Genomic DNA, 57,671 nt, shown 5'->3' on the forward strand with positions numbered 1-57,671 from the left:
GGGTGCGGCGGACCATCCGTAGGGGGATGCATGAACCTCTCGCAGGCAGTCGCCACCGCCGTCGTCGCCACCGCCGCCGCCTCGTACGAGGAGCTGGTCGTGGAGGAGCTCGCGCCGCAGACCGCCGAGCAGTTCCAGCCGGGCACCTGCATCTGCTGGGTCGACGCCTACTGCGACTGATTCACGCCCCGGCGTCCCGAGGCGCCGCCGCGCGGGCCCCGGCCGTTCCGTGACCGAACGGCCGGGGCCCGCGCACCCGCACACCGAAGCGCACACGTCGAGGCGCACGCACCGCAGCACACGCACCGAACAGCACGCACACACCGAAGCGCACGTTGCCGTCCACGCGTCAAGGGGAGACAGTGATGGATGAACAGCCCGGCGGATCGGGGCTCGGCTTCAAGCCCCACCTCAGAGCGGAGGTCGTCCCCGGCGAAGGGGTGTACCTCGTGTCGGAACGCGGTGTGACCGCACTGCGGGGCTCGGGCGTCACCGCGCTCGCGCCCCTGCTCGACGGGACCCGCAGCCTCGACCGGGTGGTGGCCGAGGCGAAGCGGGTGATCCCCGCCCACCAGGCGGAGAAGGTCGTCACCCAGCTGCTGACGGCCGGTCTGCTCGACGAGCGGGCCCCCGCGGCGGCCCCCACCGCCGACCTGGCCTTCTGGGAACTGGCCGGGATCGACGGCGTGACCGCCACCCGGCGCGCCTGCGGCACCCCGGTCGAGGTCGTCGGCGTCGGCGAGACGAGCCGCGCGAGCGTCGCCGGGCTGACCGACGCGCTCCTGGAGGCCGGCATCCGGGTGCACGGCCGAGGCGGCGACGTCGGCACGCGCCCCGGCTTCACCCTCGCCGTCTGCGACGACTACACCGACCCGGCGCTCGGCGCGCTCGACGCCGCCCACCGGGAGTCCGGGGTGCCGTGGCTGCTCGTCCGCTTCACCGGCGAACAGCCGTGGATAGGGCCGGTGTTCCAGCCCGGCGAGGGGCCGTGCTGGACCTGCGTCACGGACGCGCTGCGCCGCAACCGCCCCGCCGAGACCTATCTGGACCGTGCGCTGGGCCGGCGCGCCTTCACCCCGCCGTCCTCGCTGGCCGCGGGCCGGGCCGCCGGGCTGCACCTGGCGGCGCTGGAGACCGTCAAGTGGCTCGCCGGACACCGCCATCCCGGCCAGAACGCCATCTGGCGCCTCGACACCCTCACCCTGACGGGCCGTCACCACCCGGTGCGCCGCCGCCCGCAGTGCCCGGCGTGCGGGGACCCGGGGGCCGTCGCCCGCCGGGTCACCGCCCCGCTGGTGCTGCGCAGCCGCGCCAAGGCGGCGGGGGACTGCGGGGACCGCTGGCTGTCGCCGGAGGAGATGCTCCGCCGGTACGAGCACCTGGTGGACCCGCTGACCGGGGTCGTCAAGGAGGTGCGGCGCGACCGGCGCGGCCCGGAGTTCCTCAACTGCTTCCACGCCGGGCACAATCCGGTGCACGCGCCGGACGGCCTCTCCTCGGTGCGGGCGGGGCTCCGCAGCACCAGCTCCGGCAAGGGCACCACGGCGCTGGGCGCCCGGGTCAGCGCCCTGTGCGAGGCGGTCGAGCGGCACAGCGGCTTCTTCCAGGGCGACGAGCCGACGCTCCGCGCCTCCTACCGGGAGGTCGCCGACCGCGCCGTGCACCCGGACGCGGTGCAGCTCTTCCACCCACGGCAGTTCGAGGACCGGGCGGCGTGGAACGCCTCCCACGCGCCGGCGCACCGGGTCTGCGCGCCCTTCGACGAGACCGTGCCGCTGGACTGGACCCCGGTGTGGTCGCTGACCGGCGAACGGCACCGGCTGCTGCCGACGTCGATGCTCTACTACAACGCCCCCCGCACGCCGGGAAGCGGGTTCTGCTCGGCGAACTCCAACGGCGCCGCGGCGGGCAGCTGCGTCGAGGACGCGATCGTCCAGGGCTTCCTGGAGCTGGTGGAGCGCGACGCGGTCGGCCTGTGGTGGTACAACCGCACCCGGCAGGCCGGGGTCGACCTGGAGGCGTTCGACGACCCGTGGATCCGGCAGGTCCGGCAGGGGCACGCCGGGGTGCACCGGGAGCTGTGGGCCCTGGACCTCACCAGCGACCTCGGCATCCCGGTCTTCGCGGCGGTCTCCCGGCGCACCGACAAGCCGGCCGAGGACATCAGCCTGGGGTTCGGCGCGCACTTCGACCCCCGGACCGCGCTGCGCCGGGCGCTGGCGGAGGTGAACCAGATGCTGCCGCCGGTGGCGGAGGTGCGGGCCGACGGCACCGGGTACTCCTGCGACGACCCCGTCGCGCTCGCCTGGTGGCAGGGCGCCACCGTGGCCGAGCAGTCCTACCTGCTGCCCTCCCCGGAGCTGCCGGTCACCGTCCCCGGCTCCCACGCGCCCGTCCGCCGCGGGGACCTCCGGGAGGACGTGGCCGCGATCGGGGAGCTCGTCGCCGCGCACGGCATGGAGCTGCTGGTCCTCGACCAGACGCGGCCCGACGTGGCGCTGCCCGTGGTGAAGGTGATCGTGCCGGGGCTGCGGACGTTCTGGACGCGGTTCGGTCCCGGCCGGCTCTACGACGTCCCGGTGCGGCTCGGCCGGCTGTCCGCCCCGACCCGCTACGAGGACCTCAATCCGGTCCCGCTGTTCCTCTGACCCTCCCAGAAAGGTCCCGCGCCGTGCCCACGACTCCGCCGCGCCCCGTCCCTCCGGACTCCGGGCTGATCGACCTGTGGTCACTGCGCCAGGACACCCTGCTGGAACTCCCCGACGAGACCGTCGGGGCCCCGCGGGCGGGGGGCTTCCCCGAGGAGGAGGCGCTCCTGTCGACCCGCTGGGGCGAGACGCGGCTGCCGATCACGGCACCGGTGGTCCTGCTCGCCCTGGAGCGCCTGTCGTACGGTCCGGTGTCGCTGGACAACGTGGTGGCCGGCATCAGCGCGCCGGACGGCCCGGAGAGCCCGGAGCGCGACGCGCTGACGCCGCTGCTGCGGTCGATGGAGAACGTCCTCGTGCGCTCGCTGGCGGCGAAGGACGGCAAGCTGGTGCTGTCGGTGGTGCCGATCTCCCGGTATGCCCGCTTCCGGCCGTCCGTCACGCCCGCCGACGCGGTGCTGCGGCTCTCCCGCTTCGCCGCGCTGCGCACCCACGAGGACGGGCTGTGCGCGGAGTCGCCGCTCTCCGGGCTGCGCGTCGTCCTGCACCAGCCCCGCTCGGCCTGGCTGGTGAGCTGCTTCGCCCGCCCCTCCACCCCGCGGGAGGCGGCGGGCCGGCTGCGCATGCCGGTGGACGACGTGCGGCAGGCGATGTCCTACCTGGAGGCGTCGGGGATGGTCGTCCGGGGCGTGCCCGCGGAGGCGGACGGGCCCGGCCGTTACTCCTTCGCCGAGGACGAGGACCCGGCGCTGGTCCCGTGGTCGCCGCACGACCTGATGATGCACGCCCGCAGCCGGCAGGGCCGTCACGACGGTCCGGTGGGCGCCACCGGCGGCCTCGCGGACGCGCCGGGGGCGGAGCCGGTGGTCGCCCGGGCGCATCCCGGCCCGGTCCGGGTGCCGCTGCCCGTCCCCGAGCTGGACCGGGTCCTCGACCGCGACCCTCCCTTCACGGTCGCCCTCGAAGCGCGCCGCTCGGTGCGCGACTACGGCGAACACCCGCTGGACCTCTTCCAGTTGGGCGAGCTGCTGTACCGGTCGGCGCGGGTGCGGTCGATGGGGGAGCCGCGGGCCGAGGACGGCGGGCCGTCGCTCACCAGCCGGCCGTACCCGAGCGTGGGCGGGGCGTACGCCCTGGAGCTGTACCTCACGGTGAGCAAGTGCGCGGGGCTGCCCCGGGGCACGTACCACTACGACCCGTCCGAACACGCCCTGGTCCTCATGGACATGGAGCCGGACAGCGTGGACGAGCTGCTCGCCGAGGCGCGCACGACGGCCGGGCTGACGGCCGAGCCGCACGTGCTGGTCACCATGACGGCGCGGTTCCGCCGGATGACCCTGAAGTACAGCGGGCTGGCGTACAGCGGGCTGCTGAAGGACGTGGGGGTGCTCCAGCAGACGCTGTACCTGGTGTGCACGGCGATGGGGATCGGGCCGTGCGCCCTGGCGATCGGCGACAGCGACCTGTCCGCGCACGCGCTCGGCCTGGACTGGCGCACGGAGTCGGCCGTGGGCGAGTTCGTGCTGGGCACGCTGCCGGCCGAACCGGGCGCCGACGGGCCCCTGTCGGCAGCCGTGGAGGTGCGGGGGCACGACTGGCACGTCCGCTGTTCCGAGCAACTCCGGCGCGCCCTCGCCCATACCGCCGAGTGACGGACGGCTGAAGACCGCCCGCTTCCGGCCACCTGGGGCCCGGTAGTACATATGCTGCGCCTACCGAGCAACTTCAGGTGAGGAGCCCCCCATGCGTCGCACCACGACGTCCTCCCGTGACACTCCACTCGAAGAAGGGCTGGCTCCCCGCGCCGACATGGCACCCCGGGTCGCCGTCGCCATCACGACCGTGGTCATCTGCGGCTTCTTCGCGGTCGCCGTCACGTACGTGCTCCAGGCCGGGTACACCCCCCTGAGCCTGGCGTTCTGCTTCGTCCTGCTGCTGCTCCTCCTCGGGCTGCAACTGTGCCATTCCTTCCCGTCGTTCGTGCCGAACGCCGTGACCCGGCACCACCACTGGACGCTCGCCGCGCAGACCCTGCTGACCTACGCCCCGTTCACCGTCTACGGCGCCGCGTGGCTGGGCATGCCCGGCTTCCTCGCCGCCTCCTCGCTGCTCGTGCTGCGCACGGCGCTGGGCTGGCTCGCTTTCGGCACCGTCCTGGTGACCACCGGCCTGGTCCAGTTCGCGGTCGGCTACGGGATGGGGGAGCTGGCGTACAACTGCGTCTCCACGGTCCTGACCGGTCTCGTCGTCTACGGTCTGAGCCGGCTCGCCGACCTGATCCGCGAGGTGCAGACCGCGCGGGAGGAACTGGCCCACCTGGCCATCACGCAGGAACGTTTGCGCTTCGCCCGCGACCTGCACGACCTGCTCGGCTACAGCCTCTCGACCATCACCCTGAAGTGCGAGCTGACCTCCCGGCTGGTCCGGCTGGACCCCGAGCGGGCCGAGACCGAGATCACCGAGATCCTCCAGACGGCCCGTCAGGCGCTGGCCGACGTGAGGGCCGTGGCCAGCAGCTATCTGCACATGAGCCTGCGCCGCGAGATCGGCTCCGCCGAGTCCCTCCTGGAGACCATCGGCATCCGGACCGAGATACGCGTCGACGTCGAGCTGTCCGCGGGGCAGGTCGACACGGTCCTGGCGACGGTGCTCCGCGAGGGCATCACCAACGTGCTCCAGCACAGCAAGGCCCAGCACTGCGTGATCGAGGCGACCGGGACCGGCACGCACGTGCGGATCTCCGTCGCCAACGACGGCGTGGGGGCGGAGCGTTCCACCCTCCACGCCGTCGACCGCCGGGGCGGCGGCAGCGGCCTGATGAACCTGATCACGCGGGTGGAGGCACTGGACGGCCGGCTCACCGCGGGCGTACGGGAGGACGGCTGGTACCAGCTCGCCGCGGAGGTCCCGCTGCCGCCCGGCGACTGCCCGCCCCCGGCCTCCGCGCCCGACGCCGCCGTCCTCCCCGGGGCCTGACCCGGCGGCTCAGAGCCAGCCGAGGTCCCGGGCGATGCGGACCGCGTCCATGCGGTTGCGGGCGTTGAGCTTGGTGACGCTGGTGGTCAGGTAGTTCCGCACGGTCCCGGCCGACAGGAAGAGCCGGCGCGCGATCTCCGGCACCTCCTCGCCCTCCGAGGCCAGCCGCAGCACCTCGGTCTCGCGGGCGCTCAGCGGGTTGTCGCCCGCCTGAAGGGTGGCGACGGCCAGCTGGGGGTCGATGACCTGCTGCCCGGCCCGCACGGCCCGGATGGCCGCCGCCAGTTGGTCGGGGTCGGCGTCCTTGAGCAGGAACCCCGACGCGTGGGCCTGGAGGGCCCTCATGAGATTGCCGGGCCGCCCCAGACTCGTCAGGATCACGGTCCGGCACTCGGGAAGCCGCTCGTGCAGCAGGGCGGCGGCCCTGATGCCGTCCATCCCCGGCAGGTCGATGTCGAGCACCGCGACGTCGGGCCGCACCTCCAGTGCCACGGGCACCACTTGGTCCCCGGTGGCCACTTCGGCCACCACCTCCAGGTCCGCCTCCAGCTCCAGCAGGGCCACCAAGGCTCTGCGCAGCATCAGCATGTCCTCGGCAATCAGGATTCTGACCATCGTCCCCCCACGGCGCCACATACACGGGCGACCCATTCGGTTTCGGCCGATCTTAGCCGCGCGGGAAAAATTTCACTCAAGATCGTGCAGACCCGTGCGGAATGCTGTCTCGTTTGCGCCACGGCCCTCGCGCCCGGTGGCCGGGCGGAGACTCCCGGACGGGCCGGAGGCCGCGAACGGTCCGGTCGGCACGGTTCAGTGGACGAGCGGGCCGCGCCCGCCCGCAACGCCCTCCGGACGACCGCGCGTTCAGTGGGGGTTCACTGAACCGACCTCGCCATCCCGCACCACCGCACACAAAACGCACTTCGCGCTTGACATGGATCCGGCCACGGATGCCTCATGGGGAACACCCCCGGACGCACCGGCCGACGCCTTGGACGACGGCTCGATCGACGCTCTGACAACGTTGTCCACCCGTCGGAGCGTCCCGCGGACGGGCCCCTTCCCCTACCTCCCCGAGGAGAGGCATGACCGACTCAGCGCGCAGGACGTGGCTCACGGCCACCGGCAGCGCCCTCGCCGCCGTCGCCGGACTGCTGCTGCCCGTCTTCGGCACCGGCGGCACCGCCCAGGCCACCACCGGAGCCGCCCCGGCCACCACCGGAACCACCACCGGAGCCGCCTTGGCCACCACCGGAACCACCACCGGCGGCCTCCACGTCCGCGACGGCCGCCTGTACGAGGCGAACGGCAGCGAGTTCGTGATGCGCGGGGTGAACCACGCGCACGCCTGGTACCCCGGCGAGACCGGCGCCCTCGCCGACATCGCCGCCAAGGGCGCCAACACCGTCCGCGTCGTCCTCTCCAGCGGCGACCGCTGGACGGGGACGACCGCCTCCGAGGTGGCGTCGGTCATCGACGACTGCAAGGCGAACGAGGTCATCTGCGTCCTGGAGGTGCACGACACCACCGGATACGGCGAGGACGCCGCCGCCACCACCCTCGACCGGGCCGCCGACTACTGGATCGGCGTCAGGAGCGCCCTCCGCGGCCAGGAGGACCACGTCCTCGTCAACATCGGCAACGAGCCCTTCGGGAACAACGGCTACACCGCCTGGACCGGCGCGACGAAGAACGCCGTCGTGAAGCTCCGGAACGCCGGCATCGAGAACGCGCTCATGGTCGACGCCCCCAACTGGGGTCAGGACTGGTCGCACACCATGCGCGACAACGCCGCCTCGGTGTTCGCCTCCGACCCGCGCCGCAACACGATCTTCTCGATCCACATGTACGGCGTGTACGACACGGCCGCCGAGGTCCAGGGCTACCTGAACCACTTCGTGAGCAACGGACTGCCCATCGTGGTCGGCGAGTTCGGCGACAACCACAGCGACGGGAACCCCGACGAGAACGCCATCATGGCCACCGCCCGCTCGTTGCGCGTCGGTTACCTCGGCTGGTCCTGGAGCGGCAACGGCGGCGGCGTCGAGTACCTCGACCTGGTCACCGGCTTCGACCCGAACGCCCTGACCGCCTGGGGCGACCGCCTCTTCAACGGCGCCGACGGCATCGTCGCCACCTCGAAGCGCGCCACGGTCTACGGAGGCGGCGGGGGCGAGACCGGCGGCACCGCCCCCAACGGCTACCCGTACTGCCTGAACGGCGGCTCCTCCGACCCCGACGGCGACGGCTGGGGCTGGGAGGCGGGCCGCTCCTGCGTGGTCCGGGGCAGCGCCGCCGACACCGGCGGCACCACCGGAGGCACCGCCCCCAACGGCTACCCCTACTGCCTGAACGGCGGCTCCTCCGACCCCGACGGCGACGGCTGGGGCTGGGAGGCGGGCCGCTCCTGCGTCGTGCGCGGCAGCGCCGCCGACCACTGAGCCCCCGGGTGCCCTCCCGTCCCCCGCGGCGGGAGGGCGCCCCGCGTCCCGCCCCCGGCGACCCGCCGCCGGGGGCGCGCCCTGGCGGTAGGGTCGGGGGGTCGAGGTTCAGGATGGAGCTGGGGTGGCAGTGAAACGGCCGACGATGGCGGACATCGCACGTCGGGCGGGTGTGTCCAAGGTGGCCGTCTCGTACGCGCTCAACGACCAGCCCGGCGTCTCGGAGGCCACCCGCGCCTCGATCAAGAGCATCGCCCAGGAGCTGGGCTGGCGCCCGAACAGCGCCGCCCGCGCCCTGACCGGCGGCCGGGCGCAGGCGGTCGGGCTGATCGTGCGGCGCCCGGCGCGGACCCTCGGGGTCGAGCCCTTCTTCATGGAGTTCATCAGCGGCGTGGAGGCGGTGCTCGCCGAGCACGCGTACGCGCTGATGCTCCAGATGGTGGCGGACCAGGCGCAGGAGATCGAGGTGTGCCGGCGCTGGTGGGGCGAGCGGCGGGTCGACGGCGTCTTCCTCATGGACCTCCAGACCGAGGACGCCCGGGTCGGGGCCGTACGGGACATCGCCATGCCCGCCGTGGCGATCGGCCCGCCGGAGGTGGCGGGCGGACTGCCGGCCGTCTGGTCCGACGACGGCGAGAGCGTCCACGAGATCGTCCGCTACCTGGCGGCGCTGGGGCACCGGCGGATCGCCCGGATCGCCGGCCCCGCCGAGCTCGCGCACACGGCGGTCCGCGACGCCGCCCTCGCCGAGGCGTGCCGGGAGGCCGGGATCCCCGCGGCGACGGTCGTGCACACCGACTACACCGGGGACGAGGGCGCCCGGGCCGCGCGGGCCCTGCTGATCGCGCCCGTCCGGCCGACGGCGCTCGTCTTCGACAACGACATCATGGCGGTGGCCGCGCTGTCGGTGGCGCAGGAGCTGGGCCTGTCGATCCCGGCGGACCTGTCGGTCGTCGCCTGGGACGAGTCGCCGCTGACGCAGGTGGTGCGCCCGACGCTGTCGGCCGTCACCCGCGACATCCCGGCGTACGGCGCCCGCTCCGCGACCGCGCTGCTCTCCCTGATCCGCGGCGAGGACGTCGCCAGCGTGCGCGACGGCTACGCGCACTTCGTGCCCCGCGGCAGCACCGCTCCCCCACCGCCGGAGCCGGGCCCGCGCTGATCGCGCCCGGCCCGGCTCCGCCTCGTACCGCCTCCCCTACTTGGTGGCCCCCTGGGCGAAGCCGTTGTAGATCCACCGCTGGAGGAGCAGGAAGACGATCAGCGTCGGGATGATGACGAGGATCGCGCCGGCGGAGATGGCCTCCCAGTGCGCCCCGAAGGGGCCCTTGAAGCGGAAGAGGGCGGTGGAGACCGTCCCCAGGTCCTCGGAGTGCAGGTAGAGGAAGGGGATGTAGAAGTCGTTGTAGGTCGTGATGCCCTTGATGATGACGACGGTCGCGATCGCGGGCTTGAGCAGCGGGAAGATGATCTTCCGGTAGATCGTGAAGGCGTTGGCGCCGTCGAGCCGGGCGGCCTCGTCGAGCGAGACGGGGATGCCCCGGATGAACTGCAGGAAGATGTAGACCGAGACGATGTCGGTGCCCATGTAGAGCAGGATCGGCGCCCAGCGGGTGTCGACCAGGCCCATGCCGTTGATCACCTGGAAGGTGGCGACCTGGGTGGTGACGCCGGGCACCAGGGTGGCGATCAGGAAGCCGGCCATGACGGGCTTCTTGCCCCGGAAGTCGAAGCGGTCCACCGCGTAGGCGGTCATCGAGCCGATGACCACCGTGCCGCCGATCGAGAAGACGAGGATGAAGGCGGTGTTCCCGAACGCCGTCAGCATCTTGCCGTCGTGGAAGGCGGTGACGTAGTTGTCGAGGTTGAACCAGTTCCCGGGCAGGGAGAGCGCGCTGCCGTCCGCCGCCTCCTCGGAGGTCTTGAGCGAGGTCAGGAAGACGACGGCCAGCGGGATCAGGACGACCGCGGACGCCACCAGGAGCGACAGGTAGGTCAGCGCGCCGCCCACGGGAAGCCGGCGGCGGGGCCTTCGGGGCCCCTTCACGGCGGCGGTCAGGTCGGGGGAGGTCATACGAGGTCCACCTTGTCGTCGGGCACGAGCCGGCGCTGGATCCAGGTGACCAGCAGGATGATCAGGAGCAGCACCACGGCCGCGGCCGAGGCCAGGCCGGTCTTGTTGAACTGGAAGGCGAGCTTGACCGTCTGGATGACGAAGGTCTGGGTGCCGGTGGCGCCGCCGGTCATGATGTAGGGGATCTCGAAGACCGAGAGCGAGCCGGAGATCGCGAGGATCGCGCTCAGGCTGATCACGGGCTTGATGCTCGGGGCGATGATGTGGCGGAACTGCTTCCACTTGCCGGCCCCGTCCAGCTCCGCCGCCTCGTAGAGCTCGCCGGGAATGGACTGGACGGCGCCGAGGAAGAGGACGAAGTTCAGTCCGGTGAAGCGCCACACCGAGACGCCCGCGAGGGAGGCGTTCGCGGAGGCCGGGTCGCCGAGCCAGGCGTGGTCGGTGGTCACGCCGAGCCAGGTCAGGACCGAGTCGAGGGTGCCGCCGTCCTGGAAGAAGTACAGGAAGACGAAGCCGATGGCGACGCCGTTGATGAGGTAGGGGAAGAAGAGGATCCCCTTGAAGAGGTTCCGGAAGCGCAGGTCGAAGCTGAGGATCACCGCGAAGTACAGCGCGACGGCGATCTGCACCACGGACGCCGCGAGGTAGTAGCCGCTGACGAGGAAGACGCGGAAGAGCTCGGGGCGGGTGAAGATCCGGACGTAGTTGTCGAAGCCGACGTTCTCCCGGTCCGGGCTCACCCCGTCCCAGTCGGTGAAGCCGTACGAGATCATGCTCGCGACGGGGACGTAGGTGAACGTGATCAGCAGGGCGAGCGGAGCCGCCAGGAAGAGCCAGGGCGTGATCCGCCGGAGCGGCGCGTCGCGCCAGGATCTCGTGCGGCCCGCGGCGGGGCTCCGGCGGCCCGCCCGGCCCCGTCGGCGGCCCGCCGCGCCGGCCTCGGCTGTGTCCGTGCCGGATCGCCCTGTCACGGCGGCGCCCCCGGGTGCGGTGTCGGTGGTCTGGTTCATGTCGGCCTTTCGTGTCCGCGACTGCGGAAGGTCCAGGGGCCCCGGCCGGTGTCGTGCGGCCGGGGCCCGCTCCGCCGGTATCAGCTACCGGCGGTCTTCGCCGCCTCGTCCCACCTCTTGTCCAGGTCGGCGAAGAAGTCCTCCGGGCTGCCCTTCGCGGCGCCCCGGGCCAGGTCGATCAGCTTCTGGCGGTAGTCCTGCTTGTTGAGGCCGATCTCGGCCGCCTCGTCGATGTCGTTGACGGCCGCGGTCTTCGCCTCGGAGCGGTCGAAGAAGCTGACATCGTTGTCAACGAACTCCTTCAGGGTCGCGGGCATCGGCGCGGACTTCACCGCCGAGACCACGCCCTCCTTCTCGGCGAAGCCCGACTTCTCGGTGAACCAGTCGATCCAGGCCCGAGCCGCCGGCTTGTTGCGCGAGTGGATGCTCACGGCCTGCTGGTAGTCGGAGACCAGGGCGGCGCAGTGCCTGCCGTCCTTCTGGACCGGGAAGGGCATGAAGCCGATGTCGGATGCCTCGCCCCCGGCCCGCTTCGCCGCGTCCTGCATCTGCGTGACCGCCCAGGAGCCGAGCATCATCGTGGCGATCTTCCCCTCGCCGAGGAGCGCCTTGGAGGTCTCCCAGTTGGTGGTCGTCGGGTCCTTCTCCGACAGTCCCCGCTTCACGATGTCGTACAGGAGCCCGTCGGCGGTGCGCAGTTCGCTCCCGGCCTTCCACGGCGAGACCGGCCCGGCGAGGGCGTCGCTCGCCCGGGCGTCGCAGCCGACGACGCCGAGGTTGCTCGTCCACTGGACCAGCGGCCAGCCGTCCTTGAAGTTGGTGTAGTAGGGGGTGGCGCCGGTCTTCTCCTTGACCGCCTCCAGGCCGGCCAGGAACTCGTCCGGCGTCTTCGGCCAGGTGGTGACGCCGGCCCGCTCCCAGAGCTTCTTGTTGTAGACGAAGCCGTTGGCGGTGCCGAACTGGGCGATGCCGTAGACCTTGCCGTCCACCTCGGTCTTGTCGGCGAAGCGGTACTTCGACAGCTCGGCGGTGGTGCCGAGGGGGGCGAAGAACTTGGGGTAGTCGTTCTTGGCGACCGCGCCGGGGATGAAGAGCACGTCACCGTACCCGTTGGTGTTCATGCGGATCTTCACCTCCCCCTCGTAGTCGGTGATGCCGTCGAAGTCGACCCTCACCTTCGGGTAGACCTTGTTGAACTCGGCCGCGTACCGCCGGAGCGTCCCGTTCTGGATCAGGTCGGTCCGCTGGGTCAGGACCTTGATCTCGCCGGAGACCTCCTTCGGGTCCGCCGGGGGCGCCGCCACCTCCCCGGTGGCACCGCCGCCTCCGCCGCACGCCGTCAGCGCGAGCATCGCGGCGGCCAGCACGGCACCCGAGAACGCGGTCGTCTTCTTGTTCCCCATGGCCCAACTCCTTCAAAGTCACGGCTCAGGTCATCGGTGGGATGACGGCACTATGTCAGCCAGTCGTGAACCGGTAAAGCTCTGATTTCCAGCGTGATGCCCAATCGTTACCGGACGACCACCCGCCAAGCCGCTGATGAAGCGGTTTCCCTGCCGTTCCGCCCCTCACTCGGTGTTCACTTCACCGGTTCATGGACAGTTAAGTAAATCTCCGGCTAACTTGTCGGCCCGTACCCACATCCCGCCCACCGCCAGGCGATTGGAGCCGCACACCATGAAGGACGTCACCCAGCTGCACGAGGGGTGGAGCCTGCGCCACGAGGGCGCCTCGCTCCCGGCGCAGGTGCCCGGTTGTGTCCACACCGACCTGCTCGCCGCCGGGGTGATACCGGACCCGTTCCTGGGGCGGAACGAGACGGAGATCGCCTGGGTCGGACGCCGGGCGTGGTCGTACGGGACGGAGCTGGCCCACGACAGCGGGCACGAGCGCTCCGAGCTGGTCTTCGAGGGCCTGGACACCGTCGCCGAGGTCCTCCTCGACGGCGCGCCCCTCGGCTCGGCCCGGAACATGCACCGCGTCCACCGCTTCGACGTCACGGGCCGGTCGGGGCCGCTGGAGGTGCGCTTCGGCTCGGCGTACGACGAGGCCGAACGGGTCCGCGCACTGACCGGCGACCGGCCCAACGTCTACCCCGAACCCTTCCAGTACGTACGGAAGATGGCCTGCTCCTTCGGCTGGGACTGGGGCCCGACCGTGGTGACCGCCGGCATGTGGCGCCCGGTGCGGATCGAGCACTGGTCGACCGCGCGGCTCGCCGAGGTCCGTCCGCTGGTCACCGTCGACGGCGCCACCGGCCACGTCGAACTGCGGGTCAGGACCGCCCGCACCGACAGCGGCGCCGGCCGCCCGCTCACCCTGCGCGCCACGGTCGCCGGCGTCGTCGCCGAGACCTCCTTCGAGGGCGCGGAGACCGTGCTGCGCCTGGAGGTGCCCGAGCCGGAGCTGTGGTGGCCGCGCGGGTACGGTTCCCAGCCGCTGTACGGGCTCGACGTGGAGCTCCTGGACGGAGCCGGGACCCCGCTCGACGCCTGGTCGCGGCGGATCGGCTTCCGCACGGTGACGGTCGACCGCTCCCCCGACGCCCACGGCACCGGCTTCACCTTCGTCGTCAACGGCGTGCGGATCTTCGCGCGCGGGGTCAACTGGATCCCCGACGACGTCCTGCCGTCCCGGATCACCCCCGAGCGCTACCGCACCCGGCTCGCCCAGGCAGCCGACGCCAACGTCGACCTGGTACGGATCTGGGGCGGCGGGATCTACGAGGACGACGCCTTCTACGACGCCTGCGACGAGCTGGGCCTGATGGTCTGGCAGGACTTCCTCTTCGCCTGCGCCGCCTACCCCGAGGAGCAGCCGCTGCGCGGAGAGGTGGAGGCGGAGGCCCGCGACAACGTTGTCCGCCTGATGCCGCACCCCAGCCTCGTCCTGTGGAACGGCAACAACGAGAACCTGTGGGGCTTCCGCGACTGGGACTGGGAGGAGCCGCTCGCCGGCGACTCCTGGGGCGAGGGCTACTACCTCGGGGTCCTGCCCCGGATCGTCGCCGAACTCGACCCGACCCGCCCCTACGCGGCCGGCAGCCCCTGGTCCGGATCCTGGGACCACCACCCCAACGACCCCCGGCACGGCACCCACCACTCGTGGGAGGTGTGGAACCGCCGTGACTACGCCGACTACCGGACCGAAGTCCCCCGCTTCTGCTCCGAGTTCGGATGGCAGGCGCCGCCCGCGATCAGCACCCTGCGGCGCGCGCTGCCCGGCGAGGACCTCGCCCCGGACTCCCCCGGCATGCTGCACCACCAGAAGGCCGAGGACGGCAACGGCAAGCTGGACCGGGGCATCGAGCGCCACTTCGGCCTCCCCGAGGGCGACTTCGACCGCTGGCACTACCTCGCCCAGGTCGTGCAGGCCCGCGCCGTCGCCGCCGGCATCGAGCACTGGCGCTCCCACTGGCCGGTCTGCGCGGGCACCGTCGTCTGGCAGCTCAACGACTGCTGGCCCGTCAGCAGTTGGGCCGCGATCGACGGCGACGGACGCCTCAAGCCGCTCCACCACGAACTGCGCCGCGTCTACGCCGACCGCCTCCTCTCCCTCGTGCCCGCCGAGGGAGGCCCGGTGCTCGCCCTCGACAACCAGTCCGGCACCACCTGGCACACCACCGTCACCCTGCGCCGCCTCACCGCGGACGGCACCGTGCTGAAGGAGGCCGCGCTCGACCTGGAGGCCGCCGCCCGGACGGTCGTGCGCCTGGTCGTCCCGGCGTCGCTGCTCCCCGACGCCGCCGGCGGCAAGGAGTTCCTGGTCGCCGACGCGGACGGCCTGCGGGCGGTCCACCTCCCGGTGTACGACAAGGAGTTCGCCCACCCCGCGCCCGCGTACGACGTGCGGGTCGAGGCGGCGGACGGCGGCGCGGTCGTGACGGTCACGGCCCGGACCCTGCTGCGGGACCTCCTGCTCCAGGCGGACCGGCTGGCCCCGACGGCGACCGCCGACCGGGGACTGGTCACCCTGCTGCCGGGCGAGGAGGTCCGGATCGCGGTGCGCGGCTGGACGGGCGGCGACCCGGAGGCCGTACGGGCGGCCCTGTTCACCGTGGGAACGGTGTGACCGCCCCAGCCTCCGGCGGCCCCGGCCGGCGGGTCACGATCAACGACGTGGCCGCGCTGGCCGGGGTGTCCAAGGGCGCGGTGTCCCTCGCCTTCAACGACCGCCCCGGGGTGTCCCCGGCGACCCGGGAGCGCATCTTCGCGGCGGCCGGACAGCTCGGCTGGAGCCCGAACCAGACCGCGCGGAACCTCTCCGGCCGGCGGACGGGCATCATCGGCCTGGCGATCTGCCGGCCGGCCCGGCTCCTCGGCCTCGAACCCTTCTACATGGAGTTCATCTCGGGCATCGAGGACGTCCTCGCCGAACGCTCCTGCTCCCTCCTCCTCCGGCTCGTCCGCGACCTGGACGAGGAGACCGCCCTCTACCGGGAGTGGTGGCGCGGCAGGACCGTCGGCGGGGCGATCCTCGTCGACTTCCACCGGGGCGACCCCCGGATCCCGCCCCTGCGGACCCTCGGCATGCCGGTGGTGGCCGTCGGCCACCCCTCGCTGACCGGCGGCTTCCCCTCGGTGTGGACGGACGACGCCTCCGCGGCGGCCGAGGCCGTGCGCTACCTGGCCGCCCTCGGACACCGGCGGATCGCCCGCGTCGGCGGCCCCTCCGGGCTCGGCCACAGCGGCATCCGCGCCGCCGCCTTCGCGGCGACCATGGCCGAACTGGGCCTGGACGGGGGGCGGCAGATGGCGACCGGCTTCGCGGGAGAGGAGGGGGCGCGGGCCACCCGCAGCCTCCTGATGTCCCCGGAGCGGCCGACGGCGATCGTGTACGACAACGACATCATGGCCGTCGCCGGGGCCGCGGTCGCCTCCGAGATGGGCCTGTCGGTCCCCGACGACGTCTCCCTCCTCGCCTGGGACGACTCGCAGCTCTGCCGGCTCACCCACCCGCCGCTGTCCGCGATGAGCCACGACGTGCACCACTTCGGGGAGGAGGTCGCCCGCACCCTCTTCGGCATCGTCGAGGGCACCCACGAGGGCCCCCGCCAGGTCCCCACCCCGTCCCTGACCCCCCGCGGCTCGACGGGCCCGCCGCCCCGCGCGTAGCCGGACGGCGGACCCCCACCGCCCGGACGGCGCTGCGGCTCGATTCCGGGCGGTGGGGACTTAACTTCGTCATGGGTGGGGGCAGTTCGCCTTTGCGGTACGGCGATTTCCCCCGTCCGCCTCGGGCCGCCGCCTCGAAGCCGGGAATCGCGGGGCCCGGTCACGACAACCCTGAACATAACCGGTTCAGTCCAAAGGCGTTCTCGCGAACCGCCTCCCCCACCACCCCTCGCCACTCCTCACCCGAGGGATTTCGCCGTGCCCGTCGTGGCGCGGAAGGCCGTACCGTTCCCCTCCAGCCCCGCCTCGGCGCCCGCGGGCACGTACACGGACCGCCCGGGACCGATGCGGAGGCGCTCCTCCGCGGAGGAGACGGTCACGCTCCCGGCGACGCAGAGGAGGATCTGCGGGGCGTCCAGCGTCACGCGCGGCTGCGGTCCGCCGGGGCGCAGTACGTACCGCGACAGGCGGAAGTCGTCGACGGGCGCCGGGTACACCTCCTCGCCCTCCTCCTCGCGGGGGGTCAGGACACGGGCCGGGGGCGCGTCGAAGCGGACGACCCGGGTCAGCTCCTCCGCGTCGACGTGCTTGGAGGTCAGCCCGCACCTCAGGACGTTGTCCGAGTTCGCCATGACCTCCACGCCGAGCCCGGAGAGGTACGCGTGCGGGACCCCGGCGCCGAGGAACAGCGCCTCGCCGGGGGCCAGTTCGACGTACCGGAGCATCAGCGCGGACAGCAGCCCGGAGTCGCCCGGATGCGCCCGGGCGATGCGGTCGTAGGCGGCGGTGCGGGCCTCGCCCGAGTCCGCCGCCGCGTCCGCGAGGGCCCGGGCGACGGCGCCGAGCAGGCCCGCCGGCGGCCGGAGGAAGGCCCGGAACACCTCGGCGAGCGCCTGGTGCCCGGGAGCGGCCCGCAGGGTCTCGGCGTACGGCCGCAGCGCGGGCACGCGCAGGGAGTCGAGCAGTCCGGCGGTGTCCGCCGGGCTCCGGAAGCCGCACAGTCCCCGGAAGGGCGTGAGGGCGACGATCATCTCGGGCTTGTGCTGGTCGTCGCGGTAGGTGCGGTGGGCCGCGTCCCGGGGCACGCCCAGCGCGTCCTCCCGGGCGAAGCCGGCCCGCGCCTGGGCCGGGTCGGGGTGCACCTGGACGGAGAGCGGCGCGTCGGCGGCCAGCAGCTTGAGCAGGAACGGCAGCCGGGGCCCGAACCGGCGCACGGCGCCCGCTCCGAGCTCGCCCTCCGGGTCCCCGGCCACGACCCGGTCCAGCGGCACCGGGACGCCGTCCCTGAGCACGCGGGAGGGCGCCGCCGGATGGGCGCCCATCCAGAGCTCGGCCTGGGGCGCCCCGGTGGGCGGCACGCCCATGAGTTCCGGCAGGAGGGTGCGGGAGCCCCAGTCGTAGGGCTGGACGGTGTTGTGAAGGAGGTCCATGGTCGTTCGGTCGTTCCCTGGGGTGCGTACGGCGGAATGAGGAAGGGGGGACAGCGGCGAGCGGGCGCCGGACGTCAGGCGGCCGACCGCCCCCGCACCGCCACCCCGGCGGCGGCGCCCCCGACGGCGGCGGCGCCGATCAGTCCGGCGTCGAGGGCCAGCCCGGCGGGCACGACCCGGAGGCCGCGGGTGAAGTCGAGGACGGCGTACGAGGCCAGATGGCGCCGCAGCGGCGCGAACAGCGCCTCGCCCGCCTGGGAGACCCCGCCGCCGACGACCACCAGGTCGAGCTCGACGAGCGCGGCCGTCGCGGCGACGGCGGCGGCCAGGGCCCGCCCCGCCCGGTCGAACGCGGCGAGCGCCCGCGCGTCCCCCGCCCGGGCCGCCTCCCCGACCTCGCGGGCCGTGGCGGGCCGGCCCGCCGGGGGCCGCCAGCCGGACTCCAGCGCGTGGGCCGCGATCGCCGTGCCGCTGGCGTAGCGCTCGACGCACCCCCGCGCCCCGCACGGGCACACCGGCCCGTTCTGGTCCACGGTGATGTGCCCGATGTGACCGGCGTTCCCCGTCCGCCCCGCGTGGAGGGCGCCCCCCAGGACGAGGCCGCCCCCGACCCCGGTCGAGACCACCATGCACAGGGCGTTCGCCACCCCCCTCGCCGCACCGGCCCAGTGCTCCGCCGCCGCCATCGCGACCGCGTCCCCCACGAGCACCGGCTCGACGCCCGCCGGCACGGCCGGATGCCTCCGCACCCGCTCCACCAGCGGAAAAGCCCGCCAAGCCGGAATGTTCACCGGACTCACCGTCCCCGCGAAGGTGTCCACGGGCCCCGCACTCCCGATCCCCAGCCCCTCCAGCGCCCCCCACTCCGCCCGGCCGGCCAGCTCCCCCACCACGGCGTCCACCGCCCGCATCATCCCCTCGGCGGACCCCCGCGCGGGGGTGGGCCGCTGCACCCGCGCCACCACCCGCCCCCCGGCGTCCACCAGCCCCCCGGCGATCTTCGTCCCCCCGATGTCCAACGCCCCGAACACCATCCGCCTCACCTCTCCACAGCCTTCCGACCCGTACGAACCCACTCTGCCCACCCATGACAACGTTGTCTAGCCCGAAACGGATCCGGTTAAGCAACACCGGGGCCCCCACCGACCCCGCCCCTCCGGGGACGGCGGCCCCGCACACTCCGCTCCCACTCCAACTCCCTTCTGCCCACAAGGGAGTCACCCGAGAAACCCGTCAGGAGACCGGATAGGCGTACTGAACGTGGACCAGACGCGCGACGCCGAACACCAGGAACACCGCGGGCGGCAGCAGCCACCACCGGCCGAGGACACCCCGCCACGCGGGCACCCACGAGAGGAGCAGACCGAGCGCTCCGAGCACGCACAGGAACACGGCGGCCGCGGCGATCCCGTCGATCGCGGCCGAGTCCCAGTCCCCCTCGGGCCGGATGAACAGGGCGCCGTAACCCAGGTGGCAGCCGAGCAGATCCACCAGGACCAGCACGCCCGCCCACCCCACGCGCCCCGCCCCGGACACCCGCCCCGCCCCGCTCACTTGACGGCACCCCTCGCCTCGTCCAGGTTCCGGCCGAAGCCCCGGCCATAGGCCTGAGCCTGCTCATTCTGCCCATAGGCCCCGCCTGCGTCACCGGAAAGAGGTCGCCGACCCGACCAGGGGAGAAAGGGCGGTTCAGAGCAGTCTTTCCGTCTCACCCGAACGCGGCTCTGGCCCGCCGAGTGCTTGACGAGGTCGAGGATCTCAGCGATGACGGTCGGCCATGCCCTCGGCATCTCGGTCTCCACGGTCCCCGACCTCGTCCCCCGCGATCAGCTCTGCGCCCCCTCGCGGCGTCCCGTAGCGGCCGCATCGGGCATGAGGAGCAGCTTGCCGGTGGTACGCCGAGCCTCCAGATCGCTGTGGGCCCGGGCGGCCTCGGACAAGGCGTAGCGGCCCGTCACGGTGACTTCAAGCGCCTTGGAGCGCACCCACTCGAACACGTCGGCGGCCCGTCGGAGCAGTTCGGACCGATCGGCGATGAAGTCCCCGAGACTGGGCCGGATCAGGGTCAGCGAGCCCCCGTGGGCGAGCCGGATCGGATCGAACGGCGGCACGGCACCGCTTGCCGCACCGAAGAGCACGAGGTGGCCTCGGGGTCGCAGGCTGGCGAGGCTCGCGTCGAAGGTGTGCGCGCCGACGCCGTCGAAGACGACCGGCAGTCCCTGACCGCCGTTGAGCCGCCTCACCTCGGCCGCGAGGTCGTCGACGGCGGAGGAGAGGATCACCTCGGCGGCCCCGGCGCGCTTCGCCGACTCGGTCTTCGCCGTGGTCGACGTCGTGCCGATCACCCTGCCCCCGAGATGGGTGATGAGCTGGGTCAGAAGCAACCCCATGCCACCGGCAGCGGCATGCACGAGCACCGTGTCGCCCTCCTGGACCGGGTAGGCGTCCTTGACCAGGTAGTGCGCGGTCATGCCCTGGAGCAGCACGGCGGCGGCCGTCTCGAAGCCGACGTCGTCGGGCAGCGGCACCAGCCGGGAGGAGTCCACGACGGCCCGCTCGGCATACGTGCCGGGAATCTCCACCCAGCCGACCCTGTCCCCGACCGCGACGCCGGCAACTCCGGGCCCCACTTCGACGACCGTGCCGGCACCCTCGGAGCCCGGGATGAACGGCAGTGGGACGCTGTACCGGCCCTCCCGGTGGTAGACGTCGAGGAAGTTGACCCCGGACGCGGCGACCTCCACGACCGCCTCGCCCGGACCCGGCCGCGGCGGCTCCACCTCGGCCTCCCGCAGCACCTCGGGACCGCCCACTTCGTGCACCTGAATCGCTCGCATGACCCCTCCGGTGATCGGCTCGTCCCCCACCAACCCCGTCGACGGCCATCCGATTCCCGGCAAGCGGACCAGCCCACCGCCCCGCCGAGAGCTGAGACCCCTGCTCTGCATCCGGCCCTGGGTCATCAGCACCTGGACGCCATGGAGGTACGGGCGCCCGAGGGTTCACAGAGGAGTGCGTGCGGCATCCGAACATACGCGGGACGAGGCTCGCAGCCGTCAGGAAGCCGGCACGACGCCCAGCGCCACCCAGCGGAAGGGAAGATGCGTTGCGCAGTCAGCAGGACAGAGGGGACGCCCCGGGGCACCCCAGCCCTGACCTGATACCTCACCAGGAGGAGTGCCATCCCCCGTCGAGATATCGCCCGTAACGCCCACACGGCACCTATCACCCACCCACAAAACTCCAGGTCAGGCGTCCTTCTTCGCCGGCTCCAGAATCGCCACGCACTCCACATGGTGCGTCATCGGAAAGATGTCGGCCTGAGCAGATGCCGTGAAATACCAGGTCAGAGCGCCATGTCGGTTCTCTGCCTCCCCTCTCCACGTGCGCAGAGCGTCAAACGAGCGCCATGACGACCGGCTCGCCACTTCCCCGGGGACCGGACGGCTGCCACGACGCCACCGCGCCCGTGATCAGCCCGCTTCAGTCAAGGCCGCGTGCGCGGCGGCGAGGATCTCCCCGGAGAGCGGGGAGTCCTTGGTGGCCCGGGACAGGACCAGCGCACCGAACAGGGTGCAGAGGCGGACGATGCCGTCCTGGTCGTCACCGGCCAGGAAATCGGCGAAGTCGGCCACCCCCTCGGCGTAGACGCGACGGGCCTCGCGTCCCCCGCCCTCGCGCGCGATGTCGGTGGCGAGCGCGGCGACCGGGCAGCCGTTCGCCGGGTCGTCGCGGTGCTCGACGGAGAGGTATGCGTCGATCAGCGCCTGCTGGGCCGCGGCGCGCTGCCCGTCGCGCCACTCGAGCCCGGCGCTGTAGCGCTGGGCGAGCTCGGCGAAAGCGTGGGCGGTGGCCTCGTCGACGAGCGCCTCCTTGGAGGCGAACTGCTTGTAGAAGGCGCCGTGGGTCAGACCGGCTGCCTTCATCAGATCGGCGACGCTGACCTGCGTGCCCCTCTCCCGGAACAGCCGGGATGCGGTGTCCACCACCCGCCTGCGATTTTCCTCCGCCTGCGCCTGTGATACGCGGCCCATGACCACCTCCCATTTGGATGTCGACTGGCATCTATCATAGGCCCATGTTTAGATTGGCTTCATAATCTAATTTGTCGCGGGTGGCCGACGGCACCCGCCACGACGAGGAGCGAGCATGGAACTGAAGAACGCGGTCGCGGTCGTCACAGGCGCCAACCGGGGCTTCGGGCGGCACCTGGCCGCCCAGCTCGCCGAGCGGGGCGCGAAGGTGTACGGCTCGGCCCGACGCCCCGAGACGGTCGACGTGTCGGGCGTCATTCCGCTGCGGCTGGACGTCACGGACGAGGCGTCGATACGAGAGGCCGCGCGCGTGGCGTCCGACGCGACACTGCTGATCAACAACGCGGGCATCTCGACCGGCGCGACGCTGATCGGAGGCGACGTGGCGGAGGTGCGCCGGGAGATGGAGACCAACTTCTTCGGGCCGCTCGCCGCGACCCGCGCCTTCGCCCCCGTCATCGAGGGCAACGGCGGCGGCGCCGTGCTCAACGTCCTGTCCGCCCTGTCCTGGTTCCACCCGGCAGGACTCGGCTCCTACGCCGCGTCCAAGGCCGCCGCTTGGGCGCTGAGCGACGCGACCCGTGAGGAGCTGGCACCGCGCGGGATCACCGTCTCTGCGCTGCACGTCGGCTACATGGACACCGACATGGCCGCCGGCGTGCCCGCCGATCAGAAGGTCGCCGCCGCCGACGTCGCGGCCCAGGCCCTGCACGGCATCGAGACCGGCCTGTTCGAGATCCTCGCCGACGAGACCAGCCGGTACGTCAAGCAGAGCCTGTCCGCGGCACTCCAGCCGAACGCGACCTGACGCTCACCCCTTCCCCCGGCGCGACCACCCTCAGAACCCCTCATGCAAGGACGTCCATGCGCTACACGACCTTCGGCCACCGGACCGGGCTGCGCGTCTCCGAGTACGCGCTCGGCACCGCGAAATTCGGCACCGGCTGGGGCGCAGGCGCCGAGCCCGACGAAGCCCGGCGGATCTTCGACCGGTTCGCCGAGGCCGGCGGCACCTTTCTCGACAGCGCGGACGGCCATCAGTTCGGCGAGTCGGAGGAACTGACCGGAAAGCTGATCTCCGCCGACCGCGACCACTTCGTCCTGGCCACGAAGTTCACCCCCGGCGCCGCCCCGCAGCCGGACATCTCCAAGACCGGCAACAGCCGCAAGAACATGGTCGCCTCGGTCGAGGCCAGCCTGAAGCGCCTGGGAACCGACTACATCGACCTGTTGTGGGTGCACTTCCCCGACGAGCTCACTCCGATGGAGGAACTCCTGCGCGGGCTCGACGACCTGGTGAGCGCCGGCAAGATCCACCACGCTGCGCTGTCCAACTTCCCCGCCTGGCGCGTCTCGCGCGCGGTAACCCTCGCGGACCTGAAGAACTGGGCGCCGATCGTGGGCATCCAGCACGAGTACAGCCTCGTCGAGCGCACCGCCGAGCGTGAGCTCCTGCCCATGGCCGAGGGCCTCGGGCTCGGCGCAGCCCTGTGGTCCCCGCTCGGCGGCGGACTGCTCACCGGCAAGTACCGCAGCTCCGCCGAGGGACGCCTGAGCGACCTGGGCATGGTCATCCACACCGAGAGCACCGGCCAGAAGACCGCCGTCGTCGACACCGTCCTGGCGATCGCCGAGGAGACCGGCGTGACGCCCGCCCAGGTGGCGGTGGCCTGGGTGCGCGAGCGCGCCGCCCGCTCCGTTGCCACGCTCGTCCCGATCATCGGCCCGCGCAGTCTCTCCCAGCTCGGCAGTTACCTCGGCGCCCTCGACGTCCAGCTGACCGATGAGCAGTACAACCGCCTGGCCGAGGTCAGCGCGGTGCCGCTCGGCGAGCCCCACGAAGGGATCGCCGCCACCTTGGACCGCCTCCAGGGAGGCGCCGTCGACCGCGTCACCGCCCCGGTCGTGCCGGTGACCTGACGGGTGAACTCGGCTGAGGACGAGGTGCGCCCGCGCCGCAGCCAGGAGAGCAACACAAACCATCTCGTACTGGGAGAAGCCCGGGGCGAGCGAAGACCCCGGCCTTCACGGACGGGAAACGGAACGGAGACGACGATGAAGGCTTTCGTGGTCGAGAAGTACGGCGACCAGGCCGGGATGCGCGCCGTCGAAGCACCCGACCCCCAGGTAGGTGCCGACGACGTCCTGGTCAAGATCCACGCGGCGGGCGTCAACCCGCTGGACATGAAGATCCGCGACGGTGGCCTCAAGGCGATTCTGCCCTACCGTCTCCCGCTCGTCCTGGGCAACGACCTCGCCGGGACCGTCGTCCGGGTCGGATCGTCCGTCGATCGCTTCGCCGTGGGCGACGAGGTCTACGCGCGGCCTGACAAGGGCCGCATCGGCACCTTCGCCGAACTCATCGCCGTCCGCCAGGACGACCTGGCGCCCAAACCGGCCACCCTCACCATGGCCGAGGCCGCTTCCCTCCCCCTGGTCGCCCTCACCGCATGGCAGGCACTGGTCGAGCGGGCCCGCGTGCAGCCGGGCCAGAAGGTCTTCATCCACGCGGGCGCCGGCGGCCTCGGCTCCATCGCCGTCCAGCTGGCCAAGGCACTGGGCGCGTACGTGGCCACCACCGCGAGCACCGCCAAGGTCGACCTGGTCAGGGGCCTCGGCGCGGACGTCGTCATCGACTACCGCACCCAGGACTTCGAAAAGGTCCTCGACGGCTACGACGTCGTCCTCGACAGCCTCGGCGGCGATAACCTCGCCAAGTCCCTGCGCGTTCTCAAGCCCGGCGGCATGGCCATCAGCGTCGCGGGCCCGCCCGACCCGGACTTCGCCCGCGAACTGGGTGCGAACCCGATCCTCCGCCTGGCCATGGCCGCCCTCAGCTTCAGAACCCGGCGCAACGCCAGGCGCCACGGTGCGAAGTACTCGTTCCTGTTCATGAAGGCCAGCGGCGACCAACTGCGCGAACTCACCCCCCTCATCGACACCGGGAGGATCCGCCCCGTCGTCGACCGCGTCTTCCCGTTCGAAGAAACCCTCCAGGCCATGGAATACGTCGAGAAGGGACGGGCAAAGGCCGGCAAAGTCGTCGTCGCGATGACGTAAGGGTGAAAACGAGTCCCAGGCGCCAGTCACCTCCGACAGCAGCAAGACCCTGCACACCCCACTCCCCCGCCACACCACCTCAGGACCCGGCCATGAGCACACCGTCCATTTCATCCGTCCCGTACAAGAACACGCCGAACCGCTCCGTGTCCGTGCGTGGCGTGACCTTCGCCTACCGGCGGCTCGGCCCGGACGACGGCGTACCCCTGATCCTCCTCAACCACCTGTCCGCAGTCCTGGACAACTGGGATCCCCGCGTCGTCGACGGACTCGCATCCCGGCGCCCCGTGATCGCCTTCGACAACCGCGGCGTCGGCGCGTCCGGCGGTTCCACACCCGACACGATCGAGGCGATGGCTCGCGACACCGTGCTGTTCATCCGGGCCCTCGGGTACGACAGGGTCGACCTGCTCGGCCTGTCGATGGGCGGCTTCATCGCCCAGGTCATCGCGGCAGAAGAACCCGATCTTGTACGCAAGCTCATCCTCGCGGGCACGGGACCCGCCGGAGGCTCCGGCATCGACAAGGTCACAAGCCTCACCATCAAGGACATCGTCAAGGCCGTCCTGACCCGCAAGGACCCCAAGCAGTACCTCTTCTTCACCGACACCGCCGGTGGCCGCCGGGCGGCCCACGCCTTCCTGGACCGGCTGAAGGAACGCACGAACGACCGCGACAAAGCCATCTCGCTCTCATCGTTCCGCGCCCAGCTGAAGGCCATCCACCGCTGGGGCCGCCAGGCACCGGCCGAGTCGCGCATCCACCAACCGGTCCTGGTGGCCAACGGCGAGAGCGATCGCATGGTCCCGAGCGTCAACACCGTTGACCTGGCGGCCCGGCTGCCCCAGGGCGAACTCGAACCCCTCTACCCCGACGCCGGACACGGAGGGATCTTCCAGCACCACGACAGATTCGTCCCCCGGGCGCTCGAATTCCTGGAACGGTAGCCAGCCGCCGGACAGGTCCATGGCCCCTGCCCCGCACTCAGCGAGACCGGCACCAGAAAATCCGTCCTCGCACAACGCCACCACTCTGGGAGCCCGGACTGCGGCTCGCCTGCTGACCACGGCCGGACGGCTCGTCACCACCGGCCGTCGGTGAATCCTCCGCCTGGCCCGGCACTGGCCCTGGACCGGTCACATCACCACAGCCCTCGACCGGCTCACCCACGCGCCCGCCCCAGGCTGACCAGCCCATTCCCCGTCCTCTGGACGGCACCTCACCACATGGAACCTCGAGGCCGACACGCTGCTCGACGGGTCAAGCCCGACAAGTCGATCGACCCACGCCAGCTGATCCAGGACGACCACCTAACACATGGTCAGAAACAGCGTCGAACGAGCGTCAAGACATTTCCCGAACCCGTCCCTTACGGAGTGTTCTCGGCGCATGCCCCCGCTGCGAAACCGCAGGTGAGACACGTGGCGGGAACCCGCAGCACGCTCCACACGGTGGACTGGGGGAAACAGGTCGAGCACCGCCGAGCACGCTTGAAGAACCTGATAAAACCGCAGGTCAGAGCCCCTTTTGGGCAGGCTCCAGAATCGCCACGCACTCCACGTGCGCCGTCATAAGAATCAGATCTAGCCGAAACAGGTTGACCGAAACCGCAGTTCAGCAGCACGAGTGGCGCAAACCGGACTGGAGACCAATGTGCATGACGGGCTGCATGTGCACTGCGTGCACGCTTGCGGCGCTCACCAGCGGCTCGCAGGGGAGCCGACGCCGACCCCTGGTTGGGAATGTCGCCATACGGAATCTGAACCGCTCAGCACATCGGCTCCCACCCTTGACCTCCACCGCGGACCCGCGCCCCGGGAAGGACGAGCCCGTGCGCGTCGTCGAGCCGTAGGAGTCCGGGGAGCCTCCTCCACGTTGTCGGACATGCGAAGTCCGGCCATTCGGCGCTGTGTTCAAGCCGTGTGCAGCGCGGGTGATTCCGGAACCGACTCTTCACTTCGAGTGCACATGCCAGACTCGCTGACGCTCAGGAGCGATCCGCACACTCGTCGTCGCCCCCGGCCCGACCGGACCGGGGGCGGCGTTCCATGCGCCCGGAAGGGGAACGGTGGCAGCTCAGGACTCCCTGCTCAAGAAGTACGGGGACCGGTCTTACCGGCACGTGACGATGGCTCGGCACCAGGGCACGACGATCGCGTTCGCGATGGACGCCTCCCGCCGGATCGTCTACACGGTGCTGGACCTGGCCGGGCCGCTGACCAAGGGGGAGGTGGACTCGGCGTACTGGAGCGACAACCCGGCCGAGGTCGGCTTCCCCCGGGAGATCGCCGAGGTGGGGTACGCCGTGGCCGGCGCGACGGCGATGCCGACGGTCAAGCGGGGCGGGGCAGAGGCCGGTGCCGACGAGCGGCCGGCCACCGCAGAGATCGACCCGTTCCTGTCCAGCACGGCTCGGCTGACGGCGGACGCCCCGTTCCACGTGATATCCGACGGCACGTACGTGGTGATCCTGCGGCAGTCGGTCGGCGGGACGCACCCGGACGCGGTGTACAAGCTGACCGGCGGCGGCAGTTCGGGGGACGCGTCCCGCGCCGACTACGTGCTCAGCGCCGCGAAGAAGGTGCCGCTGGTGCGCGACACCCTGCTCGTCGACCGGTTCGTTTTGGTGGACGGGAAGCTGAAGCCGGTGCTGGAGGTGCGCTTCAAGCGCAGCCGGCACGCCACCCGCCCGGAGTCGGCCAAGGACAGCCTGGGCACCGAGGACATGGAGGGCCGCCCGTTCCACGAGCCGACCCAGGAGCTGTCCTTCGTCCGGAACCTGACTCAGGGCCGGTTCGCCGCCGTCCTGGTGCCCACCGCTGTCGCCAACGTGCAGCGCTGGCAGCTGTTCGCCCACAACGACGCCACCGGCCGCGTCGACAGCTTCAACATCGAGCAGGGCGCCCAGGGACTGTTCAACACCCAGGGCACCCGCTTCTGGACCAGCCCGGATGCGGCCTACCGGGACTCGGTGTTCGAGCGCAGCCCGGGCACCTGCCCCTTCACCGGCCGCGAGCTGGTGCCGGTGACCGGCAGCGAGGGCCACGCGGAGACCGCGCTGCGCCTGGACGGCGTCGACGGCCACCTCGACCTGGGCGACCGGGCGCCGCTGCACTTCGGCGGGAAGGCATACTCGATCGAGGCGTGGGTCAAGCCCGCCGCCCTGGAGGGCCCGGTGCTGGGCCGCAGCGGGGAGTACCTGTTCGGCGTGGACGCCAACGGCGCGGTGTTCCTCAGCCACGACGGGGCGCCGACGGCGCTCACCTCCACCGAAACGCTCGCGACGGACAGCTACGCCCACATCGCCGCCACCTTCGACGGCACCACGGCGAAGCTGTACGTCAACGGCAAGCAGGCCGGGAGCGCGGCGCTGCCGTTCACGCCGCTCACCGGCGTGCACACCCTGGTCGGCAAGCGGAGTTCCGGCGGCACCGACAGCTTCTTCAACGGCGACCTCGATGAGCTGCGGATCTGGAACCGGGTGCGCTCGGCGGCCGAACTCACCACGGACCTGAACAACCGGCTGATCGGCAACGAGCCGGGTCTGGTGGCCTACTACCGCTTCGACGAGGGCACGGGCACCACCGCCCACGACCAGACCGACCACGCCGGGCACGGCACGCTCGTGGGCAACGCGCGGTGGACCGGCTCGGACGCCCCGGTCGGCGACCACCCCGGGGTGCGGCGCGACAGCTTCACCCTCAAGGGCCGCTCGGTGGTCTCCGGCATGTCGGCCCTGCTCTACCACCAGCAGGAGAACGTCGTCGCGGGCTACCGCGCCGACCCCAAGCCGGCCAAGCGGCAGGCCCGGGTGATGCTGGCCTTCGCCGCGAAGTACGGCCAGGAGCCCGCCGTGGCCACCCTGGACTTCGCGGTGGGCCGGGACGGCCGGCTGGCCCAGGTGCCGGACCTCCTGGAGCCGCAGGTGCTCAAGCGCCCGACGAAGGGCCAGGACTCGGAGCAGGTCAGCACCCTGCAGCAGCTGATCAAGCGGCTGGAGCCGGAGGTCGCCGCCATCGAGGCGGACATCAACCGGCTGAAGGGCGCGGCCGGACGGCTGGCCGAGTACCAGGCGGAGTACGACCGGCTCAAGCCAGGGTTCGACGCCCTGGAACAGCAGTACCTCGCCGAGAAGGACCTGGTGACCTCCTGGATCTACAACATCGAGCTCAAGACCCCGCGGGTGGTGCCCGGCAGCACGCTGCAGTGGCTCGGCGGCACCGACAACCAGGCGGAGAGCGGCGCTGTGTTCGTCCTCGACAGCGTCTACACGTCCTGGCGGTTCGACGCCGTCGGCGAGAGCCAGGACGGCAGGCCCTGCTACTGGCTGGTCTCCCACCGGTTCAACAAGGACGTCCGCGTCGTGGGCAACTCGACCTCGGAGAACGCCCAGCTGTACCTGCGCCCCCGCGACCCGGGCAACCGGTCCGCGCAGTTCCAGTTGGTCACCGAGGGCGACTGCGTCCGCCTCGTCAACCGGGCGAGCCGGCTCGCGATCGGCTCCCCCTCCACGTACCAGTACGCCCAGGTGCTCCAGTCGAGCGAGTGCCTCAAGGCCGAGACGGGCCTGTTCCGGATGACCCAGGTGTCCATGCGGTCGGGCGTCGACCAGCGCTACTTCGCGGCCAAGACGCAGATGGATCCCGCGCGCGAACGCCTCCAGGAGGCGCTCAAGGCCCAGCAGCGCATCGCGGAGCTGCAGATCAACCTGACCGCCAAGCAGGCCGAACTCGCCGACGCACGGACCCAGCTGGCCAAGCTCTCGGGTGCGCTCCAGGGCGACGACGACCTCACGGTCGCGATGCCGCTGCTCGCGGTGGACAGCACCGGCCTGAGCCTGGCCGGCGGCCTGCTGGAGTTCGCCCGGGGCACCGACCGGCCCGCGCTGCTGGACAGCGGCACCGGCAACCTCGTGCTGTACTTCCGCGGCGCCGACGACCAGTTCTTCGCCGCGTACTACGACACCGCCGTCCTGCGCGGCACCCGGACACTCGCCGCCGACACCGGCACGCTCGTCTTTCTCGCCCGGGACCCGGCCGTCCCCCTGGACGGCGCCACGATCACCGTCACCGACGGCGACGCGCCCGGCCGCTGCGACCTGACCGTAACCGTCGGCCCGGACACCGAGACCTGGCGCTCCCTGCCGCGCAAGGCCGAGCAGATGGCCGCCGCACTGGCCGGCAGCCCCGGCCGCCCGGTGACGCTCAGCGCGGTCGCCCGGGTGACGGGCAGCACCGTCGAACTCACCACGCCCACCACCGTCGCCGTCCCGGCCAAGGCCCACCTGCAGATCGGCGGCACCGGCTACGCCGTGGCCACCGACGCCCCGATCGGCGCCAAGTCGCTGGAGCTGACGGCGAAGAACGTCACGGCCAAGCCCGGCGACAAGGTGAGCCTGGTCGGCTACGACTGGACACGGGCGCAGTCCACCCGCCCCGGGGTGCTGCTCTCCGCCGGCTCCCGCCTGGTCACGCTGAGCACGGGCGGGGTCGAATCCGTGCCCAACGGCACCGCCAAGGCGGCGATCACCGGGCGCGGCTGCCGCTGGCGGGCCGAGATGCCGGGCCGGGCCTTCCTGTTCGACGGCAAGGAGCAGTACCTGACCCTGCCCGCCGGCAAGCAGCAGAGCATCGCCCCGACCGGTGACCTGAGTCTGGAGGCGTGGGTCAACCCCGAGGCCGGAGGGGGCCGGATCGTCCACGCCAAGACGGACGGATCGGGCTACTCCCTGGCGCTCGCCCCGGCCGCCCTGCCGGCCTGGCAGTTCGTCAACGGCACCAAGGCCCAGCTGACTCCCTCGCTCGACCTGGCGAACCGGGACTTCACCATCGAGCTGTGGGCCAAGCGCAACCAGTCCCGGGGCCGCGTCGAGCCGCTGCTGTTCCACGGCGCGACGGCCGGCCGGGTCGACCAGTCCCTGCACCTGTGGTTCCACCCCGACGAGACCTTCTACTTCTCGCTATACGGCGACGACATGAAGACCACCCAGGCATACCCGGACCTGGAGTGGCACCACTGGGCCGCGGTGTACAAGAACGCCACCCGGGAGCAGATCCTCTACCGGGACGGCGTCGAGGTCGGCCGCCGCACCTCCACCGGGGCCTACACCGGCAACGGTCCGCTGGTCCTGGGCCACTTCCCCTTCAGCGGCGACTACCTCGACGGCCAGATCGACGAGGTCCGGGTCTTCGGCCGGGCCCGCACCAAGCAGGAGATCTCCGCCGAGCGCCACCAGCGACTCTCCGGCCGGGAACCCGGCCTGCTGGGGTACTGGACCTTCCCCGGGAAGGACGGCCCGGCCTCGCCGATCAAGGGCTACCAGGTGACCGCCCGGGTGGGCGACCGGGTGCTGAAGTCGGCCGAGCGCTTCCCCTGCAATGAATGGGCGCACCTCGCCGCCACCTTCACCCAGTCCTGGGCGCTGAGCCTGGACGGTGGCGAGGGACTATCGGTGGCCGCGCAACCCGCGCTGGACGTGCTGGAGGACCTCACCGTCGAGGCGTTCGTCCGGATCGACAAGCTGGGCACGCCCATCGGCCTGCTCACCAAGGGCACAGTCGTCGACGGCGGCCGGGACGGCGTCCCGTACCAGCTCGGTGTCCGGGCCGATGGCCTGGTGGAGTTCGCCTTCGCCGAGGCGAACGGCAAGCCCGTCCGCTACACCTCCGACCGGGCCGTCACGCCCGGCGCGTTCCACCGCATCACCGTGGTGCGCGAGCGCCGCAAGCCCGCGGTCTCCACCACCACCCAGACGACCACGAACGCGGTCCAGCCGGAGCAGGAGATCCGCTTCTACCTCGACGGCGGTGCCGTCGGCAGCCACGTGTACAGCGGCCCCGGCGCGCAGTCCAACACCAGCGAGGTGGTGATCGGCCGCGGCCTGACCGGCGTGCTGTGCGAGCTGCGGCTGTGGAATTCCGCCCGGCCGCAGGCCCGGCTCGGGTTGCCGGTCACCTCGCGCGAGAAGGGCCTGCTGGCGCGCTGGGCGTTCAACGAGAACGCCGGCAACGTCACCCTCGACGTGTCCGGTACCTTCCCGGCGAAGCTGCGCGGCGCCCGCTGGACCCGCGACGTCGACCCCCTGGCCAGCCCGCTGCGGCTGTACCGCAACGGCGAGCCGCTCACCGAGGCACCACTGACCGCGCAGGACACCACCGCGGCCTGGGGTGACCCCCAACTCACCCTGGGCGCACGGTTGGAGGGCGGCAAGCCGGCAGACCTGCTCACCGGCACGCTGGAGGAGGTCCGCATCTGGCGGACCGTCCGCACCCAGGAGCAGATCCAGGACAACCTGTTCACCCGCCTGCGCGGGGAGAAGCAGGACCTGCTCGGCTACTGGCCCTTCGACCGGGACTCCACCGAGCCCGGCAGCACGTCCGTCCGGGACGAGGGCCTGCGCGGCAACCACCTGGGCTTCTCCGCCAAGCGACCGCGCGTCCTGCTCTCCACCGCGCCCGTCTCCACCGACACCGCCCAGGTCCGCTCGGCCCTCGCCGACGTCCGCACCCCCTTCCACGACACCATCGCCGGCGCCCCCGCCGTCACCGAGTACGCCGACCTGCAGTACGACGCCAAGGGCGAAGCACTGGGCGTGCTCAAGCGCTGCTACGCCTTCGTCCGGGACGGCCGCTGGCACCTGGTCACCGGCTACAAGGTCGGCGACCTGACCACCGAGTGGGTCGGCCAGGCCCAGTTCGACCCGCAACTCGTCGGCTACGTCGAGGGCGCCCCACCGGTGCCGTCCGAGAACCTCACCGACAAGGCCGACGGCTTCCCCGGCGCCTCCTCCGTGGAGTTCGCCGAAGCCGACCAGGTGGTGCGCAGCCTCTCCTCCAGCAGGACCCGCAGCGTCAACGCCGCCTTCAACTTCTCCTTCGGCGTCGAGACCGACGCCAGCGTCCTGACGATCACCGCCCCGCTCGGCTTCGGCACCGCGCAGCCACTGGCCGAGGGCCAGATGAAGATCGGCGGGAAGGGCAGCCTGGAGTTCGCCAACACCTGGAGCACCGACACCAAGGTCAGCCAGGGCCAGAACACCGCCCGCAAGACGAAGCTGGCGCTGACCGGGTACACCGAGGACGCGGCCAAGGTACTGAACAGCGCCGTCGGCCGCCGGTACGTGCCCGCCAACACCGGCACCGCCCTGGTCCAGTCCCAGACCGCCGACGTCTTCGCGCTGCGCCTGGCGCACACCGGAGCCCTGGTCGCCTACCGGATGCTGCCCAACCCCGACATCCCGCTGGACTGGAACATCATCCACTTCCCGATCAACCCCCGCTACACCAAGCAGGGCACCCTGGACGGCGCGGTCGGCTTCGACGACCGCGGCAAGGTCACCGACCCCGACTACCCCACCGCCACCGCGTACGGCGAGTACAGCTACTTCAAGCCCCGGGACGCCTACGCGCTCAAGCGCCGCATCACCCGCGACCAGCAGCGCCTGGAAGCCTTCTACGAGTCGGTCTCCACCGAAACCCACCACCCGGACCCGACCGGGGCCCAGGCGCAGTCGGTGCTGCGCTCGATGGGAGTCTCCGGCGGGCAGCAGGAGACCGGCCGCGGCACCTCCGGCAGCGCGGCCGCGACCGGCTTCTCGCACCGCGACCTGGTCAACACCTACGTCTGGACCGCCCAGGGCGGCTTCTTCGCCGAGAGCACCGAGGCCACCGACGCCGTCAGCGAGACCACCTCCGGCTCGTACACCTTCAGCGGCTCGTTCGGCGCCAGCTTCGAAGGCAGCTTCGGCGCCCTCGGCCTCGGATGGTTCGGCAGCCTCGACGCCTCCGTGGGCGGCGGTTTCAGCGTCACCAGGGCCAAGGCCAAGGACGCCTCCCGCTCCTTCGGCCTCGACGTCCAGTGCGCGCCCTCCGGCGACCTCCAGCGCCGCGACAGCAACGGCAAGCCGGTCTACAACGCCGCCGGCAAACCCGTGCTGGTGCCCGGCAAGGTCGACGCCTACCGCTTCCTCACCTTCTACCTCGGCGAGAACAGCGCCAACTTCGACGACTTCTACCACAAGGTCGTCGACCCGACCTGGCTGCAGGGCAGCGACGCACCCGACGCCGCCGCCCTCCGCCAGGCCCGCCAGAACACCGCCAAACCCCCGTGCTGGCGCATCCTGCACCGCGTCACCTACGTCAGCCGCGTCCTCGCCCCCGTACCGCCGCCCGGCGCACCGCCGCTGGAGAAGGCGATGCGCGCCGAGAACATCGACAGCAACTACGAACTGATCAAGCGCCTCGAACCGTACGTCCGCCCGTCCGCCACCACCACCGGCGCCCTTGCCACCGCCACCCGCGAGGTCCTCGCGACCCAGCTGCCCGAACTCCTGCCCCACGCCACCGAGATCAGCGACTACCTCACCCGCTACTTCGGCATGGAGAACTGACTCCCGCCCGGCCCTCCGGCACCCCGGAGGGCCGGGCACGCCTCGTCCGCACCGCCCCGGCAACAAGGCAACAGATCCTCTACCTCACCGCCAGGAGCCAGCGGGTGCTGCGCGAGCGGCTCGCAACATACGCCGCCGACCTCGCGGCCCGATGCGACCGGAGCCCGTCCCTCACCCCCCGGACCCGACGACCGCGCGGCCGTGAAGGGCGACGGGCAAACGTGCCGCCCCGCGACGGACCGTCGTCACGCAGCCGCGTAGCTGGCCCACTCCAGGTCGTCCTGATCGTCCTCGTGATCGTCAAGCGCCGCACGATCGAACCCGCCGCCGACGGCACCGGCCCGCACGCTCAGGCCGCACACCGCGCGACCGGGCGCTGACAGCGATCGAACACACGCGCCGACGGGCGGGGACGGATCAGCCCGTCCCCGCCCGTCGGCGTACCCAGGCAGACTCGAAGACCGCAGCAATCAGCGACAACAGCTCCGTCGGCGACAACTGCGCCCCGTTCCACGGCCCGACCGCGAACTCATGATCGGCACTCGCTACAGCCCCTAGGTGTGTTGTCCGGGCGATCATGGCGCTCTCGACGGAGTCGGATCGGGGCAAGCGAGCAGGTTGTCGCGAAACGGCCGGGGTCCGGTCTGGGGTCAGTAGCAGGTGACGTACAGGTCGACGCCATGCGGCGTGCTGTTGCCGGTCGCCTGGACCTGCCAGCCGTCACGGCCGCCGCTCTCCGCAGCGGTCAGGGGCCTGCTGGTCACCAGTGTGTCGTCGTACCCGGTGACAGCCGCTCCGCCGCCGACGACCTTCTTGTCAGTGGCGCACTGCAAGACGCCGCCGGCGACATCGTCGGAGGTCGTGTGGGTGTAGCGGGTCGTCGTCAGACCGGCGATGGGATCGGCGCAGATCGCGTAGCCGTCGACCCGCAACTGCTCCGCATGGACGTCGTAGCCGGAGACGATCCACTGGTTGGGACTGGCGCTCCCGGCCGGGCCGGGGTACGACTGGTTCAGGTTCCGGGTCCCGCCGTAGACCGTTCCGCCGCCGCCGAACGCAACCTTGCCGGTGGGGCATGTGGTGACGAGCGGGGCGTTGCGGTCGATGGTGAAGTGGTACTGCTCGGCCACCTCGTAGCCGGCCGGGGCGTAGATGCACACCGCGTGGACCGTCACGGTCAGCGGCTTCGGCCCGCTGCGGGCCGACGCGGTCCAGCCGTACGCCCCCTGGGAGTTCTGGGCGGGCATGCTCTCGACGAGAGCCACCATGTTGGAGTACAGCGGCTGACCGACCGTCGCGTAGGCGCCACCGGAGATGGGGACCTGCCCCGGGGGGCAGCTGACTGTCACCGCCTGGTCGTCGCCCACCGAGGCGGTCTTCTTCGCCATCACCATGCCGCGGAAGGGACCCGACGCCGGCGGTGTACCGTCCGTCACCATCACCGCGTGCGAGGCAGGGGCACCGGTGATCACCCCCGCCAGCGTGCCGGTCACGACCGCCAACGCCGTGGCGGCCGACCTCAGCCTGTTCAGAATGCGCATGGGGCGTCCTTCGCGTGTACACAGATACATGACAGAGAGTCATTGTTCCACAGCGCTCTGTTATCAGTCGACCGCTCAAGGCAGCCCGGCGAGAGTGAACCTGGCCGGCTTATCATTGCCAGTTGGACCGCTGGACAGGCCGGGGCACGTCCGCCCCGCACCGCAGCGGCCGTGCCCACCGCGGCTATGGAGGCGGTCGCGTGAGCGCCCACAGCCAGATCATGGCCGACCCCGTAGCGGTCCTCGTCGAAGCCGGGGGGGCCGTCCGCCGCGCGAGCCTTTGCGCAGGCGGGCGGCCTGACCGTCGGCCGCCTCCGGGATCATGCGCCGAATACCGAGGCGCCGCGGGTACTCACGACATGGCCCATTGCTGTAGGCCTTGCCGGCGGCGAGGCTGTCCGGCTTCTCACGGGGCCTGCCTGACCCGGGCCATGGCACGCGAATCTTCTCCAGGACAGGCTTGAACCGGGTGCAGTCAGCCCGCTGGCCTGCGGCGACGAGCAAGCACAGGGAGCGGCAGCAGCCGTCCGCGCTCAAGTGGAGCGGGCCCTCACCTCCACCACGAGCCGACGACCTCAGGCCCTTTCTCGGACGCTGGAGCCCCTACAGCCCCTGACGGAAGACGGACCGGACACTCTACCGAGTGTCACGGAACGTCACCATCGATAAGCGGATGAGGCAGGGGCAGCCAACAGTTCCGCAGCCAGGGCCCTAGCCACCTCAAGACGCCTACTTCCACACAGACGAGGGCTCCACCCCGCGTTCGCCAAGCGCGAATGACGACCCATTAGGAATAACCCCGTCCGTGCGTCAAACGTGCGTCACGTGCGTCGAATATGCGTCAAGATATCGCACCTAACGCACGTAACGCCCATAACACACACTCGGAGAAACGCCAGGTCAGCGGCCCTTTTCGGCAGGCTCAAGGATCGCGACGCACTCGACATGATGGGTCATCGGAAAGAGATCGAAAGCCCGCAGCGTCCGCACCCGGTACCCCCGCTCCGCGAAGTAGGAGATGTCGCGGGCGAGGGCGGCCGGGTCGCAGGCGACGTAGGCGATGCGGCGGGCGCCGAGGCCGGCGAGGTGGTGGACGGTCTGCTTGCCGGCGCCGGCGCGGGGCGGGTCGAGGACGATGAGGTCGACCTCGGTGATGCCGGTGCGCGGGAGGACCGACTCGACCTTGCCCTGTTCGATGCGGACGCGCGGGAAGCCGGCCAGGTTGTGGCGGGCGTCCTCCACGGCGCGCTTGCCGGACTCGATGCCGAGGACGGCGCCCTGGTCGCCGACGCGGTCGGCGAGGGCGCCGGCGAAGAGGCCGACGCCGCAGTAGAGGTCGAGGGCGGTCTCGCCCTTGCGGGGGGTGAGGCCCTGCATGACGGCGAGCATGAGGGTCTGGGCGGCCTTCGGGTGGACCTGCCAGAAGCCGCCGCTGCCGACGCGGTAGGTGCGGTCGTCGGCGCGCTCGCGGACGAAGGCGCGGCCGTGGACGCGGTGGACGCCGCCGTCCTTCTCCTCGACGCGCAGGACGGAGACCGGCTTGTCGAGCTCCACGAGGGGGAGGCGGGCGCCGGGGCGGGGGGTGAGGATGACCTGGCGGTCGTGCGAGCCGGAGGCGGCGATGGCCTCGATCCCGGCCATGCCCTCCCAGGTCCGCTTCTCGATGCCGAGCTCGGAGACGCCCTCGGCGGCGATCATGCAGTGGTCGATGACCTCGACCTCGTGGGAGCGGTGCCGGCGCAGACCGGCGCGGCCCTCGGTGTCGACGGCGTACTGGACGCGGGTGCGCCACTGCGGGACCTCGCCCGCCGGGAGCTTGTCGCCCTCCGCCGGCATGACGGTGCCGTCCCAGCCGGCCTCCTCCGGGGTGAGCCCGGCGAGCCGCTGGAGCTGTTCGGCGATGACCTCGCCCTTGAGGCGGCGCTGGGCGCCGGGCTTGGCGTGCTGCCAGTCGCAGCCGCCGCACTTGCCGGGGCCGGCGAAGGGGCAGGGGGCCTCGACGCGGTCCTTGGAGGCGTCGAGGACCTCGATCGCGTCGGCGCGCAGGAAGCGGGAGGTCTCCTCGCCCTCGGTGACCCGGACCCGGACCCGCTCGCCGGGCAGGGCGTGGCGGACGAAGAGGACCCGGCCGGCCTCGGTGCGGGCGATGCAGTGGCCGCCGTGCGCCACCGGGCCGACCTCGACCTCGTACTCCTCCCCGATCAAGGACGTCACAGGGGTGTTCTGCATGGTCGGGGGCTCCGTAGACGAGAAGGCGGGAAGGGATGGGTGGGAAAGGAAAGGTGGGCCGCTGTTCGCACAGCAGCCCACCAGTCTAGTTGCTCTTGCCGGTCGGTTCCTTCTTGGCCTTCTCGACGGGACCCCGGCGGACGGAGCCCGGCGCGTTCCAGTCCTGGCGTCTGCGCGCCCGCTTCTTCGCGGCCTCGGAGGACTCCAGCTGGTACGGCACCGAGGTCACCATGACGCCGGGGGTGAAGAGGAGCCGGCCCTTGAGGCGGAGCGCGGACTGGTTGTGGAGCAGGTGCTCGTACCAGTGGCCGACGACGTACTCGGGGATGTAGACCGAGACGGCGTCGCGCGGGCTCTCCTGCCGCAGGTTCTTGACGTACTCGATGACCGGGCGGGTGATCTCGCGGTACGGGGAGTCGAGGATCTTCAGCGGGACGTTGATGCCGCGCCGCTCCCACTCCTCCTTCAGCTGCTTCGTCTCCGTCGGGTCGACGTTGACGGTGAGCGCCTCCAGCTCGTTGGCGTGCATGAGCTTGGCGTAGGCGAGGGCCCGGAGGGTGGGCTTGTGGAGCTTGGAGACGAGGACGACGGAGCGGACCCGGGAGGGGCGGACGTACTCGTCGGGGCGTTCCTCGGCGGCGGCGATCTCGGCGGCGACGGAGTCGTAGTGGCGGCGGATCGCGGTCATCGTCACGTAGAAGATCACCATGCCGAGCAGGGCGACCCAGGCGCCGTGGGTGAACTTGGTGGCGAGGACGACGACGAGGACGAGGCCGGTGAAGAAGGCGCCGAAGGCGTTGATCGCGCGGGAGCGGATCATGTGGCGGCGCTTGGCCGGGTCCTTCTCCGTCTTCAGGTGCCGGTTCCAGTGCCGGACCATGCCGATCTGGCTGAGCGTGAAGGAGACGAAGACGCCGACGATGTAGAGCTGGATGAGGCGGGTGGAGTCGGCGCCGTAGATCACGACGAGGAGCGCGGCGGCGCCGGCGAGGAGCACGATGCCGTTGGAGAAGGCGAGGCGGTCGCCGCGGGTGTGCAGCTGGCGCGGCAGGTAGCGGTCCTGGGCGAGGATCGAGCCGAGGAGCGGGAAGCCGTTGTACGCCGTGTTGGCGGCCAGGAAGAGGACGAGCGCGGTGGCGGCGGCCAGCAGGACGAAGAAGAACGTCCCGTCGCCGAAGACGGCGGCGGCGACCTGCGAGATGACCGGGTCCTGGACGTAGCCCTCGCCGACCGGGACGCCGTTCACCAGCAGGTCCTCGGTGGGCTTCTCGGCCATCCGGACGTCGGTCGCCTGGGCGAGGAAGATGATGCCGCAGAACATGGTGACGGCGAGGCCGCCCATGAGCGCGAGGGTGGTGGCGGCGTTCTTCGACTTCGGCTTGCGGAAGGCGGGGACGCCGTTGGAGATGGCCTCGACGCCGGTGAGGGCGGCACAGCCGGAGGAGAAGGCGCGCAGCAGCAGGAAGACCAGGGCGAAGCCCGCGAGTCCCGGGTGCTCCGGCTTGATCTCGAAGTCGGCGGTGGGGGCCTTCATGGTGTCGTCGAGGACGAGGCCGCGCCAGGCGCCCCAGGCGATCATGCAGAAGACGCCGAAGACGAAGACGTACGTCGGGACGGCGAAGAGGCTGCCGGACTCCTTGACTCCCCGGAGGTTCATCACGGTGAGGAGGAGGATCACGCCGACGGCGCAGGCCACCTTGTGCTCGACGACGAAGGGGATCGCGGAGCCGAGGTTCTCGATGCCGGAGGAGATCGACACGGCGACGGTGAGGACGTAGTCGACGAGCAGGGCGCTCGCGACGGTGAGTCCGGCCTTCGGCCCGAGGTTGGTGGTCGCGACCTCGTAGTCGCCGCCGCCGCTCGGGTACGCGTGCACGTTCTGCCGGTAGGAGGCGACGACCGTGAACATGAGGACGACGACCGCGAGCGCGATCCAGGGGCTGAAGTGGTAGGCCGACAGACCGGCGGCGGAGAGGACGAGGAGGACCTCGCCCGGTGCGTACGCCACCGACGACAGGGGGTCGGAGGCGAAGACGGGGAGGGCGATCCGCTTGGAGAGGAGGGTCTCCCCGAGCTTGTCGCTGCGCAGGGCCCGCCCGATCAGGATCCGTTTGGGCACGTCGGTCAGTTTGGACACGGAGAGGATCGTAAGCGTTCGAAAAGAGCCACGCGCACCGGCACCCCCGATCGGCACCGAATCTCCCTGAGTATCACCTCGGATGCGGTCCCGGCCAGCGTTGCCGCTTAAGCTCGGACCGGGCAACCCGGCAGGGCGTTGCCCGCCACAGCCCGGGCCGATCGGGCGAGGAAAGTTGTGAGCAGGGTGTTTTCGCAGGTCAGCAAGGCGATCAGGAGTGCGGGGTAAGGGGACGTGCACATCGTCATCATGGGCTGCGGGCGAGTGGGAGCCGCTCTCGCGCAGACCCTGGAACAGCAGGGCCACACGGTCGCCGTCGTCGACCAGGACCCGACGGCTTTCCGCCGCCTGGGCTCCGGCTTCGGTGGCCGGCGCGTCACCGGGGTGGGCTTCGACCAGGACACGCTGCGCGAGGCGGGGATCGAGGAGGCCGGTGCCTTCGCCGCGGTGAGCAGCGGCGACAACTCCAACATCATCGCGGCGCGGGTCGCGCGCGAGATGTTCGGCATCGAGAACGTGGCCGCGCGGATCTACGACCCCCGGCGTGCCGAGGTCTACCAGCGCCTGGGCATCCCGACGGTGGCGACGGTCCGCTGGACCGCCGACCAGATGCTGCGCCGGCTGCTGCCCTCGGGCGCGGAGCCGCTGTGGAGCGACCCGAGCGGGGGCGTCCAGCTCGCCGAGGTGCACACCTCCCCGGCGTGGATCGGCCACAAGATCAGCCGGCTCCAGGACGAGACCGGTGTGCGGGTCGCCTTCCTCACCCGGCTGGGCGAGGCGATCATCCCCACCTCGCAGACGGTCCTCCAGGAGGGGGACCTGGTGCACGTGATGATGCGCGTGGACGAGATCACGAAGGTCGAGGCGGCGTTCGCCGAGGGCCCCGAGGAGGGCGGTCACTGATGCGGGTCGCGATTGCGGGCGCGGGCGCGGTGGGCCGTTCCATCGCCGGCGAACTCCTGGAGAACGGCCACGAGGTCCTGCTCATCGACAAGGCGCCGACCGCCATCTCGGTGGAGCGGGTGCCGCAGGCGGAGTGGCTGCTCGCCGACGCCTGTGAGATCACCTCGCTGGACGAGGCGGCGCTCCAGCGCTGCAACGTGGTCATCGCGGCCACCGGCGACGACAAGGTGAACCTGGTCGTCTCGCTGCTCGCGAAGACCGAGTACGGCGTGCCGCGGGTGGTCGCCCGGGTGAACAACCCGAAGAACGAGTGGCTGTTCAACGAGGCGTGGGGCGTGGACGTGGCCGTCTCCACCCCGCGTCTGATGTCGGCCCTGGTGGAGGAGGCGGTGAGCGTCGGCGACCTGGTCCGGCTGCTCCGCTTCAGCCACGGCGACGCCAACCTGGTGGAGCTGACGCTGCCGCCGGAGTCGGCGGTGGCCGGTACGCAGGTGGGCGAGGTCGCCTGGCCGCAGGACACCTCGCTGGTGACGATCATCCGCGGTTCGCGGGTGCTGACGCCGGGCCCCGAGGAGACCCTGGAGGCCGGCGACGAGCTGCTGTTCGTGGCGGCGCAGGCGCGCGAGGAGCAGCTGGAGGAGCTGCTCCAGGTGCGCAGGGAGCCGGCCGAGTAGCGCCGTGCGGTACGCGGAAGGGCCCGGGACCAGTGCTGGTCCCGGGCCCTTCTCCGTACGTCTCCGCGCGCGTCGTGCGAACCGTCACGCCCCCGCGCGCATGGTGCGGGCCGTCACGCTTCGGCCCGCGTCGTGCGGACCGTCACACCCCCGGCCCGCGTCGTGCGGGGTTCACGCCCCCGGCTCCTGGTCCTGGCCTCGGGCGGCGCGGGCGGCGGCCTCGCGCTCCTTCTCGGCCTTCTCCTCCGCCTCCATCTCGGCGAAGACGTCGATCGGCGGCGGCGCCTTGGCGAGGAAGACCCAGGTGAGGTAGACCGCGAGCAGGAAGGGCGGGATCTTCAGGGCGACGAGGACCCAGCCGAACTGGGTGGTGTCGGCCCACCAGTAGAGCGGGAAGAGGATCGCGCACTTGGCGAGCAGGATGAGGCCCCAGGCCATGCTGGCCTTGGCATAGGCCTTCTTCCGGCCGGGGTTCCGGGTCCGCCAGGAGAGGTTCTCCTTGAAGACCGGGCCGAGGATGAGGCCGATCAGCGGGACGCCGGCGAAGGTGGTGACGAGGTACGCGAGGGCGAGGCCCAGCGTGTACAGCATGCCGGGGAGGTAGAAGTCCTTGGCGTTGCCGGTCATCATCGCGAAGACGACGCCGAAGGCGACGCCGAAGACGCCGCTGAAGGCGTGCTTGACGGTGTCGCGGCGGATGAGCCGGACGGCGACGAGGACGAGGGAGACGGCGAGCGCGGCGATGGCCGAGCCGTGCAGGTCCTTGTTGATCGTGTAGATCGTGACGAAGAGCAGTCCGGGCAGGACCGTCTCGACCATCCCCCGGACGCCGCCGAACGCCTCGAAGAGCGCGGCCTCGGTCACCGCCTTGTCGGTCCGGGCGTTCTGGTCCGGGGTCGGCGGTGCGGTGGGCGGCTTGTCGACGGACGTCACCGGCTACTCCTGTCCGAGCGGTCGGAGCTCGTATTTGGGGTTGAAGAGGACCCGCCGGCCGTGGCTCATGGAGATGCGGCCGGAGGCGATCAGCTTGCGGCCCGGCTCGATGCCCACGATGGAGCGCCTGCCCAGCCACACGACGTCGAGCGGCGCCGTGCCGTCGAACAGTTCGGCCTCCAGGGCGGGGACGCCGGCCCGGGGACGCAGCGTGACCGTGCGCAAGGTACCAGTCACCTTGACTATCTGGCGGTCGGAGCAGTCGGAGATCCGCGTGCAGCCCGAGGCCGCCGTGTCCTCCTGGAGCTCCTCCGACTCCAGGTCCTCCGGCGAGGAGGAGAGCCGGTCGAGCATCCGGCGGAACCGGCCTGCCGGCTTCTCGGTACGGGGTGCAGCACTCATACCGAAAGCGTACCGGCCCCGGCTCCGCCCGGAGGCTGCCCGGTTCAACGTTCGAAGCGGTACCCCATGCCGGGTTCGGTGACGAAGTGGCGGGGGTGGGAGGGGTCGGCCTCCAGCTTGCGGCGCAGCTGCGCCATGTAGACCCGGAGGTAGTTGGTCTCGGTGCCGTAGGAGGGGCCCCAGACCTCCTGGAGGAGCTGCTTCTGGCTGACCAGCCGGCCGCCGTTGCGGACCAGGACCTCCAGGAGGTGCCACTCGGTGGGGGTGAGCCGGACGTCCCGCCCGTCGCGGTGGACCTTCTTGGCGGCGAGGTCGACGGTGAAGCCGTCGGCCTCGACCACGACGACGCCGTCCTCGGCGCCGCCGACGGGCTCGGCGCGGCGGACGGCGGCGCGCAGCCGGGCGAGGAGCTCGTCCATGCCGAAGGGCTTGGTGACGTAGTCGTCGGCGCCCGCGTCGAGCGCCTCGACCTTCTCGTCGGAGGTGTGCCGGGCGGAGAGGACGATGATCGGGACGCGGGTCCAGCCGCGCAGTCCCCGGATGACCTCGACGCCGTCGATGTCGGGCAGGCCGAGGTCGAGGACGACGACGTCGGGGTGGCGTTCGGCGGCGAGCTTGAGGGCGGTGGCGCCGTCGGGGGCCGAGTCGACCTCGTACTTCCGTGCCTTGAGGTTGATCACCAGGGCGCGGACGATCTGTGGCTCGTCGTCGACCACGAGGACCCGGGTCATGTCGGGGGCCTTCCTTCTGCTGTACGGGACGGGGTGCGGGTGCGGGGCGGGACGCGGGGTCAGGTCACCGCGTGGGCCGGCAGGTCGGCCGGGGGCGGGGCGCCGCCGAGGGCGGCCCGCAGCGTGAGGACCATGGTCAGTCCCCCGCCGGGGGTGTCCTCGGCGCTGATCGTGCCGCCCATGGCCTCCACGAAGCCGCGGGCGACCGCGAGGCCGAGGCCGACGCCGGAGCCGCGCGGGGCGTCCCCGAAGCGCTGGAAGGGCTCGAAGATGCCGTCCTTGGACTCGTCCGGGACGCCGGGGCCGCGGTCCACCACCCGCAGCTCGACGCGGTCGCCGAGGGCACTGGCGGCGACGGCGACGGGCACGCCGTCGGGGCTGTACTTCACGGCGTTCTCGACGATGTTGGCCACGGCCCGTTCGAGCAGTCCCTTGTCGACCTGGACCATGGGCAGGGTCTCGGGCACGTCGGCCTCGGCGCTGCCGTCGGGGACCCCGCCCAGGGCCATGGGGACGACCTCGTCGAGGTCGACGGCGCGGATGAGCGGGGTGACGGTGCCGGTCTGGAGGCGCGACATGTCGAGGAGGTTGCCGACGAGGTGGTCGAGCCGGTCGGCGCCGGCCTCGATGCCTTCGAGGAGCTCGGCGCGGTCCTCCTCGGACCACTCGACGTCGTCGGAGCGCAGCGAGGAGACGGACGCCTTGATGCCGGCCAGCGGGGTCCGCAGGTCGTGGCTGACGGCGGCGAGCAGGGAGGTGCGGATCTTGTTGCCCTCGGCCAGCTTGCGGGCCTCCTCCGCCTCCCCGACCAGCCGCTGCCGGTCCAGGACGACCGCCGCCTGCGCGGCGAAGGCGCCCAGCACCCGGCGGTCCTCGGCGGGCAGCACCCGGCCGCTGAGGGCGAGCGCGAGGTGGTCGCCGACCGGCATGTCCACGTCGGCGTCCTCGGGCCGGCGGGCGGGGTGGGGGCCGACGGTGGCGGCGTGAGTCCAGGGTTCGGTGCCGCCGGCCCGCTCCAGCAGGGCGACGGACTCCATGGAGAAGGTCTCGCGGACCCGTTCGAGGAGGGCGTCGAGGCTGGTCTCGCCGCGCAGCACGCTGCCCGCGAGGTAGGAGAGCACCTCGGACTCGGCGCGCAGCCGGGCGGCCTGGTGGGTGCGGCGGGCAGCGAGGTCGACGACGGAGGCGACGGCCATGGCGACGCCGAAGAAGACCGCGATGGCGACGATGTTCATCGGGTCGGCGATGGTGATCCGGTGGATCGGCGGGGTGAAGAACCAGTTGAGCAGCAGCGAGCCGACGGCGGCCGAGGCGAGCGCCGGCAGGAACCCGCCGAGCAGCGCGGAGGCCACGGTGAGCGCCAGGAAGAGCAGCATGTCGTTGGCGAGCCCGAGGTCCGCGTCGGTGTGGGTGAGGGCCAGGGAGAGGAGGACCGGGGCGGCGACGCCGACGAGCCAGCCGCCGATGATCCGCGCGCGGCCGAGCCGGGCCCCGCGGGCCACCGGCAGGCCGCGGCCCTTGGCGACCTCGCCGTGGGTGACGATGTGGACGTCGAGGTCGGGACCGGACTCGCGGGCGACGGTCTGGCCGACGCCGGGGCCGAGGACGTACTGCCAGGAGCGGCGGCGGCTGGAGCCGAGGACGATCTGGGTGGCGTTGACCCCGCGGGCGAAGTCCAGGAGGGCGTCCGGTATGTCGTCGCCGACGACGTGGTGGAAGGTGCCGCCCAGGTCCTCGACGAGGGTCCGCTGGACCGCCAGCTCCTTCGGCGAGGCCGAGGTGAGGCCGTCGCTGCGGGAGATGTAGACGGCGAGCACCTCGCCGCCCGCGCCCTTCTCGGCGAGCCGGGTGGCGCGCCGTATCAGGGTGCGGCCCTCGGGTCCGCCGGTGAGGCCGACGACGATCCGCTCGCGGGCCTGCCAGGTGGAGCGGATGTTGTGCTCGCCCCGGTACTGCCGCAGGTACTCGTCGACCCGGTCGGCGGTCCACAGCAGGGCCAGCTCGCGCAGGGCCGTGAGGTTGCCGGGGCGGAAGTAGTTGGAGAGGGCCGCGTCGACCTTGTCGGGCTTGTAGACGTTGCCGTGCGCCATGCGGCGGCGCAGCGCCTGCGGCGACATGTCGACCAGCTCGATCTGGTCGGCCCGTCGGACCACCTCGTCGGGGACCGTCTCCTGCTGCCGCACGCCGGTGATCGACTCCACGACGTCGCCCAGCGACTCCAGGTGCTGGATGTTGACGGTGGAGACGACGTCGATGCCGGCCGCGAGGAGCTCCTCGACGTCCTGCCAGCGCTTGGGGTTGCGGGAGCCGGGGACGTTGGTGTGGGCGAGCTCGTCGACGAGGGCGACGGCGGGGCGGCGGGCGAGGACGGCGTCCACGTCCATCTCCGTGAAGGAGGTGCCCCGGTAGTCGATGGTCCGGCGCGGGACCGTCTCCAGCCCGTGCAGCAGCACCTCGGTGCGCGGCCGGCCGTGGTGCTCGACGAAGGCGACGGCGCAGTCGGTGCCGCGCTCCACCCTGCGGTGGGCCTCGGCGAGCATCGCGTACGTCTTGCCCACGCCGGGCGCCGCGCCGAGGTAGATCCGAAGCTTGCCACGTCCCATGGACCGACCATACGTCGGGCCGATCGGACATTCCGTACGCGGAGGAACACCCCGGTGCGGTATTGACGTGATTCTGATGCGCCTCCGCGGGGGCCCGGCCCTCAGCCCTCGGTTATCTCGCCGTCGCGGAGCTCCAGGACCCGGTCGGCGAGGCCGAGGAGCTGGTGGTCGTGGGTGGCGACGAGCGCGGTGCAGCCCTCGCTGCGGACCACGGCCCGCAGCAGCTCCATCACGGCGAGGCCGGTCTCGGCGTCGAGCTGGCCGGTGGGCTCGTCGGCGATGAGCAGGGCCGGCCTGTTGGCGAGAGCGCGGGCGATGGCGACGCGCTGCTGCTGGCCTCCGGAGAGCTCGCCGGGGCGCTGGCCCGCGTGGTCGGCGAGGCCGACGAGGGCGAGGAGGAGGGCGACCCGCTCCTCGCGCTCGGCGGGGTCCGCCTTGCGCAGCCGCAGGGGGACGCCGACGTTCTCGGCGGCGGAGAGGATGGGCAGCAGGCCGAAGGACTGGAAGATGAAGCCGATGCGGTCCCGGCGCAGCTCCAGGAGGCCGTCCTCGCCGAGGGAGGAGAGGTCGGTGCCGTCGATGACGATCCGCCCGGCGTCGGCGCTGTCGAGGCCGCCGACGAGGTTGAGCAGGGTGGTCTTGCCGGAGCCGGAGCGGCCCTTGAGGGCGACCAGCTCGCCCCGGGGGATCTCGAAGGAGACGCCCTTGAGGGCGTGGACGGCGGCCTCGCCCTCGCCGAAGGTACGGCGCAGGCCCTCCACCCGGATCATCGGTCCCGCGGCGGGACCCTCGGCGACGGCCGTCGCGGACCGCGTGCTGTTCTCGCTCACCCTGCGCTCCCCCTCCTCGAACACGTGCGCAAGCCAGTATGGTCGGCCGCCGCCGCCGAGACCAGGGTCCGGACCCCCGAGGAAACCCCGGTCTCCGGACGGCCGTCCCCGGTCTCCGGACGTCGTTCCCGTGAGGGGCGCTCTCAGGGGCGCGTACGGGCCTTCGGCCGCCGGTCGCCGCGCGCCCCCGGAAAAGGCCGGTGGGCCGCCGGCCGTACGGGATGCGTACGGCCGGCGGCCCACCGGACCTGATGCCCCGAAGGGTTCGGGGGCGCGTCAGCGGATCTCGGAGATCTCCGGGCCGCGCTGGAGCTGGCCCATGCCGCCGGAGAAGCGGGACCCGGCCTGCTCCTCCTGCTGCACGCCGTCCGGCACCATCTGGGCGTCGTTGGGCAGCTTGAGGACGATGGGGTCGCGGGGCGCCATCGGACCCTCGCCGCGGGTGACCACGGTGTCCCGCACGATCTGCTCCAGGAGGCCGGCCGCCTCGGGCTGCACCGCGCCCTGGCCGGAGATGACGCCGCGCAGGAACCAGCGCGGGCCGTCGACGCCGACGAAGCGCACGATCTGCACGCCGCGGTTGCCGTCGGGCAGCTGGACGGGGACCTGCGCGCGCAGCTCCCAGCCGAGCGGACCCTCGACCTCGTCGATCACGCCGCCCTGCTGGACGATCCCGGTGGCGATCTCCTCGCGGACCTCGCCCCAGATGCCCTCCTTCTTGGGCGCCGCGAACGCCTGGAGCTGTACGGCGCTGTCGCGCAGCACGATGGTCGCGGCGACGATCGCGTCGCCGGCCACCTCCACGCGGAGCTCCATGCCCTCGACACCGGGCACGTAGAGGCCGCCGAGGTCGACGCGGCCCTCTTCGGGCTTGGCGACCTCGGAGATGTCCCAGGGCCCGTCGGGCCGGGGCGCCGGCGGAAGGTTCACCTTGCGCGGCTGGTCGGCCGCGTCCGCGGCGTCCTCGCCGGCCACGGCGTCGACGACCTGCTCGGCCTCGCCCGCCTCACCGGCGGCACCGCTCTTCTTGCGACGTCCGAACACGTCACTGTCCTTCCCGGTCGGATACGACCGAAGCGTATCGATTCCCACCCGTCGTGCCGTCCACGGCGGCATGACCGCCGGTGGACCCGAAGCCCCCCTCGGCCCGCGCCGAGCCGGGAAGCTCCGCCACCTCGTGGAAGCGCACCTTCTCGACCTGCTGGACGACCAGTTGGGCAATCCGGTCGAACCGTTCGAACCGGACGCTCTCGCGCGGGTCGAGATTGACCACGATCACCTTGATCTCTCCACGGTACCCGGCATCCACCGTCCCCGGGGCATTCACGAGCGCGACTCCGCAGCGCGCGGCCAGTCCGGAGCGCGGGTGGACGAAGGCGGCGTAGCCGTCCGGGAGGGCGAGGGAGACGCCGGTGGGCAGCACGGCGCGCTCTCCGGGGGCGAGGACGGCGGCCTCGGTGGTGACGAGGTCGGCGCCGGCGTCGCCGGGGTGGCCGTAGGCCGGGATCGGCACGTCGGGGTCGACCCGGCGGATCAGGACGTCGACGGGAGCACGCATCAGGGGTTCACCTCGAAGGCGCGGGCGCGCCGGACCTGGTCGGGGTCGGACATGGCGGCCTCGATCTCCTCCGGCCGGCCGTTGTCGATGAAGTGCTCGACCTTGACCTCGACGAACACGGCGTCGGCGCGGACGGCGACGGGGCCGTCGGGTCCGCCGACGCGGCCGGTGGCGGTCGAGTAGATCTTGCGGCCGTGGACGGCGGTGACCTCGCCCTGGAGGTGGAGGACGGTGCCGACGGGCACGGGCCGGCGGAAGTCGGTCTCCAGGCGGCCGGTCACGGCGATGACGCGGAGCAGCCAGTTCAGGGAGCCGAGGGTCTCGTCGAGCGCGGTGGCCAGCACGCCGCCGTGGGCGAGCCCGGGGGCGCCCTGGTGGTCGGGGGTCACGGTGAACTCGGCGGTGACGGTCACGCCCTCGCCCGCGCGGGCGTCGAGGTGGAGGCCGTGGGGCTGTCCGTCGCCGCACCCGAAGCAGTGCCCGTAGTGCGAGCCGAGCGGCTCGCCGGGGGCGGGCGCGTCCGGGTGGCGGGTCGGCGCCACGGCGTCGGCCGGCGGGGTGAGGGCGGCAGATGTTGCAGTCACAGGCGCAGACCTTACCCGCGCGGCCGGGCGGCGGTCGCGCCGTGCCAAGCTTGGACGCATGCAGCCTTCCGCACCGACTCCCCCGTCCGGGGCCCCCGCTCCCGGTTCTCCCGCGTCCCCGGCGGCGCCGCGCTTCGACGAGCGGCTGGCCGTGCCCGGTTCCTGGTGGGTCATCGTCTGTCTGCTGGCGCTGTCCGGCGGTCTGATCACCTTCCCGCTGGGGACGGTGCCGCTGCTGGGCGGTCTGATCGTGGTGGGCGTGGCGGCCGGGGTGGCGGCGTCCTCGTACGGCTCGGCCCGGATCCGGGTGGTGGCCGGTTCGCTGGTGGCGGGCGAGGCCCGGGTGCCGGTGTCGGCGCTGGGGACGGTCGAGGTCCTCGACGAGGAGGAGGCGCGCGCCTGGCGCACGCACAAGGCCGATCCGCGCGCCTTCATGCTGATGCGGAGCTACGTGCCGCGGGCGGTGCGGATCGTGGTGACGGATCCGGCGGACCCGACGCCGTACCTGTACTTGTCGACCCGGGACCCGGAAGGTCTGGCGGCGGCCGTGGAGGCGGTGCGGGAGGCGGCCTGAGCCCTCTCCCGTGCGGAAGGCACTCGCGTGAGTGCCTTCCCCTCCGGATCCGGTCGTCCGTCCGGGGCCGCTCCGGGCGGCCCGGAGCGGTCTAGAAGCCCAGTTCCTCGGGGTTCTCGGGCTGTGACAACGGGGGCAGCTCCACGAGCCGGTCCCAGGGGACCTGCCGGGCCCTGAGGTCCTTGCGGATGTGCCCGGCGAGCTTCTTGGTGTCGCGCCGGTTCATGACCGCGCCGACGGCCGCGCCCACCATGAAGGGGGTGAGGTTCGGCAGGTTGCGGACCATGCGCTTCATGATCTGCTGGCGCAGTTCGCGTTTGAGCTGGCCGCCGAGGGCCGCGTTGACCGTCGTCGGCTTGGTGGGGTCGATGCCCCGCTCCTCGGCCCAGGAGGCCAGGTAGGCGGCCGAGCGCTGGGGCAGGGTGCCGGGCGGCCGCAGGCCGTACACCTCGTGGAGCTCGGCGATGAGCTTGAGCTCGATCGCGGCGACGCCGGTGATCTCCGCGGCCAGCTCGGCCGGCATGGCCGGCGGGACGGGGAGCATGGCGGCGGCGCCGATGCCCGCGCCGACGGTCGAGCTGGCGTTGGCCGCGCCGAAGACCAGCTTGTCGGCCAGCTCCTCGGGGCCGAGCCCGGGGAACTGCTTGCGGAGGGTCGCGAGGTCGCGGACGGGGACGCGCGGGGCCAGGTCGATCAGCCGGTCGGCCAGATAGCCGATGCCCGCCTTGGCTCCGTCTCCGCTCCGTTTCACGCCCTGTTTGACGCCTGCCACGCCGCGGCGGACGGCGTCGATGCGCGCGGCGTCGATCCTGACGCGGTCGAGCTGCGCGCGCGCCGGGTTGGCCAGCCGCCTGACGGCGCCCAGCCTGCCGTGACGGTCTCCGTCACGGTCCTCCGGTTCCGCGGGCTCCGGGGAGCCCTCGGGGTCCCGCTCCGCGGGGAGCGGTGCCCGGCCCCGTCCGGCGGCAGCTTCGAGCGAGGCCGTGGGGCCCCGCTCGTCGTCCGCCGTGCCGAGGGAGGGCAGGGGGGCGGCCTGCTCGGCTTCGGGTGCCTCCTGGGCGCCCTCTGTCGGGCCTGTGCCGCCCTTGTACGTCCGGGACCTCACGGGAAGGCCCAGACGCCGCTTCCGGGACGGTGTGTCGCCTGCCACGGCCGCGCCTGACTCAGTCGCAGTCGCGGCAGATCGGCTGGCCGTTCTTCTCGCGCGCCAGCTGGCTGCGGTGGTGCACGAGGAAGCAGCTCATGCAGGTGAACTCGTCGGCCTGCTTGGGCAGGACCCGGACGGCCAGTTCCTCGTTCGAGAGGTCGGCGCCCGGGAGCTCCAGGCCCTCGGCGGCCTCGAACTCGTCGACGTCGACCGTGGAGGTCGACTTGTCGTTCCGGCGAGCCTTGAGTTCTTCGAGACTGTCCGAGTCGACGTCGTCGTCGGTCTTGCGTGGGGTGTCGTAATCCGTTGCCATGTCGCTCTCCCCCTCTGGGTGGTTGCGGGTGTCTCAGCGCACGTAACGCATGAGAGGTCGGACTTGTGCCCGACCTGAGGCGCAGATTTTGCCTCACATCAAGGTCTGTTACTCAATCGACACCCGTCCCGCTGCTCTCACGAGTGATCGGGTACGAGTGGCGAAGCGGACCGTACACGGTCCCGGGGGTACTTCCGTGGAGCGCCACCCCGTGTACTTTCCGCCGCGCGGGGCCCGGGAAACCCGGATTTTTCCCGGTTTTCCACCGGAATTCACGGTCACGGAGCGCGATCCCGCAGGCACTCGCCCTTGTGATCGATCACACATGACCGCCTGGGGACGGGGGCCGTCGAATTCCGCTCAAAGCGAACAGATCGGCCTCCGCCCCCGCAGTCTGTCAGATCGGCAGAGTGACGCGCATCACCAGTCCGCCGCCCTCGCGGGGCTCCGCGGCGATACGTCCGCCGTGCGCTCTGGCCACCGAGCGCGCGATCGACAGGCCGAGTCCGACGCCCTTGTCGCTGCCGGTCCGCTCCTGGCGGAGCCTTCTGAACGGCTCGAAGAGGTTGTCGATCTCGTACGCGGGGACCACGGGGCCCGTGTTGGACACCACGAGCACCGCCTGGCCGCGCTGGGCCTCCGTGGTGACCTCGACCCAGCCCCCCTCGGGGACGTTGTACCGCACGGCGTTCTGGATCAGGTTCAGGGCGATCCGCTCCAGCAGGACGCCGTTGCCCTGGACGACGACGGGGGCCCGCTCGCCGCGGATCTCCACGCCCTTCGCTACGGCCTCGGCGTGCGTCTGGTCGACCGCCCGCTCGGCGACCTCGGCCAGGTCGACGGGCTTGCGCTCGATGATCTGGTTGTCGCTGCGGGCGAGCAGCAGCAGGCCCTCGACGAGCTGCTCGCTGCGCTCGTTGGTGGCCAGCAGCGTCTTGCCGAGCTGCTGGAGCTCCACCGGAGCCCCGGGGTCCGAGAGGTGGACCTCCAGGAGGGTGCGGTTGATCGCCAGCGGGGTGCGCAGCTCGTGCGAGGCGTTGGCGACGAAGCGCTGCTGGGCGGTGAAGGCCCGCTCCAGGCGCTCCAGCATCTCGTCGAAGGTGTCCGCGAGCTCCTTCAGCTCGTCGTCCGGGCCGTCCAGCTCGATCCGCCGGGCCAGGTCGGAGCCGGCCACCTGGCGGGCGGTGCGGGTGATCCGGCCGAGCGGCGAGAGCACCCGGCCGGCCATGGCGTAGCCGAAGGCGAAGGCGATGATGCTGAGGCCCAGCAGGGCGAAGAGCGAGCGGCGCAGGAGGTCTTCCAGGGCCAGGTCGGTCTGGTGCCGGAGGCAGACGGAGACGGCGGCGTTGAACTGTTCGCCGGTGCCCGTCTCGGGCAGCACGCACCACGAGGTGGTGGGCTGGATCTCACCCCTGACGATCTTGAAGGGCAGCTGGGCCGCGCTGTTGCTGAGGGCCTGGGCCGTGAAGAGGTAGATGATCGACAGCAGCAGGATGCCGGCGATGAGGAACATGCCGCCGTAGAGCAGCGTGAGCCGTATCCGGATGGTCGGCCGGAGCAGGGGTCTGACCGGGTCCCGCGGGTCCCAGGTCGGTTTCGGGGGCGCCTGCGGCGGCGCCGGGGTCGCGGCCACCGGGTCAGATCCGGTAGCCGGAGCCGGGGACGGTGACGATGACGGGCGGCTCGCCCAGCTTGCGGCGCAGGGTCATGACGGTGACCCGGACGACGTTGGTGAACGGGTCGGTGTTCTCGTCCCAGGCCTTCTCCAGGAGCTGCTCCGCCGAGACGACGGCGCCCTCGGAGCGCATCAGCACCTCCAGGACGGCGAACTCCTTGGGGGCGAGCTGGACCTCCCGGCCGTCCCGGAAGACCTCGCGGCGGTTGGGGTCGAGCTTGATGCCGGCGCGCTCCAGGACGGGCGGCAGCGGCACCGAGGTGCGCCGGCCGAGGGCGCGCACGCGCGCGGTGAGCTCGGTGAAGGCGAAGGGCTTGGGGAGGTAGTCGTCGGCGCCCAGCTCCAGGCCCTCGACGCGGTCGCTGACGTCGCCGGAGGCGGTGAGCATCAGGATGCGGGTGGGCATGCCGAGCTCGACGATCTTGCGGCAGACGTCGTCGCCGTGGACCAGGGGCAGGTCGCGGTCGAGGACGACCACGTCGTAGTCGTTGACCCCGACGCGCTCCAGGGCCGCCGCGCCGTCGTACACGACGTCGACGGCCATGGCCTCCCGGCGCAGTCCGGTGGCCACCGCATCGGCGAGCAGCTGCTCGTCCTCGACGACGAGTACGCGCACGTCGTTCTTCCTTCCCTCGGCGCTCCGGTCCGGCCGGACCGGTGGGCGATTCTGAGCACTGACTGTGCGTGTCCATCCTGCCCCGTACGCGCGTAAACCGGCTGTAAGACGGCAGTGCGCGGGCGGCCGGGGGGCGCCCCCGCGATCGGGGGCGCGGAAGGGGGCGCGGAGAATTCACCTGGTTCTCGGGCCAGTTGAGGTTTCCCCGTCCGGAGGGGTGGGGAGGAGGTCTGCACACCCCGCGATCACGCCCTGTATGTGGCACGCCCACGGCTCTTCCGTCCCCCGGGAGCGAGCAGCGTGTGATCCACCCACCCCGGCACACCCCCGTGCCGCCGGACCCACGAGGAGGGGCGCATGGACGCGTTCACCGCAGGGCTGCTGCACCGCATCAGGACCACGCAGTCGGACCTCACGCGGGCCCGCGAGACCGGCGACGAGTACCTCGCGGACGTCGAGCAGGCCGAGCTGGAGGACCTGCACCGACTGGCCGCGGAGCACGGCGTGGAAGTCGCGCCGGTCTGCGCGCAGAGCGTCTGAGCGACGGCACTCCCCCGGGAGTGCCGCGGCGGTGCCCCGGGACCTCGTGGTCCCGGGGCACCGCCGCGTTCGGGGGCCGTTCTCAGTCGTGCCAGGCGCCCAGCCGCTCCAGCAGCTCCTGGAGGGGCTCGAAGAGGCCCTCGGGGGCCGCCACGGCCAGTTCCCCGGACTCGGGCTCCCCGGGGCGCCCGCCGGTGCGCGCGCCCGCCTCGCGGGCGATCAGGGCCCCTGCCGCGTGGTCCCAGGGGTTGAGCCCGCGCTCGTAGTACGCGTCGAGCCGGCCGGCCGCCACGTCGCAGAGGTCGATGGCGGCCGAGCCGCCGCGCCGGATGTCCCGGACCAGCGGCAGGACCTCCCGCAGGACCTCGGCCTGGTGGGCGCGGCGGGCCTGCACGTAGCCGAAGCCGGTGCCGAGCAGGGCCTGCTCGAAGGGGGGCGCGGTGCGGACCGCGAGCCGGCGCTCCCCCTCGTACGCGCCGCCGCCGAGGACGGCCCGGTAGGTCTCGCCGCGCAGCGGGGCCTCGACGACGCCGACGACGGTCTCCCCGTCGCGCTCGGCGGCGATGGAGACCGCCCAGGACGGCAGGCCGTAGAGGTAGTTCACCGTGCCGTCGAGGGGGTCGATGATCCAGCGGACGCCGCTCGTGCCGGGGGTGGCGGCGCCCTCCTCGCCGAGGAGGCCGTCCTGGGGGCGGTGCTCGGCGAGGAAGCCGGTGATCAGCTTCTCGGCGGCGATGTCCATCTCGGTGACGACGTCGATGGCGCTGGTCTTGGTGGCGGCGACGGCCAGGTCGTCGGGCCGGCCGTCGCGCAGCAGCGTGCCGGCCCGGCGGGCGGCCTCCAGGGCCAGGTCGAGCAGTTCGGCGAGCAGGGGGTCGGACTCGGTGGTCACGGCGGGGCTCCTCAGGCGTAGGGGCTGTCGGCGCCGGCGGCGGCGGGGTGGTCGGTGCGGGCGGGGCAGCAGCCGATGGGGCAGAGGTCGTGGGAGGGGCCGAGGGTGCCGAGGGCGCAGCGTCGGGTGGGGGTGCCGCGTTCGGTGGCGGCGCGTTCGAGGAGGAGGTCGCGGACGGCGGCGGCGAAGCGGGGGTCGGCGCCGACGGTGGCGGAGCGGCGGACGGGGAGGCCGAGTTCGGCGGCCTTGGCGGTGGCCTCGGTGTCGAGGTCGTAGAGGACTTCCATGTGGTCGGAGACGAAGCCGATGGGGACCATGACGGCGGCGGGTGCTCCGGTGGCGTGGAGTTCTTCCAGGTGGTCGCAGATGTCGGGTTCGAGCCAGGGGATGTGGGGGGCGCCGCTGCGGGACTGGTAGACGAGTTTCCAGGGGTGGGCGGTGCCGGTCCTGTCGCGGACGGCGTCGGCGACGGTCCTGGCGGTGTCGAGGTGCTGTCTGACGTAGGCGCCGCCGGAGCCGTGGCCGGCGGCGGGGCCGGAGGAGTCGGCGGCGGAGTCGGGGATGGAGTGGGTGGTGAAGGCGAGGTGGGCGCCGGCGCGGACGGTGTCGTCGAGGTCGGCGAGGGAGGCGAGGACGCCTTCGACCACGGGTTCGACGAAGCCGGGGTGGTTGAAGTAGTGGCGGAGCTTGTCGACCCTGGGCAGCGGGAGGCCCTCGGCCTCCAGGGCGGCGAGTGCGTCGGCGAGGTTCTCGCGGTACTGGCGGCAGCCGGAGTAGGAGGCGTAGGCGCTGGTGGTGAGGACGGCGATGTGGCGGCGGCCGTCGTGGACCATCTCGCGGAGGGTGTCGGTGAGGTAGGGGGCCCAGTTCCGGTTGCCCCAGTAGACCGGCAGGTCGAGGCCCGCGGCGGTGAAGTCGGTCCGCAGGGCGTCGAGGAGCGCGCGGTTGTGGCCGTTGATCGGGGAGACGCCGCCGAAGAGGAAGTAGTGCTGTCCCACCTCCTTCAGCCGTTCCTTCGGGATGCCGCGGCCGCGCGTCACGTTCTCCAGGAACGGGACGACGTCGTCCGGGCCCTCCGGGCCGCCGAAGGAGAGCAGCAGCAGGGCGTCGTACGGGGCGGGATCGTGCTGATCGGACATGGCACCGATCCTCCCACCCGGCACCGGCGGCCCGGGGCGCGGCCCGTCCGGAATCCGGCGGCCCGACCGGAATTCGGGGGTGACCCCGGGGCTTCGAACCCTTAGGCTTTAGCTGTTAATTACACGTGTTGACCGCGACGCGGACGGCACGCCGCGTCGCAGAGCCGGAGAACCCCTTGCCCAGTCCCTACCGCGCGATCTTCTCGGCGCCCGGTACCGCGTCGTTCTCCGTCGCCGGTTTCCTCGGCCGGATGCCGCTGTCCATGATGGGCATCGGCATCGTCACGATGATCTCCCAGGTCACCGGCCGGTACGGACTGGCCGGTGCCCTCTCCGCGACGCTGGCGATGTCCGCCGCCGTGCTCGGCCCGCAGGTCTCCCGGCTCGTCGACCGGTACGGCCAGCGCCGGGTGCTCCGCCCGGTCACCCTGGTCTCCCTGGCCGCCGCCGGCGGCCTGCTGCTCTGCGTGCAGCAGGAGGCGCCGGACTGGACGCTCTTCGCGTTCACGGCCGTGATCGGCGTCGTGCCGAGCGTCGGCGCGATGACCCGGGCCCGCTGGGCGGTGATCTACCGGGGCGACGGACGCTCCCTGCACACCGCGTACTCGTGGGAGTCGATCGTCGACGAGGTGTGCTTCATCTTCGGCCCGATCATCTCGATCGGGCTGTCGACGACCTGGTTCCCCGAGGCGGGCCCGCTGCTCGCGGGCGTCTTCCTGGCGATCGGCGTCTTCTGGCTGACCGCCCAGCGGGGCACCGAGCCGGAGCCGCACCCGCAGACCGCCGCCAAGGCCGGTTCGGCGCTCCGCTCCCCCGGCCTCCAGGTCCTCGCCCTGGCCTTCGTCGCCACCGGCGCGATCTTCGGCTCGGTGGACGTGGTGACCGTGGCCTTCGCCGAGGAGCGCGGCCAGAAGGCCGCCGCCAGCCTGGTCCTCGCCGTCTACGCGCTGGGCTCCTGCCTGGCCGGCGCGGTCTTCGGGCTGCTGCACCTCAAGGGCGAGCCGTCCCGCCGGTGGCTGCTGGGCGTCTGTGCGATGGCCGTGAGTATGATCCCCCTCCTACTGGCCGGGAACCTGCCGTTGCTGGCCGTGGCGCTCTTTGTCGCGGGCCTCTCCATCGCACCGACGATGGTGACCACGATGGCCCTCGTCGAGAAGCACGTACCGCACACCCAGCTGACCGAGGGCATGACCTGGACGGGCACCGGCCTCGCGGTCGGCGTGGCGCTGGGCTCCTCGGCCGCCGGCTGGGTGGTCGACGCCTCGGGGGCGGAGTCGGCGTACGTGGTGCCCGTCGTCTCGGGCGCGCTCGCGGTCGTGGTGGCCCTCCTCGGCCACCGCCGGCTGCGCAGGCCGGTGCCGAACCGGGAGGGGCGAGATGAGCACGAGGACAGCGGGACCGGGCAGCCCGTGGCGTAACTGGGCGGGGAACGTGACCTCCCGCCCGGTGCGGGAGGCACGGCCGGCGTCGGCCGA

45 protein-coding genes and 1 pseudogene (1 of these 46 running past the window's edge) are annotated in these 57,671 nt (G+C 72.0%); 20 read left to right on the forward strand and 26 right to left on the reverse strand.

The features are described 5' to 3' along the window. Positions 1–30 precede the first annotated feature (30 nt). From IE326_RS03240 to IE326_RS03255, 4 genes are all read left to right on the forward strand, one after another. Positions 31–180 (forward strand): hypothetical protein, encoded by a 150-nt coding sequence (locus tag IE326_RS03240; RefSeq protein ID WP_170313991.1) that lies wholly within the window; start codon positions 31–33, stop codon positions 178–180. A 185-nt stretch (positions 181–365) separates the two neighbouring features. Next, complete coding sequence (locus tag IE326_RS03245) at positions 366–2,648, forward strand: TOMM precursor leader peptide-binding protein (protein ID WP_190040764.1); 2,283 nt, start codon at positions 366–368, stop codon at positions 2,646–2,648. Positions 2,649–2,671: 23 nt separating this feature from the next. Beyond that, on the forward strand, positions 2,672–4,300 hold the full coding sequence (locus IE326_RS03250) for a SagB/ThcOx family dehydrogenase (RefSeq protein WP_150236014.1): 1,629 nt from the start codon (positions 2,672–2,674) through the stop codon (positions 4,298–4,300). A gap of 91 nt (positions 4,301–4,391) precedes the next feature. Further along, positions 4,392–5,624 carry a sensor histidine kinase gene (locus IE326_RS03255; protein WP_190040765.1) on the forward strand — a complete coding sequence of 411 codons (1,233 nt, stop codon included), beginning with the start codon at positions 4,392–4,394 and terminating at the stop codon, positions 5,622–5,624. A 9-nt stretch (positions 5,625–5,633) separates the two neighbouring features. Here the strand turns inward: IE326_RS03255 and IE326_RS03260 are convergent, their stop codons facing one another. After that, positions 5,634–6,239 carry a response regulator transcription factor gene (locus IE326_RS03260; protein WP_150236016.1) on the reverse strand — a complete coding sequence of 202 codons (606 nt, stop codon included), beginning with the start codon at positions 6,237–6,239 and terminating at the stop codon, positions 5,634–5,636. A gap of 470 nt (positions 6,240–6,709) precedes the next feature. On the opposite strand from IE326_RS03260, the gene IE326_RS03265 reads away from it, so the two are divergent. Together IE326_RS03265 and IE326_RS03270 are read left to right on the forward strand one after the other, a co-directional pair. Continuing rightward, positions 6,710–8,065, forward strand: coding sequence for a cellulase family glycosylhydrolase (locus IE326_RS03265; protein ID WP_190040766.1), 1,356 nt, complete (start codon positions 6,710–6,712; stop codon positions 8,063–8,065). Positions 8,066–8,195: 130 nt separating this feature from the next. Continuing rightward, the gene (locus IE326_RS03270; RefSeq protein ID WP_190042137.1) at positions 8,196–9,227 is read left to right on the forward strand and encodes a LacI family DNA-binding transcriptional regulator; all 1,032 of its coding nucleotides are present in this window, start codon (positions 8,196–8,198) and stop codon (positions 9,225–9,227) included. Positions 9,228–9,263: 36 nt separating this feature from the next. On the opposite strand, the gene IE326_RS03275 is transcribed toward IE326_RS03270, so the two are convergent. The 3 genes from IE326_RS03275 to IE326_RS03285 form a co-directional block, all read right to left on the reverse strand. Beyond that, on the reverse strand, positions 9,264–10,139 hold the full coding sequence (locus tag IE326_RS03275) for a carbohydrate ABC transporter permease (RefSeq protein WP_229915189.1): 876 nt from the start codon (positions 10,137–10,139) through the stop codon (positions 9,264–9,266). After that, positions 10,136–11,149 carry a carbohydrate ABC transporter permease gene (locus tag IE326_RS03280; protein WP_229915190.1) on the reverse strand — a complete coding sequence of 338 codons (1,014 nt, stop codon included), beginning with the start codon at positions 11,147–11,149 and terminating at the stop codon, positions 10,136–10,138. Before IE326_RS03280 ends, IE326_RS03275 begins: the two co-directional genes overlap by 4 nt. Before the next feature lie 80 nt (positions 11,150–11,229). Then, positions 11,230–12,552, reverse strand: coding sequence for an ABC transporter substrate-binding protein (locus IE326_RS03285; RefSeq protein ID WP_190040767.1), 1,323 nt, complete (start codon positions 12,550–12,552; stop codon positions 11,230–11,232). Between the two features lie 274 nt (positions 12,553–12,826). Here IE326_RS03285 and IE326_RS03290 point away from each other — a divergent pair, with 274 nt between their 5' ends. Next, positions 12,827–15,220, forward strand: a complete 2,394-nt coding sequence (locus IE326_RS03290) for a glycoside hydrolase family 2 protein (RefSeq protein WP_190040768.1) — start codon at positions 12,827–12,829, stop codon at positions 15,218–15,220. Continuing rightward, positions 15,217–16,263 carry a LacI family DNA-binding transcriptional regulator gene (locus tag IE326_RS03295; protein ID WP_150236021.1) on the forward strand — a complete coding sequence of 349 codons (1,047 nt, stop codon included), beginning with the start codon at positions 15,217–15,219 and terminating at the stop codon, positions 16,261–16,263. The genes IE326_RS03290 and IE326_RS03295 overlap by 4 nt, the downstream gene beginning before the upstream one ends. Before the next feature lie 239 nt (positions 16,264–16,502). Here IE326_RS03295 and manA read toward each other — a convergent pair whose 3' ends face one another. From manA to IE326_RS03320, 5 genes are all read right to left on the reverse strand, one after another. Then, positions 16,503–17,693, reverse strand: coding sequence for a mannose-6-phosphate isomerase, class I (gene manA, locus IE326_RS03300; protein ID WP_190040769.1), 1,191 nt, complete (start codon positions 17,691–17,693; stop codon positions 16,503–16,505). 74 nt (positions 17,694–17,767) lie between these two features. Next, positions 17,768–18,727: an ROK family protein gene (locus tag IE326_RS03305; protein WP_190040770.1), complete on the reverse strand. Its 960-nt coding sequence runs from the start codon at positions 18,725–18,727 to the stop codon at positions 17,768–17,770. Between the two features lie 199 nt (positions 18,728–18,926). Further along, positions 18,927–19,196, reverse strand: coding sequence for a hypothetical protein (locus IE326_RS03310; RefSeq protein WP_150236024.1), 270 nt, complete (start codon positions 19,194–19,196; stop codon positions 18,927–18,929). 323 nt (positions 19,197–19,519) lie between these two features. Next, the gene (locus IE326_RS03315; protein WP_190040771.1) at positions 19,520–20,530 is read right to left on the reverse strand and encodes a quinone oxidoreductase family protein; all 1,011 of its coding nucleotides are present in this window, start codon (positions 20,528–20,530) and stop codon (positions 19,520–19,522) included. Between the two features lie 636 nt (positions 20,531–21,166). Beyond that, positions 21,167–21,727, reverse strand: a complete 561-nt coding sequence (locus IE326_RS03320; RefSeq protein ID WP_190040772.1) for a TetR/AcrR family transcriptional regulator — start codon at positions 21,725–21,727, stop codon at positions 21,167–21,169. Positions 21,728–21,842: 115 nt separating this feature from the next. On the opposite strand from IE326_RS03320, the gene IE326_RS03325 reads away from it, so the two are divergent. From IE326_RS03325 to IE326_RS03345, 6 genes and pseudogenes are all read left to right on the forward strand, one after another. Beyond that, the gene (locus IE326_RS03325) at positions 21,843–22,535 is read left to right on the forward strand and encodes an SDR family oxidoreductase (RefSeq protein WP_190040773.1); all 693 of its coding nucleotides are present in this window, start codon (positions 21,843–21,845) and stop codon (positions 22,533–22,535) included. A gap of 56 nt (positions 22,536–22,591) precedes the next feature. Then, a complete protein-coding gene (locus IE326_RS03330) occupies positions 22,592–23,647 on the forward strand; it encodes an aldo/keto reductase (RefSeq protein WP_190040774.1) in 1,056 nt (351 codons plus the stop codon). Positions 23,648–23,782: 135 nt separating this feature from the next. After that, the gene (locus tag IE326_RS03335) at positions 23,783–24,787 is read left to right on the forward strand and encodes an NADP-dependent oxidoreductase (RefSeq protein WP_190040775.1); all 1,005 of its coding nucleotides are present in this window, start codon (positions 23,783–23,785) and stop codon (positions 24,785–24,787) included. A gap of 92 nt (positions 24,788–24,879) precedes the next feature. Beyond that, entirely contained in the window at positions 24,880–25,734 is an 855-nt protein-coding gene (locus IE326_RS03340; RefSeq protein ID WP_190040776.1) for an alpha/beta fold hydrolase, read from the forward strand. Positions 25,735–25,828: 94 nt separating this feature from the next. Further along, positions 25,829–25,975: pseudogene (locus tag IE326_RS41800) on the forward strand (IS1380 family transposase); the annotation flags it as partial. An 880-nt stretch (positions 25,976–26,855) separates the two neighbouring features. Then, positions 26,856–34,175, forward strand: coding sequence for a laminin G domain-containing protein (locus IE326_RS03345; protein WP_190040777.1), 7,320 nt, complete (start codon positions 26,856–26,858; stop codon positions 34,173–34,175). A 650-nt stretch (positions 34,176–34,825) separates the two neighbouring features. On the opposite strand, the gene IE326_RS03350 is transcribed toward IE326_RS03345, so the two are convergent. From IE326_RS03350 to IE326_RS03360, 3 genes are all read right to left on the reverse strand, one after another. Beyond that, positions 34,826–35,716 carry a hypothetical protein gene (locus tag IE326_RS03350; RefSeq protein WP_190040778.1) on the reverse strand — a complete coding sequence of 297 codons (891 nt, stop codon included), beginning with the start codon at positions 35,714–35,716 and terminating at the stop codon, positions 34,826–34,828. Positions 35,717–36,616: 900 nt separating this feature from the next. Further along, the gene (locus IE326_RS03355; protein WP_190040779.1) at positions 36,617–37,945 is read right to left on the reverse strand and encodes a class I SAM-dependent RNA methyltransferase; all 1,329 of its coding nucleotides are present in this window, start codon (positions 37,943–37,945) and stop codon (positions 36,617–36,619) included. Between the two features lie 85 nt (positions 37,946–38,030). After that, a complete protein-coding gene (locus tag IE326_RS03360; RefSeq protein WP_190040780.1) occupies positions 38,031–40,082 on the reverse strand; it encodes an APC family permease in 2,052 nt (683 codons plus the stop codon). Positions 40,083–40,316: 234 nt separating this feature from the next. Between IE326_RS03360 and IE326_RS03365 the strand changes: the two genes are divergently transcribed. Continuing rightward, positions 40,317–40,985: a potassium channel family protein gene (locus IE326_RS03365; RefSeq protein ID WP_030496284.1), complete on the forward strand. Its 669-nt coding sequence runs from the start codon at positions 40,317–40,319 to the stop codon at positions 40,983–40,985. Continuing rightward, positions 40,985–41,659: a potassium channel family protein gene (locus IE326_RS03370; RefSeq protein WP_030753545.1), complete on the forward strand. Its 675-nt coding sequence runs from the start codon at positions 40,985–40,987 to the stop codon at positions 41,657–41,659. The genes IE326_RS03365 and IE326_RS03370 overlap by 1 nt, the downstream gene beginning before the upstream one ends. Positions 41,660–41,830: 171 nt before the next feature. On the opposite strand, the gene IE326_RS03375 is transcribed toward IE326_RS03370, so the two are convergent. The 8 genes from IE326_RS03375 to IE326_RS03410 all read right to left on the reverse strand — a co-directional run bounded on the left by IE326_RS03375 (position 41,831) and on the right by IE326_RS03410 (position 49,300). Then, positions 41,831–42,592, reverse strand: a complete 762-nt coding sequence (locus tag IE326_RS03375) for a DUF3159 domain-containing protein (RefSeq protein ID WP_150236033.1) — start codon at positions 42,590–42,592, stop codon at positions 41,831–41,833. Positions 42,593–42,595: 3 nt separating this feature from the next. Next, on the reverse strand, positions 42,596–42,994 hold the full coding sequence (locus tag IE326_RS03380; protein ID WP_078955232.1) for an OB-fold nucleic acid binding domain-containing protein: 399 nt from the start codon (positions 42,992–42,994) through the stop codon (positions 42,596–42,598). 44 nt (positions 42,995–43,038) lie between these two features. Beyond that, the gene (locus IE326_RS03385; RefSeq protein WP_030753551.1) at positions 43,039–43,725 is read right to left on the reverse strand and encodes a response regulator; all 687 of its coding nucleotides are present in this window, start codon (positions 43,723–43,725) and stop codon (positions 43,039–43,041) included. 59 nt (positions 43,726–43,784) lie between these two features. After that, complete coding sequence (locus IE326_RS03390) at positions 43,785–46,328, reverse strand: ATP-binding protein (protein WP_190040781.1); 2,544 nt, start codon at positions 46,326–46,328, stop codon at positions 43,785–43,787. A 101-nt stretch (positions 46,329–46,429) separates the two neighbouring features. Then, entirely contained in the window at positions 46,430–47,098 is a 669-nt protein-coding gene (locus IE326_RS03395) for an ABC transporter ATP-binding protein (protein WP_150236305.1), read from the reverse strand. Between the two features lie 336 nt (positions 47,099–47,434). Further along, positions 47,435–48,202 (reverse strand): DUF3710 domain-containing protein, encoded by a 768-nt coding sequence (locus tag IE326_RS03400; RefSeq protein ID WP_150236035.1) that lies wholly within the window; start codon positions 48,200–48,202, stop codon positions 47,435–47,437. A gap of 1 nt (position 48,203) precedes the next feature. Continuing rightward, positions 48,204–48,716: a dUTP diphosphatase gene (gene dut, locus IE326_RS03405; protein WP_030753564.1), complete on the reverse strand. Its 513-nt coding sequence runs from the start codon at positions 48,714–48,716 to the stop codon at positions 48,204–48,206. Next, a complete protein-coding gene (locus IE326_RS03410; RefSeq protein WP_150236036.1) occupies positions 48,716–49,300 on the reverse strand; it encodes a PaaI family thioesterase in 585 nt (194 codons plus the stop codon). Before IE326_RS03410 ends, dut begins: the two co-directional genes overlap by 1 nt. A gap of 58 nt (positions 49,301–49,358) precedes the next feature. Here IE326_RS03410 and IE326_RS03415 point away from each other — a divergent pair, with 58 nt between their 5' ends. Next, positions 49,359–49,874 carry a DUF3093 domain-containing protein gene (locus IE326_RS03415; protein ID WP_150236037.1) on the forward strand — a complete coding sequence of 172 codons (516 nt, stop codon included), beginning with the start codon at positions 49,359–49,361 and terminating at the stop codon, positions 49,872–49,874. A gap of 91 nt (positions 49,875–49,965) precedes the next feature. Here the strand turns inward: IE326_RS03415 and IE326_RS03420 are convergent, their stop codons facing one another. The 4 genes from IE326_RS03420 to IE326_RS03435 all read right to left on the reverse strand — a co-directional run bounded on the left by IE326_RS03420 (position 49,966) and on the right by IE326_RS03435 (position 53,625). Then, on the reverse strand, positions 49,966–51,024 hold the full coding sequence (locus IE326_RS03420) for a hypothetical protein (RefSeq protein WP_190040782.1): 1,059 nt from the start codon (positions 51,022–51,024) through the stop codon (positions 49,966–49,968). A gap of 13 nt (positions 51,025–51,037) precedes the next feature. Then, on the reverse strand, positions 51,038–51,334 hold the full coding sequence (locus IE326_RS03425; protein ID WP_003955561.1) for a DUF4193 domain-containing protein: 297 nt from the start codon (positions 51,332–51,334) through the stop codon (positions 51,038–51,040). Between the two features lie 397 nt (positions 51,335–51,731). Further along, positions 51,732–52,967 carry a sensor histidine kinase gene (locus IE326_RS03430; RefSeq protein WP_150236039.1) on the reverse strand — a complete coding sequence of 412 codons (1,236 nt, stop codon included), beginning with the start codon at positions 52,965–52,967 and terminating at the stop codon, positions 51,732–51,734. Positions 52,968–52,971: 4 nt separating this feature from the next. After that, the gene (locus IE326_RS03435; RefSeq protein WP_030496297.1) at positions 52,972–53,625 is read right to left on the reverse strand and encodes a response regulator transcription factor; all 654 of its coding nucleotides are present in this window, start codon (positions 53,623–53,625) and stop codon (positions 52,972–52,974) included. A 357-nt stretch (positions 53,626–53,982) separates the two neighbouring features. Between IE326_RS03435 and IE326_RS03440 the strand changes: the two genes are divergently transcribed. Then, positions 53,983–54,165, forward strand: coding sequence for a hypothetical protein (locus IE326_RS03440; RefSeq protein ID WP_030753581.1), 183 nt, complete (start codon positions 53,983–53,985; stop codon positions 54,163–54,165). An 82-nt stretch (positions 54,166–54,247) separates the two neighbouring features. Here IE326_RS03440 and IE326_RS03445 read toward each other — a convergent pair whose 3' ends face one another. Beyond that, complete coding sequence (locus tag IE326_RS03445; RefSeq protein WP_150236040.1) at positions 54,248–55,057, reverse strand: inositol monophosphatase family protein; 810 nt, start codon at positions 55,055–55,057, stop codon at positions 54,248–54,250. 11 nt (positions 55,058–55,068) lie between these two features. Next, positions 55,069–56,196, reverse strand: coding sequence for a ferrochelatase (locus tag IE326_RS03450; protein ID WP_190040783.1), 1,128 nt, complete (start codon positions 56,194–56,196; stop codon positions 55,069–55,071). A 176-nt stretch (positions 56,197–56,372) separates the two neighbouring features. On the opposite strand from IE326_RS03450, the gene IE326_RS03455 reads away from it, so the two are divergent. Continuing rightward, a complete protein-coding gene (locus IE326_RS03455) occupies positions 56,373–57,614 on the forward strand; it encodes an MFS transporter (protein ID WP_190040784.1) in 1,242 nt (413 codons plus the stop codon). Continuing rightward, a protein-coding gene (locus tag IE326_RS03460; protein ID WP_190040785.1) for a D-arabinono-1,4-lactone oxidase crosses the window boundary here: on the forward strand, positions 57,574–57,671 show its beginning. It continues 1,222 nt past the right edge of the window; only the first 98 of its 1,320 coding nucleotides appear in the window; its start codon is at positions 57,574–57,576; the stop codon falls past the right edge of the window. The genes IE326_RS03455 and IE326_RS03460 overlap by 41 nt, the downstream gene beginning before the upstream one ends.

This window comes from Streptomyces filamentosus (assembly GCF_014654895.1).
GTDB lineage: Bacteria > Actinomycetota > Actinomycetes > Streptomycetales > Streptomycetaceae > Streptomyces > Streptomyces filamentosus.

Bases quoted from the DNA above. Each gene is read 5' to 3' on its own strand.
- IE326_RS03240 (WP_170313991.1), top strand. From the start codon at position 31: ATGAACCTCTCGCAGGCAGTCGCCACCGCCGTCGTCGCCACCGCCGCC.
- IE326_RS03245 (WP_190040764.1), top strand. From the start codon at position 366: ATGGATGAACAGCCCGGCGGATCGGGGCTCGGCTTCAAGCCCCACCTC.
- IE326_RS03255 (WP_190040765.1), top strand. From the start codon at position 4,392: ATGCGTCGCACCACGACGTCCTCCCGTGACACTCCACTCGAAGAAGGG.
- IE326_RS03260 (WP_150236016.1), bottom strand. From the start codon at position 6,239: ATGGTCAGAATCCTGATTGCCGAGGACATGCTGATGCTGCGCAGAGCC.
- IE326_RS03265 (WP_190040766.1), top strand. From the start codon at position 6,710: ATGACCGACTCAGCGCGCAGGACGTGGCTCACGGCCACCGGCAGCGCC.
- IE326_RS03275 (WP_229915189.1), bottom strand. From the start codon at position 10,139: ATGACCTCCCCCGACCTGACCGCCGCCGTGAAGGGGCCCCGAAGGCCC.
- IE326_RS03280 (WP_229915190.1), bottom strand. From the start codon at position 11,149: ATGAACCAGACCACCGACACCGCACCCGGGGGCGCCGCCGTGACAGGG.
- IE326_RS03285 (WP_190040767.1), bottom strand. From the start codon at position 12,552: ATGGGGAACAAGAAGACGACCGCGTTCTCGGGTGCCGTGCTGGCCGCC.
- IE326_RS03290 (WP_190040768.1), top strand. From the start codon at position 12,827: ATGAAGGACGTCACCCAGCTGCACGAGGGGTGGAGCCTGCGCCACGAG.
- manA (WP_190040769.1), bottom strand. From the start codon at position 17,693: ATGGACCTCCTTCACAACACCGTCCAGCCCTACGACTGGGGCTCCCGC.
- IE326_RS03305 (WP_190040770.1), bottom strand. From the start codon at position 18,727: ATGGTGTTCGGGGCGTTGGACATCGGGGGGACGAAGATCGCCGGGGGG.
- IE326_RS03315 (WP_190040771.1), bottom strand. From the start codon at position 20,530: ATGCGAGCGATTCAGGTGCACGAAGTGGGCGGTCCCGAGGTGCTGCGG.
- IE326_RS03320 (WP_190040772.1), bottom strand. From the start codon at position 21,727: ATGGGCCGCGTATCACAGGCGCAGGCGGAGGAAAATCGCAGGCGGGTG.
- IE326_RS03325 (WP_190040773.1), top strand. From the start codon at position 21,843: ATGGAACTGAAGAACGCGGTCGCGGTCGTCACAGGCGCCAACCGGGGC.
- IE326_RS03330 (WP_190040774.1), top strand. From the start codon at position 22,592: ATGCGCTACACGACCTTCGGCCACCGGACCGGGCTGCGCGTCTCCGAG.
- IE326_RS03335 (WP_190040775.1), top strand. From the start codon at position 23,783: ATGAAGGCTTTCGTGGTCGAGAAGTACGGCGACCAGGCCGGGATGCGC.
- IE326_RS03340 (WP_190040776.1), top strand. From the start codon at position 24,880: ATGAGCACACCGTCCATTTCATCCGTCCCGTACAAGAACACGCCGAAC.
- IE326_RS03350 (WP_190040778.1), bottom strand. From the start codon at position 35,716: ATGCGCATTCTGAACAGGCTGAGGTCGGCCGCCACGGCGTTGGCGGTC.
- IE326_RS03355 (WP_190040779.1), bottom strand. From the start codon at position 37,945: ATGCAGAACACCCCTGTGACGTCCTTGATCGGGGAGGAGTACGAGGTC.
- IE326_RS03370 (WP_030753545.1), top strand. From the start codon at position 40,985: ATGCGGGTCGCGATTGCGGGCGCGGGCGCGGTGGGCCGTTCCATCGCC.
- IE326_RS03380 (WP_078955232.1), bottom strand. From the start codon at position 42,994: ATGAGTGCTGCACCCCGTACCGAGAAGCCGGCAGGCCGGTTCCGCCGG.
- IE326_RS03385 (WP_030753551.1), bottom strand. From the start codon at position 43,725: ATGACCCGGGTCCTCGTGGTCGACGACGAGCCACAGATCGTCCGCGCC.
- IE326_RS03390 (WP_190040781.1), bottom strand. From the start codon at position 46,328: ATGGGACGTGGCAAGCTTCGGATCTACCTCGGCGCGGCGCCCGGCGTG.
- IE326_RS03395 (WP_150236305.1), bottom strand. From the start codon at position 47,098: ATGATCCGGGTGGAGGGCCTGCGCCGTACCTTCGGCGAGGGCGAGGCC.
- dut (WP_030753564.1), bottom strand. From the start codon at position 48,716: ATGCGTGCTCCCGTCGACGTCCTGATCCGCCGGGTCGACCCCGACGTG.
- IE326_RS03415 (WP_150236037.1), top strand. From the start codon at position 49,359: ATGCAGCCTTCCGCACCGACTCCCCCGTCCGGGGCCCCCGCTCCCGGT.
- IE326_RS03425 (WP_003955561.1), bottom strand. From the start codon at position 51,334: ATGGCAACGGATTACGACACCCCACGCAAGACCGACGACGACGTCGAC.
- IE326_RS03440 (WP_030753581.1), top strand. From the start codon at position 53,983: ATGGACGCGTTCACCGCAGGGCTGCTGCACCGCATCAGGACCACGCAG.
- IE326_RS03450 (WP_190040783.1), bottom strand. From the start codon at position 56,196: ATGTCCGATCAGCACGATCCCGCCCCGTACGACGCCCTGCTGCTGCTC.